Origin of the sequence: Streptomyces sp. NPDC002884, from assembly GCF_040295245.1 — a bacterium.
Taxonomy (GTDB): Bacteria; Actinomycetota; Actinomycetes; order Streptomycetales; family Streptomycetaceae; genus Streptomyces.
Window position 1 is genome coordinate 226,305 of sequence record NZ_JBEOVB010000009.1, and the last position, 57,191, is coordinate 283,495.

At 72.3% G+C, this 57,191-nt stretch carries 49 protein-coding genes (1 of these 49 only partly in view); 21 read left to right on the forward strand and 28 right to left on the reverse strand.

Going from position 1 to position 57,191, the window contains the following annotated elements; translation table 11 throughout:
• From ABT070_RS21045 to ABT070_RS21075, 7 genes are all read right to left on the reverse strand, one after another.
• Positions 1 to 473, reverse strand: the 5' portion of a protein-coding gene (locus ABT070_RS21045) for a class F sortase (protein WP_351762725.1). 247 nt of this gene lie to the left of the window's left edge; 473 of the gene's 720 nt are visible here — the first part of the coding sequence; its start codon is at positions 471 to 473; the stop codon falls past the left edge of the window.
• Positions 460 to 1,314: a hypothetical protein gene (locus ABT070_RS46275; RefSeq protein WP_502990175.1), complete on the reverse strand. Its 855-nt coding sequence runs from the start codon at positions 1,312 to 1,314 to the stop codon at positions 460 to 462. The genes ABT070_RS21045 and ABT070_RS46275 overlap by 14 nt, the downstream gene beginning before the upstream one ends.
• Positions 1,315 to 1,417: 103 nt before the next feature.
• Positions 1,418 to 2,653 carry an MFS transporter gene (locus ABT070_RS21055; protein ID WP_351762876.1) on the reverse strand — a complete coding sequence of 412 codons (1,236 nt, stop codon included), beginning with the start codon at positions 2,651 to 2,653 and terminating at the stop codon, positions 1,418 to 1,420.
• A gap of 19 nt (positions 2,654 to 2,672) precedes the next feature.
• Positions 2,673 to 4,109, reverse strand: a complete 1,437-nt coding sequence (locus tag ABT070_RS21060; RefSeq protein WP_351762728.1) for a CitMHS family transporter — start codon at positions 4,107 to 4,109, stop codon at positions 2,673 to 2,675.
• Positions 4,110 to 4,250: 141 nt separating this feature from the next.
• Positions 4,251 to 6,488, reverse strand: coding sequence for a molybdopterin oxidoreductase family protein (locus ABT070_RS21065; RefSeq protein ID WP_351762731.1), 2,238 nt, complete (start codon positions 6,486 to 6,488; stop codon positions 4,251 to 4,253).
• A 139-nt stretch (positions 6,489 to 6,627) separates the two neighbouring features.
• Positions 6,628 to 7,245: a TetR/AcrR family transcriptional regulator gene (locus tag ABT070_RS21070; RefSeq protein WP_351762734.1), complete on the reverse strand. Its 618-nt coding sequence runs from the start codon at positions 7,243 to 7,245 to the stop codon at positions 6,628 to 6,630.
• A 106-nt stretch (positions 7,246 to 7,351) separates the two neighbouring features.
• Entirely contained in the window at positions 7,352 to 7,873 is a 522-nt protein-coding gene (locus ABT070_RS21075; protein ID WP_351762737.1) for a hypothetical protein, read from the reverse strand.
• Positions 7,874 to 8,049: 176 nt separating this feature from the next.
• On the opposite strand from ABT070_RS21075, the gene hmgA reads away from it, so the two are divergent.
• From hmgA to ABT070_RS21095, 4 genes are read left to right on the forward strand one after another with little or no spacing between them, the layout of a single operon-like run.
• A complete protein-coding gene (gene hmgA / locus ABT070_RS21080) occupies positions 8,050 to 9,390 on the forward strand; it encodes a homogentisate 1,2-dioxygenase (RefSeq protein ID WP_351762740.1) in 1,341 nt (446 codons plus the stop codon).
• A gap of 26 nt (positions 9,391 to 9,416) precedes the next feature.
• Positions 9,417 to 10,166, forward strand: coding sequence for a GntR family transcriptional regulator (locus ABT070_RS21085; RefSeq protein ID WP_351762743.1), 750 nt, complete (start codon positions 9,417 to 9,419; stop codon positions 10,164 to 10,166).
• 25 nt (positions 10,167 to 10,191) lie between these two features.
• Entirely contained in the window at positions 10,192 to 11,337 is a 1,146-nt protein-coding gene (locus tag ABT070_RS21090) for a type ISP restriction/modification enzyme (protein ID WP_351762746.1), read from the forward strand.
• Positions 11,338 to 11,347: 10 nt separating this feature from the next.
• On the forward strand, positions 11,348 to 12,556 hold the full coding sequence (locus ABT070_RS21095; protein ID WP_351762749.1) for a CaiB/BaiF CoA transferase family protein: 1,209 nt from the start codon (positions 11,348 to 11,350) through the stop codon (positions 12,554 to 12,556).
• Between the two features lie 35 nt (positions 12,557 to 12,591).
• Here the strand turns inward: ABT070_RS21095 and ABT070_RS21100 are convergent, their stop codons facing one another.
• The 3 genes from ABT070_RS21100 to ABT070_RS21110 form a co-directional block, all read right to left on the reverse strand.
• On the reverse strand, positions 12,592 to 12,873 hold the full coding sequence (locus ABT070_RS21100; RefSeq protein WP_142269556.1) for a hypothetical protein: 282 nt from the start codon (positions 12,871 to 12,873) through the stop codon (positions 12,592 to 12,594).
• 126 nt (positions 12,874 to 12,999) lie between these two features.
• Positions 13,000 to 13,818, reverse strand: coding sequence for an anti-sigma factor (locus tag ABT070_RS21105; RefSeq protein WP_351762752.1), 819 nt, complete (start codon positions 13,816 to 13,818; stop codon positions 13,000 to 13,002).
• The gene (locus tag ABT070_RS21110) at positions 13,815 to 14,357 is read right to left on the reverse strand and encodes a sigma-70 family RNA polymerase sigma factor (RefSeq protein WP_351762755.1); all 543 of its coding nucleotides are present in this window, start codon (positions 14,355 to 14,357) and stop codon (positions 13,815 to 13,817) included. Before ABT070_RS21110 ends, ABT070_RS21105 begins: the two co-directional genes overlap by 4 nt.
• Before the next feature lie 210 nt (positions 14,358 to 14,567).
• Between ABT070_RS21110 and ABT070_RS21115 the strand changes: the two genes are divergently transcribed.
• The 4 genes from ABT070_RS21115 (at position 14,568) to ABT070_RS21130 (ending at position 21,353) form a co-directional block, all read left to right on the forward strand.
• The gene (locus tag ABT070_RS21115; RefSeq protein ID WP_351762758.1) at positions 14,568 to 16,076 is read left to right on the forward strand and encodes a DUF4331 domain-containing protein; all 1,509 of its coding nucleotides are present in this window, start codon (positions 14,568 to 14,570) and stop codon (positions 16,074 to 16,076) included.
• 175 nt (positions 16,077 to 16,251) lie between these two features.
• Complete coding sequence (locus ABT070_RS21120; protein ID WP_351762761.1) at positions 16,252 to 18,000, forward strand: tetratricopeptide repeat protein; 1,749 nt, start codon at positions 16,252 to 16,254, stop codon at positions 17,998 to 18,000.
• Complete coding sequence (locus ABT070_RS21125; protein ID WP_351762764.1) at positions 17,997 to 19,667, forward strand: HoxN/HupN/NixA family nickel/cobalt transporter; 1,671 nt, start codon at positions 17,997 to 17,999, stop codon at positions 19,665 to 19,667. The genes ABT070_RS21120 and ABT070_RS21125 overlap by 4 nt, the downstream gene beginning before the upstream one ends.
• A gap of 60 nt (positions 19,668 to 19,727) precedes the next feature.
• Complete coding sequence (locus ABT070_RS21130; protein ID WP_351762767.1) at positions 19,728 to 21,353, forward strand: serine/threonine-protein kinase; 1,626 nt, start codon at positions 19,728 to 19,730, stop codon at positions 21,351 to 21,353.
• An 85-nt stretch (positions 21,354 to 21,438) separates the two neighbouring features.
• Here ABT070_RS21130 and ABT070_RS21135 read toward each other — a convergent pair whose 3' ends face one another.
• The gene (locus tag ABT070_RS21135; protein ID WP_351762770.1) at positions 21,439 to 22,245 is read right to left on the reverse strand and encodes an SGNH/GDSL hydrolase family protein; all 807 of its coding nucleotides are present in this window, start codon (positions 22,243 to 22,245) and stop codon (positions 21,439 to 21,441) included.
• 311 nt (positions 22,246 to 22,556) lie between these two features.
• Between ABT070_RS21135 and ABT070_RS21140 the strand changes: the two genes are divergently transcribed.
• The 5 genes from ABT070_RS21140 (at position 22,557) to ABT070_RS21160 (ending at position 28,141) form a co-directional block, all read left to right on the forward strand.
• Complete coding sequence (locus tag ABT070_RS21140) at positions 22,557 to 23,765, forward strand: S8 family peptidase (protein WP_351762773.1); 1,209 nt, start codon at positions 22,557 to 22,559, stop codon at positions 23,763 to 23,765.
• Positions 23,766 to 24,285: 520 nt separating this feature from the next.
• The gene (locus ABT070_RS21145; protein WP_351762775.1) at positions 24,286 to 25,116 is read left to right on the forward strand and encodes a glycosyltransferase family 2 protein; all 831 of its coding nucleotides are present in this window, start codon (positions 24,286 to 24,288) and stop codon (positions 25,114 to 25,116) included.
• Positions 25,113 to 26,111 (forward strand): glycosyltransferase family 2 protein, encoded by a 999-nt coding sequence (locus ABT070_RS21150; protein ID WP_351762778.1) that lies wholly within the window; start codon positions 25,113 to 25,115, stop codon positions 26,109 to 26,111. Before ABT070_RS21145 ends, ABT070_RS21150 begins: the two co-directional genes overlap by 4 nt.
• The gene (locus ABT070_RS21155; protein ID WP_351762781.1) at positions 26,108 to 26,893 is read left to right on the forward strand and encodes a polysaccharide deacetylase family protein; all 786 of its coding nucleotides are present in this window, start codon (positions 26,108 to 26,110) and stop codon (positions 26,891 to 26,893) included. Before ABT070_RS21150 ends, ABT070_RS21155 begins: the two co-directional genes overlap by 4 nt.
• A 153-nt stretch (positions 26,894 to 27,046) precedes the next feature.
• Positions 27,047 to 28,141: a DUF5925 domain-containing protein gene (locus ABT070_RS21160; protein WP_351762784.1), complete on the forward strand. Its 1,095-nt coding sequence runs from the start codon at positions 27,047 to 27,049 to the stop codon at positions 28,139 to 28,141.
• A 172-nt stretch (positions 28,142 to 28,313) separates the two neighbouring features.
• Here the strand turns inward: ABT070_RS21160 and ABT070_RS21165 are convergent, their stop codons facing one another.
• Complete coding sequence (locus ABT070_RS21165) at positions 28,314 to 28,682, reverse strand: GntR family transcriptional regulator (RefSeq protein WP_351762787.1); 369 nt, start codon at positions 28,680 to 28,682, stop codon at positions 28,314 to 28,316.
• 95 nt (positions 28,683 to 28,777) lie between these two features.
• Here ABT070_RS21165 and ABT070_RS21170 point away from each other — a divergent pair, with 95 nt between their 5' ends.
• The 3 genes from ABT070_RS21170 to ABT070_RS21180 all read left to right on the forward strand — a co-directional run bounded on the left by ABT070_RS21170 (position 28,778) and on the right by ABT070_RS21180 (position 30,594).
• Positions 28,778 to 29,707, forward strand: a complete 930-nt coding sequence (locus tag ABT070_RS21170) for a GNAT family N-acetyltransferase (protein WP_351762790.1) — start codon at positions 28,778 to 28,780, stop codon at positions 29,705 to 29,707.
• Positions 29,688 to 30,191 carry a ribonuclease FAU-1 family protein gene (locus ABT070_RS21175; RefSeq protein WP_351762793.1) on the forward strand — a complete coding sequence of 168 codons (504 nt, stop codon included), beginning with the start codon at positions 29,688 to 29,690 and terminating at the stop codon, positions 30,189 to 30,191. Before ABT070_RS21170 ends, ABT070_RS21175 begins: the two co-directional genes overlap by 20 nt.
• A 268-nt stretch (positions 30,192 to 30,459) precedes the next feature.
• Positions 30,460 to 30,594 (forward strand): hypothetical protein, encoded by a 135-nt coding sequence (locus tag ABT070_RS21180; protein ID WP_020128204.1) that lies wholly within the window; start codon positions 30,460 to 30,462, stop codon positions 30,592 to 30,594.
• A 12-nt stretch (positions 30,595 to 30,606) separates the two neighbouring features.
• On the opposite strand, the gene ABT070_RS21185 is transcribed toward ABT070_RS21180, so the two are convergent.
• On the reverse strand, positions 30,607 to 31,068 hold the full coding sequence (locus ABT070_RS21185; RefSeq protein WP_351762796.1) for a GNAT family N-acetyltransferase: 462 nt from the start codon (positions 31,066 to 31,068) through the stop codon (positions 30,607 to 30,609).
• 152 nt (positions 31,069 to 31,220) lie between these two features.
• Between ABT070_RS21185 and ABT070_RS21190 the strand changes: the two genes are divergently transcribed.
• A complete protein-coding gene (locus ABT070_RS21190; RefSeq protein ID WP_351762798.1) occupies positions 31,221 to 32,291 on the forward strand; it encodes a lytic polysaccharide monooxygenase auxiliary activity family 9 protein in 1,071 nt (356 codons plus the stop codon).
• 100 nt (positions 32,292 to 32,391) lie between these two features.
• Here the strand turns inward: ABT070_RS21190 and ABT070_RS21195 are convergent, their stop codons facing one another.
• Both ABT070_RS21195 and ABT070_RS21200 read right to left on the reverse strand, forming a co-directional pair.
• Positions 32,392 to 33,273 (reverse strand): lipase family alpha/beta hydrolase, encoded by an 882-nt coding sequence (locus ABT070_RS21195; protein ID WP_351762801.1) that lies wholly within the window; start codon positions 33,271 to 33,273, stop codon positions 32,392 to 32,394.
• A gap of 174 nt (positions 33,274 to 33,447) precedes the next feature.
• Positions 33,448 to 33,891: a MarR family winged helix-turn-helix transcriptional regulator gene (locus ABT070_RS21200; protein WP_351762804.1), complete on the reverse strand. Its 444-nt coding sequence runs from the start codon at positions 33,889 to 33,891 to the stop codon at positions 33,448 to 33,450.
• A 146-nt stretch (positions 33,892 to 34,037) separates the two neighbouring features.
• On the opposite strand from ABT070_RS21200, the gene ABT070_RS21205 reads away from it, so the two are divergent.
• On the forward strand, positions 34,038 to 34,412 hold the full coding sequence (locus ABT070_RS21205; protein WP_351762806.1) for a cupin domain-containing protein: 375 nt from the start codon (positions 34,038 to 34,040) through the stop codon (positions 34,410 to 34,412).
• 45 nt (positions 34,413 to 34,457) lie between these two features.
• Here the strand turns inward: ABT070_RS21205 and ABT070_RS21210 are convergent, their stop codons facing one another.
• The 10 genes from ABT070_RS21210 to ABT070_RS21255 form a co-directional block, all read right to left on the reverse strand.
• A complete protein-coding gene (locus ABT070_RS21210; protein ID WP_351762809.1) occupies positions 34,458 to 35,426 on the reverse strand; it encodes a DNA polymerase Y family protein in 969 nt (322 codons plus the stop codon).
• Positions 35,423 to 38,998 (reverse strand): DNA polymerase III subunit alpha, encoded by a 3,576-nt coding sequence (locus ABT070_RS21215; protein WP_351762812.1) that lies wholly within the window; start codon positions 38,996 to 38,998, stop codon positions 35,423 to 35,425. The genes ABT070_RS21210 and ABT070_RS21215 overlap by 4 nt, the downstream gene beginning before the upstream one ends.
• A 320-nt stretch (positions 38,999 to 39,318) precedes the next feature.
• Entirely contained in the window at positions 39,319 to 40,401 is a 1,083-nt protein-coding gene (locus tag ABT070_RS21220; protein WP_351762814.1) for a S1 family peptidase, read from the reverse strand.
• 247 nt (positions 40,402 to 40,648) lie between these two features.
• A complete protein-coding gene (locus ABT070_RS21225; RefSeq protein ID WP_351762817.1) occupies positions 40,649 to 41,497 on the reverse strand; it encodes a slipin family protein in 849 nt (282 codons plus the stop codon).
• Positions 41,498 to 41,697: 200 nt separating this feature from the next.
• A complete protein-coding gene (locus tag ABT070_RS21230; protein WP_351762820.1) occupies positions 41,698 to 42,609 on the reverse strand; it encodes a S1 family peptidase in 912 nt (303 codons plus the stop codon).
• Positions 42,610 to 43,559: 950 nt separating this feature from the next.
• Positions 43,560 to 44,894 carry an NtaA/DmoA family FMN-dependent monooxygenase gene (locus tag ABT070_RS21235; RefSeq protein WP_351762823.1) on the reverse strand — a complete coding sequence of 445 codons (1,335 nt, stop codon included), beginning with the start codon at positions 44,892 to 44,894 and terminating at the stop codon, positions 43,560 to 43,562.
• Positions 44,891 to 45,964 (reverse strand): LLM class flavin-dependent oxidoreductase, encoded by a 1,074-nt coding sequence (locus ABT070_RS21240; RefSeq protein WP_351762825.1) that lies wholly within the window; start codon positions 45,962 to 45,964, stop codon positions 44,891 to 44,893. Before ABT070_RS21240 ends, ABT070_RS21235 begins: the two co-directional genes overlap by 4 nt.
• A gap of 43 nt (positions 45,965 to 46,007) precedes the next feature.
• Positions 46,008 to 47,792 carry an FAD/NAD(P)-binding protein gene (locus tag ABT070_RS21245; RefSeq protein WP_351762828.1) on the reverse strand — a complete coding sequence of 595 codons (1,785 nt, stop codon included), beginning with the start codon at positions 47,790 to 47,792 and terminating at the stop codon, positions 46,008 to 46,010.
• 427 nt (positions 47,793 to 48,219) lie between these two features.
• Positions 48,220 to 48,816 (reverse strand): GTP-binding protein, encoded by a 597-nt coding sequence (locus ABT070_RS21250; RefSeq protein ID WP_351762831.1) that lies wholly within the window; start codon positions 48,814 to 48,816, stop codon positions 48,220 to 48,222.
• A 190-nt stretch (positions 48,817 to 49,006) separates the two neighbouring features.
• Entirely contained in the window at positions 49,007 to 50,209 is a 1,203-nt protein-coding gene (locus ABT070_RS21255) for a DUF5685 family protein (protein ID WP_351762834.1), read from the reverse strand.
• A gap of 312 nt (positions 50,210 to 50,521) precedes the next feature.
• Here ABT070_RS21255 and ABT070_RS21260 point away from each other — a divergent pair, with 312 nt between their 5' ends.
• Positions 50,522 to 50,959 carry a cell division protein SepF gene (locus ABT070_RS21260; protein ID WP_310435202.1) on the forward strand — a complete coding sequence of 146 codons (438 nt, stop codon included), beginning with the start codon at positions 50,522 to 50,524 and terminating at the stop codon, positions 50,957 to 50,959.
• A 42-nt stretch (positions 50,960 to 51,001) separates the two neighbouring features.
• On the opposite strand, the gene ABT070_RS21265 is transcribed toward ABT070_RS21260, so the two are convergent.
• Positions 51,002 to 52,192, reverse strand: a complete 1,191-nt coding sequence (locus ABT070_RS21265; RefSeq protein WP_351762837.1) for an acyl-CoA dehydrogenase family protein — start codon at positions 52,190 to 52,192, stop codon at positions 51,002 to 51,004.
• A gap of 182 nt (positions 52,193 to 52,374) precedes the next feature.
• A complete protein-coding gene (locus ABT070_RS21270; protein ID WP_351762840.1) occupies positions 52,375 to 53,976 on the reverse strand; it encodes an MFS transporter in 1,602 nt (533 codons plus the stop codon).
• A gap of 350 nt (positions 53,977 to 54,326) precedes the next feature.
• On the opposite strand from ABT070_RS21270, the gene ABT070_RS21275 reads away from it, so the two are divergent.
• A complete protein-coding gene (locus ABT070_RS21275; protein WP_351762843.1) occupies positions 54,327 to 55,547 on the forward strand; it encodes a mannosyltransferase family protein in 1,221 nt (406 codons plus the stop codon).
• A gap of 205 nt (positions 55,548 to 55,752) precedes the next feature.
• Positions 55,753 to 56,799, forward strand: coding sequence for a phosphatase PAP2 family protein (locus ABT070_RS21280; protein ID WP_351762846.1), 1,047 nt, complete (start codon positions 55,753 to 55,755; stop codon positions 56,797 to 56,799).
• 116 nt (positions 56,800 to 56,915) lie between these two features.
• Here ABT070_RS21280 and ABT070_RS21285 read toward each other — a convergent pair whose 3' ends face one another.
• Positions 56,916 to 57,131 (reverse strand): I78 family peptidase inhibitor, encoded by a 216-nt coding sequence (locus ABT070_RS21285; RefSeq protein WP_351762849.1) that lies wholly within the window; start codon positions 57,129 to 57,131, stop codon positions 56,916 to 56,918.
• Between the last annotated feature and the right edge of the window lie 60 nt (positions 57,132 to 57,191).

Here is a 57,191-nt window from a genome sequence, read left to right on the forward strand (position 1 = left end):
ACCGCCGGGCCGGTCTTGGTGTCGCGGTGGCCCACGGCGATGGCGGTGCCCCGCTCCCCCGGTGTGGGGCCGCCCCCGTACCAGCCGACCAGCTTGGGCCGGTCGAGCGGGGGCGTCCCGAGGTGCCGGTCCGGGCCGAGCCGGAGCGGGACGATCGGCGCGTCGATGCCCAGGGAGGGCACCCGCAGGGTGGTCGCCGGGGACCGGGGCAGCGGGCGGGGAGGGGGGCCCGGGCTCTCGGACGCCTTCTTCCCCGCCGTCCGGTCCTCCTCGTCGGCGTCGCCCCCGAGGGCGAGGACGGCCCGCGCCCCGCCGGACGCCACCTCCCCGGCCCCGGCCGCCGTCGCAGGGCCGTCGTGTCCTCCGCACCGGACGCCGACCGTCACCAGGACGACCGCGAGCACGGCCGTCCTGGTGAGGCGGTAGGCGCGGGTCCGGTGCCAGGGCCTGCGTGTGCGCCTACGCGGCACCATGGGCGCGGCGGCGGATCAGCCGGAAGTAGGCGACTCCGCCGACGGCCACCAGTCCGACGGCCGCGGCTCCGGCCAGCGGGGTGAAGGCCTGCGAGGGGTCGGCGAGGCCGCCGCCGCCCGCGTGCACGCCGCCCTCCGGGCCGCCCTTCTCGCCGCTCCAGGCGGAGCCGCCCTGCGTGCCGCCTTCCCGGCCGCCGGCGCCCTGCGTGGTGCCGTTCTGCGTGGTGCCGTTCTGCGCGGCGCCGTCCTGACCACCGCCGCTCTGCGTGGTGCCGTTCAGCGCGGTGCCGTTCTGACCGCCACCGTTCTGGCCGCCGCCATTTTGGCCGCCGCCGTTCTGGCCGTTCGGCCCGCCGGCTTCACGGCCGTCGTCGGTGATCGGCCGGTTCGGGCTCCCGTTCCCGTCGCGCCGGCCCTCCGGGCAGTTGATCTTGAAGACCTTCACCTTGGGCGTGATCGGGATGTCCCCGGCGATGGTCCACTCGAGCGTGTACGACCCCTCGGCCAGTCCCAGGATGTCGGTGTGCCCGGCGCCCTGGGTCAGGGTGATGTTGCCGGAGACGGTGGCGGTGTCGGGGGCCGGGGGCCGCGCCTTGATCGTGTAGGCGACGGTCGGCAGCTCGCCGAAGTTGGCGGCGTCGAGGTAGAAGCGGCAGGCCACCGGGTCGTCCTTCGAGACGCCCGGGGGGACCTGCTCGCGGTGGATCCTGATGTCACCGGCCTCCCCCACGGCCACGGCGGACGGTGCCGAGAGGCAGGTGAACCCCGCCGCGGCGAGCACCGTGAGGGCCGTGACGCCGAGGCGGGAGCCGAGGGCGGACGGGAGCGTCGAGCTGGACATGCGCATTCCTCCGAGTCAGGACGATTTTCATACAAATCGCTCTTGCACCTGACTCTCTTTCACATCGGCGTCCACGACTGTGGGAGCGCCGCCCGACGCGCCGTCAGACATCGCTCGACCGGCGCAACCCCGATCCGGACCGGCGCCGCGGCACGGCCGCCCCCGCTCCGCCGTCCCCCCGCGAGCGCACCGCCACCCCCGACGACACCAGCAACAGCGCCCCCAGCATCACGAACGGCGCGGCCACCCCCGCGACCCCGGCCACCAGCCCCGCGGCGGCGGGCGCGGCGACCTGGCCGAGCCGGTTGCCGGTGAGGCGGAGCGCCAGGGCGGTGGAACGGGCGCCGTCGGGCGCCGCCTGGACGACGGTCGTCATGGACAGCGGCTGCCCGACGCCGAGGCAGAAGCCGAGCAGCGCGAGGATCACGCCCAGTCCCCAGACGGGCACCGGCAGGGCGATCCCGGCGCACAGCAGGGCGGCCAGCAGACACGTCACGGTGAGCAGCGGGGTCCGGCCGAGCAGCCGCAACAGGGGGGTGAGGACGAGCCGGCAGGCTATGGAGGCCGCCGCCCGGACGCTGAGCAGGACGCCGACGACAGCCGGCGCGATGCCCCGGTGTTCGCCGACCACCGGCAGATAGGCGGTGAGGATGTCCGTCGCGGACAGCACGGACAGGCTGATGAGGATGCCCGCGGGGACGCCCCGCGCGTTCAGGATGCGGCCCACGGGGACCCGCTCGCCCTGCTCCGTACGGGACTTGGGCGCGGTGTCGCGGTGTTCGATGCGCCACAGCGAGGTGAACGCGACCGCGCAGCCGGCGCCCGCGACCAGCAGGGCCAGTGCGCTGCCGGCCGCCATGTCGGCGCCGCCGATCAGCGCTCCGGCCGCGATCGGGCCGACCAGCTGGCCGAGGGAGGCGCCGATGGTGAAGTGGCCGAAGTTGCGGTCCTGTTCGTGCGGCGCGGACTGACGGGCGACCAGCGACTGCGAGCCGATGACGAAGCAGAGATGGCCGAGGCCCATCACCCCGCTCCACAGGGCCATCGTCCAGAGCGAGCCGGCGACACCGCTCAGCACACAGCCGCCGGATATGAGGACCACCCCGACGGGCAGCAGGGGCGCGCAGCGGCCGTGGTCGGTGCGCCGGCCGAGCGGTACGGCGGCGAAGAGCGGCAGCAGCGCGTACACGCCCGCGATGACGCCGATCGCCCGCTCGTCCGCGCCCAGTGCGAGGGCCCGGTAGGAGACGGCGGGCCGGGCCATCGACACCGCCCCCTGCGCGAAGCCGAAGGCGATGACGAGACGGAGCAGCCAGCCGCGGTTCCCGCCGGGCCTCACAAGTTCCTCCATGGGTGGCTCAGATGATCCCGAACAGGATGCCCGCGCCGAGGATCACCAGGCTGGTGAGGGCGGCCCACTTGACCACGAACCTCGTGTGGTCGCCGAACTCGACCCTGGCCATGCCGACGAGGACGTAGACGGCCGGGACGAGCGGGCTCGACATGTGCAGGGGCTGGCCGACGAGCGAGGCGCGGGCCATCTCCAGGGGCGAGACGCCGTGCGCCGCGCCGGCTTCGGCGAGGACCGGCAGGACGCCGAAGTAGAAGCCGTCGTTCGACATGAAGTAGGTGAGCGGGAGGCTCAGGACGCCGGTGACGAGGGCCATGTGCGGGCCCATGCCCGCGGGGATGACGTCCACCATCCAGGTGGCCATGTGGTCGACCATGCCGGTGCCCTGGAGGACGCCGGTGAAGACGGCGGCGGCGAAGACCATGCCGGAGACGTTGAGGACGTTGTCGGCGTGGGCGGCCAGCCGGGCCTTCTGGTCCGGGATGTGCGGGAAGTTGACGGAGAGGGCGAGCGCGGCGCCGAGCAGGAACAGCACCGGGATCGGCAGCCACTCCATGATCATGGAGGTGAGCAGCACGACCGTGAGCAGCGCGTTGAACCAGTACAGCCTGGGGCGCAGGGTGGCCCGGTGCGGGTCGAGGCCCTGGAAGTCGTCGTCGTCCTCGTCGGCGTCGGCGTGGCCGAGCGCGTCCCGCGCGGCCGCGTCGGTGCCGGAGCCGGAGCCCGAACCGCCGGTGCGGACAGGGGTCTTGCCGTCGCCGGAGCCGCCGGCGCCCACCAGGACCGTCTCGGTCTCCTGCTCCTCGACCAGCACCTCGTCCAGCGTCAGGGTGCCGAGCCGGGCGCGCTCACGGCGGCCGAGCACGTAGGAGAGGGCGATGACGAACAGCAGGCCCACGGCCAGCGCCGGGATCATCGGCACGAAGATGTCGCTGGCGTCGAGCTTCAGCGCGGTGGCGGCACGGGCGGTCGGGCCGCCCCAGGGCAGCGTGTTCATCACGCCGTTGGCCATCGCCGCGACACCGGTCATCACGACCAGGCTCATCTTCAGGCGCTTGTACAGCGGGTACATCGCCGAGACGGTGATCATGAACGTGGTGGAGCCGTCGCCGTCGAGGGACACGATCGCGGCGAGCAGCGCCGTCCCCACGACGATGCGGAGCGGGTCGGCCTTGCAGAACTTCAGGATGCCCCGGACGATCGGGTCGAAGAGACCGACGTCGATCATCACACCGAAGTAGACGATCGCGAACATGAGCATCGCCGCCGTGGGGGCGAGGCTGGTGACGCCGTCGATGACGTAGTCACCGAGCTTGGCGCCCTTCCCGACGAAGACACAGAACAGTGCCGGGATCAGCACGAGCGCCGCGATCGGCGACATCTTCTTCAGCATGATCAGGACCAGGAAGGTCGCGATCATGGCGAAGCCGAGGATGGTCAGCATGAGTGGATACCTAACGTTCGCCCTTGAACATCCCACCTGGGGGTGAGCGGTGGGTCGACGTTAGGTCCGTTCAAACGGTGTTAACAAGACGTTGACGTGCGAGCAATAAGCGCAAAAGTCCAGGTCACAGCTTTGCTCAGGTCAGCGGGCCACCACGGCGGTGAGTTCCACGGGCACTCCGTTGAGAACCGCGTTGCCCGACAGCGGGTCCAGCAGGCTGCCGTCGAGGAGCTGGTTGACGTTGACGCCGGGGTCGGTGGCGGCATGGCTGAGACGGGTGCCGGGGCGGTCGTGGCCCCAGCCGTGCGGCAGGCTGACCACGCCCCTGCGCACGCCGTCGGTGACCTCGGCGGGTGCGGTCACCTCTCCCCCGGCGCCCTTCACCCGTACCGGCGCGCCGTCGACCACACCGAGCCGCTCGGCGTCCTCGGGGTGGATGTGCAGGGTGCAGCGGTTGGTGCCGCCGGTGAGCGCGGGGACGTTGTGCATCCAGCTGTTGTTGGACCGCAGATGGCGCCGGCCGACCAGGACGAGCTCGTCGGGCTGCCGCCGCAGCCCCTCCCGCAGCCGCGGGAGATCGTCGACGATCGGTTGCGGCAGCAGTTCGATCCGCCCGCTGCGCGTCTTCAGCGGCTGAGGCAGGCGGGGGCGCAGCGGCCCGAGGTCGATGCCGTGCGGGTGGGCGAGCAGCCGGGCGAGGCCGAGTCCGTCCGGGCGGGTGCCGAAGCCGTCGCCGTAGGGGCCCAGGCGCAGCATCATGTCGAGCCGGCGCTCGGGACCGGTCTCGCCGGTGAGCTGTGCCGCGAGCTCATGCGGGTCGCGGCCGTGCACGGGCGAGTGCGGCTCCTTCACCGCCTTGCCGAGGGTCTGGCCGATGACCAGGTCGTCCACGGCGGAGGGGTCGGCGCCGTGCATCCCGGTGGCGGCCAGGGTCAGCCGGGCGAGGATCTCGGTCTCGGCCATCCGGCCGGGCTCGAGCGGGACGGCCGGGCGGCTGTAGCGGACCTGGTTGCGCACGGCGAGGGTGTTGAAGGCGAAGTCGTGGTGCGGGCTCTGCGAGGGCGGCGGCGGGGGCAGCACCACGTCGGCGTGGCGGGAGGTCTCGTTCAGATAGGGGTCGACGCTGACCATGAAGTCGAGGGAGCCGAGCGCCTTGTCGAGCCGGTCGCCGTCCGGGGCGGACAGGACGGGGTTGGCGGCCACGGCGACGAGGGCGTGGACCGGCTCGCCCTGCTCCGTCACGGTGTCGATCTCCTCGGCGAGCGCCGACAGCGGCAGTTCGCCCTTGGCCTCCGGGTGCCGGCTCACCCGGGAGTGCCAGCGCGCGAGCCGGAAGCCGTGGCCGGGGCCGGCCGGCCGGGGGGTGCGGTCGGTGGCGGCCTGCGGGAAGAGCGCGCCGCCGGGCCGGTCCAGGTTGCCGGTGAGGATGTTCAGGATGTCGACGAGCCAGCTGGCGAGGGTGCCGTAGGGGACCGTGCAGCTGCCGATGCGGCCGTAGACGGCGGCGGTGGGGGCGGCGGCGAGTTCGCGGGCCAGGGCGCGGATGAGCGAGGCGTCCACGTCACAGGCGGCGGTGACCGCTTCGGGGGTGAAGTCTCGTACGGCTTCCGCGAGTTCCTCGAGACCTTCGAGGTGCGGTGCCGAGGCGCCGGGATCGACGAGGCGTTCCTCGAAGAGCACCTGGGCCATGGCGGCGAGGAGCAGCGCGTCCGTGCCGGGCCGGATCGCGATGTGCCGGTCGGCGAGCTTCGCGGTGCGGGTGCGGCGCGGGTCGATGACGGTGAGGGTGCCGCCGCGGGCCTTGAGCGCCTTGAGCTTGCCGGGGAAGTCGGCGGCGGTGCACAGACTCCCGTTGGACTCCAGGGGGTTGGCGCCGATGAGCAGCAGGTGGTCGGTGTGGTCCAGGTCCGGCACGGGGATCGCGTTGGCGTCGCCGTAGAGCAGTCCGCTGGAGACGTGCTTGGGCATCTGGTCGACCGTGGAGGCGGTGAACAGGCTGCGGGTGCCGAGGCCGGCGATCAGGACGGTCGGGTAGAGCGCGCCGGCCATGGTGTGCACGTTCGGGTTGCCGAGGACGACGCCGACGGAGTTCGCCCCGTACCGCTCCACGACCGGCCGGATCCCGGCGGCCACGGCGTCGAAGGCCTCCTCCCAGGTGGCCTCGCGCAGCTCGCCGTCCCGGCGCACCAGGGGCGTCCGCAGCCGGTCGGGGTCGCCGTCGACGGCACCGAAGGAGGCGCCCTTGGGGCAGATGAAGCCCTTGCTGAAGACGTCCTCCCGGTCGCCGCGGGCGCCGGTGACCTTCGTCCCCTCGATGGTGAGCGTCAGCCCGCAGGTGGCCTCGCACAACGGGCAGATTCGCAGGGCGGTGCGGGACACGGGTCCTCCTGGAGCGTGGCGGCAGCGATGACGCACGGGCTGCCACCGAGCATACCGACCGGTATGAACGGAGGGGAGGGGTCTCGGGGTGACGGCGCAAACTCGCGAGCGGCTCGTTCCGGCACCCGTGCCGGACGGCTCAGTCCAGGCTCCGCGCCAGATACGCCCGCAGCAGCTCCCGCGCCTCGTCGATCACCTTGGGGTCGCCCTCCGGATCCACCCGGAAGGCCAGCTGGACGAGGGTGTCCGCGGTCTCCACGGCGATCAGGAAGGTACGGCGCAGGTCCTCGTCGGGCTCGCGCACGAGATAGTCGGAGAGCAGGTCGGTGAGGCGGTCGGCGACCCGGTGGTTGGGTTCCGCGTGCCGGGCCCCGACCGGGATCTGGTTGCCGAAGTCGACGAGGGAGAACCCGGGCGCGGTGTGCTTCATGGCCAGGTACTCGTCGAGCACGGCGTCCATGGCGGCCCGCCAGTCGCCCCGGCGCGCCCCCTTCAGCCGCTCGGTGACGCGCTCGGAGTAGCGCTCGAGGTTGCGCTGGGCCAGCGCGTCGGCCATCTGCCGCTTGTTGCCGAAGAAGCGGTAGACGGAGCCGATGGGGACGGCGGCGCGCTCGGCGACGGCCCGAGTGCTCAGGCCGTCGTAGCCGACCTCGTCCAGCAGGTCGGCGCAGGCGTCGAGGATTCTGGTCAGCCGTTCGGCACTGCGCCGCTGCACGGGCGCACGACGGAGCGATGTCGCTTGGGGCACGGAGCTCATGATGCCTTTCCGTCGCGGCGGGGTGAACCTCACCCCTCGGTACGGAGAAAGATGCCTGATGCACTCAACGGGGGCTCTTCGGGGAGGGGCACTCGGGGAAGGGCACTCAGGGGGAGGGCTCCGACGCCGTGATGTACGCCGTGCTCTCCACCGGCCTGCCGTCCACCGCCCACACCGTGCCGTCGTCCGCGTACAGCCGCGCGGTGACCTGGTGGGTGCCGTGCGGGAGGTAGCCGGCCGGGATGCGGTAGGAGGGGGTGCGCAGGTCGGCCACCGGCTGGTCGTCCACGTAGAGCCGGGCGGCGCCGCGACCGTGGGCCGCCCCCGCCTTCGCGGCGGTCGGCGTGAACCGGAAGTTCTCCACCTTCAGACGGACGTCCCAGCTGCCGTCGGCCTCGGGCTCCACCTCGACACCGACCTCGGGTGCCCCCTTCTTCTCCACCTCGCGGTAGTGCCGCCCTTCGTCGTCCGTGTCCTTCAGGACCTTGCCCACCGGCGAGGGGGCGACCGACACCGCGGTCGTCGCCTCCCCCCGTTCATGGGCATCACTGGTGCCACAGCCCGCGGATCCGGTCAGCAGCAGGACACAGACCGCGGGCACGGCGAGGCTTCCGCGCGTCCACGACATGCGGGGGAGCGTAGAACAACGCACCGACACGCGGATCCCCCTGGGGTCTGGTTCCGGCCGTCTTGATCGTCCTCCAGGAGGAGGACCCGCGCACCTCTTGCGCCGGGGAAATCGCAATCCTACGGTGATGCATAGGAATCAGCAGGCGCACCCGCGGGGCGCCGGAAGGAGCGATCATGAGCAGCGGGGACGCACGCAAGACGGCCGAGGGTCTGGCCTATCTCTCCGGGTTCGGCAACGAGCACGCCTCCGAGGCCGTTCCGGGGGCCCTGCCCGACGGCCGCAACTCGCCGCAGCGCGCGCCTCTCGGCCTGTACGCGGAGCAGCTCAGCGGTACGGCGTTCACCGAGCCGCGCGCCCACAACCGCCGCTCGTGGCTCTACCGGATCCGCCCGTCGGCCGCGCACCCGGCGTTCACCCGCGTCGACGACGGCGCCCTGCGCGCCGGCCCCTTCACGGAGACGGTCGCCGACCCGAACCGGCTGCGCTGGGACCCCTTGCCCGAACCGCCGGCCGGCACGGACCTCCTCCGCGGCCTGTGGACCCTCGGCGGCAACGGCGACGTCACCCAGCGCACCGGCATGGCCGTGCACCTGTACCACGCGAACGCCTCCATGGAACGCGTGTTCAGCGACGCCGACGGCGAGCTGCTGATCGTCCCCGAGCAGGGCGGACTGCTGCTGCGCACGGAGTTCGGACAGCTGCACGCCGAGCCCGGCGAGGTGGCGCTGATCCCGCGCGGGGTCCGCTTCCGCGTCGACCTGCTGGACGCCTCCGCCCGCGGTTACGTCTGCGAGAACTACGGCGCCCCCTTCCGCCTCCCCGACCTCGGCCCGATCGGCGCCAACGGCCTCGCCAACCCCCGCGACTTCCGCGCGCCCGTCGCCGCGTACGAGGACGTCGAGGGCCCGGTGGAGGTGGTCAACAAGTACTGCGGCCACCTCTGGAGCGCGACGTACGGCCACTCCCCGCTCGACGTGGTCGCCTGGCACGGCAACCATGTGCCGTACGTCTACGACCTGCGCCGTTTCAATGTCATCGGAACCATCTCCTACGACCATCCCGACCCGTCGATCTTCACAGTGCTGACCGCCCCGTCCGACACCCCCGGTCTGGCCGGCGTCGACTTCGTGGTCTTCGCCCCGCGCTGGCTGGTCGGCGAGGACACCTTCAGGCCGCCGTACTTCCACCGGAACGTGATGAGCGAGTACATGGGCCTGATCGAGGGCGCGTACGACGCCAAGACGGCCGGAAAGGGGGGCTTCGTGCCGGGCGGCGGATCGCTGCACAACATGATGTCGGCGCACGGCCCGGACCGGGAGACGTTCGACCGGGCGAGCGCCGCCGAGCTGGGGCCGCAGAAGATCGACGACGGGCTGGCGTTCATGTTCGAGACCCGCTGGCCGATCGCTCTCACTCCGCACGCGGCGCGGGCGGACCACCTCCAGCAGCGCTACGACGATGTCTGGCAGGGCCTCGAACGCCACTTCCGTCCGTCCGACGGAACATTGCACTGAACGTTGTCGACCGGTACGGATAGCCCGTGACCTCCTTCGCCCCGGACTCGATCGTCCTCACCCGCAAGCTGCCGCTCTGGTACCAGGTGTCGCAGTCGCTGCGCGCCTCGATACTCGGCCGCTCGCCACAGGATCCGCTCCGGCTGCCCACCGAGGAGCAGCTGGCGGGTCACTACGGGGTGAGCGTGCTGACCATGCGCCAGGCGCTGAAGGAGCTGGAGGACGAGGGGCTGATCAGCCGGCACCGCCGGCGCGGGACCTTCATCGAGCCGAGCGCGCGGCGGGGCGCTCCGGTCCGGCTGCTGGGCTCGGTCGACGCGATCGTGGCCCAGCAGTCCGCCATGACGACGGAGCTCCTCGGCCACGGCCGTACGGCCGTCCCCGCCGAAGTCGCCGAGCACTTCCCCGACCTGGCCGAGGTGGCGACGTACCACCGGCTGCGCAGCGACGAGAACACCGGTGAGCCGACCAACCACGCCCGCAACTACGTCCGTCCCGAACTCGCCGCCCGGATCGACCCCGACGACCTGGTCCGCCGGCCCATGACGAAGGTGCTGCGGGACCTCGCGGGCGTGGACATCAGCCGGATCACGGACACGGTCGAGGCCCGGCTGGCCGACCCGGAGACCGCCCGGCTGCTGGGGGTCCCGCTGCTCAGCCCGATCCTGCACTACACGGGCGTCATCCAGGACACCGGCGGGCGGGTCCTCGACGTGGCCGTCATCCACTACCGGGGTGACCGTTTCTCCTTCTCGGTCACGCTCGACGCGACGTGACCGGCCGCGGGCGACCCGTCGTACGATGCCCAGCGTGACGCCCGACGACGCTCCGCCGCTGGCGGACCTCATGCCGTGGTCCGTCGCACCGCCGCGGCTCGGCCGGGGGTGGCCGACGGACCCCGACCCGGCTTCCCTGAAAGCCCGCTGGGACGCCCTGCTGAAGGCCGAGGGCCCGGTCCGCGAGGCCCTGTTCGAGCCGACGCGCTCACGCACCCTGCACACGGCGGTCGGGCAACTGCCCGGCCACCTCGGCGGCACGGAGAAGCTCGTCCGCGCCTTCGGCCCCTGCCCGGAGCCGGTACGGGTGCTGGCCGCCCCCTTCGACGAGCACTGGCTCATCCCCGACCACCGGCTGATCGACGCGGCCCGCCCGGAGCTGTGGCGGGTGGCGGACGAGCACCAGGTCTTCGTGGTGGAGACGCCGTCCCCACCGGGCCCGCCCCTGCTCGCGACCTCCCTGATCCCGCTGACGCGCCCCGGCCGGGTCCGCCCGCTGTACCGGCGCCCCGGCGGAGCGGAACCCAACCTGGCGCCCGGCCTGCTGGAACATCTCGGCCACTCCCCCGATCCGGTGGACTTCCTGGCCTGGACCCTGACCGCCGTCCGCCCCGACCTGACCGTCCCGCTCACCCGGGACCCCGGGCTGTGGGCCCGCGGCGTGGAGCTGGGCCGCCGCGCCCTGTGGCTGCTGCGCAGGGACGGCGACCGCCCCCGGCTCCCCGGCGGCCGCCGCCCCTATGTCCGCGCCCCGCTGACCGGCCGGCCGCTGACGCTGCACTACGACCGCGACGAGGAGACCCTGCACCTCGACGGCGGCCGGGTCTCCCCGGTCCCGCCGGCGGCCTGGGACTTCGCGGCGGGCGGGGTCCGCGTCCTGGAGCAGTGGTTCGCGGCCCGGACGGCGGAGCCCGAGCCGGACACCCTGTCCGCGATCCGCCCGAAGACCTGGCCGCAGGCCTGGACGTCCGAACTCCTCGAACTGATCACGGTGTCGGCGCTGTTCGCGGAAGCGCGTGCCCGGCAGGAGGAGTTCACGGTGCCGGACACGATCACGGCGAGCGAACTGCGCGCGGCGGGCGTCCTGCCGGTCCCGGACCCGGCCCGGCACCCGGCGACGGTCCTCGACCACCACGAGGAGGGCCCGGAGGGCCAGTTCGCCCTGATCTAGCATCCACCCCATGGACCAGAGCCCCCCGCCGCTGCCGCCGCCCCTGGAGGGCCTCACCGTCGTCGCCGTCGAACAGGCGGTCGCGGCCCCGTTCGCCACCCGGCAGCTCGCCGACCTCGGCGCCCGGGTGATCAAGGTCGAACGGCTCGACGGCGGTGACTTCGCCCGTGGCTACGACACGGCCGCCGCCGGCCTCGCCTCGCACTTCGTGTGGTGCAACCGGGGCAAGGAGTCCATCGCGCTGGACCTCAAGGACCCGCGCGGCCAGGACGTCGTACGGCGGCTGATCGCCGGCGCGGACGTGTTCGTGCAGAACCTCGCGCAGGGGGCGGCGGCCCGGCTGGGTCTGGACGCGGCCACCCTGTGCGCGGCACATCCGCGGCTGATCGCCGTCGACATCTCCGGGTACGGGGCGAGCGGGCCGTACGCGGACAAGCGGGCGTACGACATGCTCGTGCAGTGCGAGGCGGGGCTGGTGTCGGTGACCGGGACGCCGGAGCGGCCGGTGAAGGCGGGAATCCCGGCGGCGGACATCGCGGCGGCCATGTACGCCTTCTCGGGCGTCCTGGCGGCGCTGGTGCGGCGGGGCACCACCGGGCGGGGCGGACCGGTGGAGGTGTCGATGCTGGAGGCGCTCGCGGAGTGGATGGGGCATCCGCTGCACCACACCATGCACGGCGGCGCCGCCCCGGCCCGCACCGGTCTCGCGCACGCGGTGATCGCGCCGTACGACGCCTACGCCACCGCCGACGGCGGCCGGGTGCTGCTGTCCGTGCAGAACGACCGGGAGTGGCGACGGCTGGCCGAACAGGTGGTCGGCCGACCCGAATTGGGGACGGATCCGGCGTACGCGACGAACGCGGCGAGAGTGGTGAACCGGGAGCGTACGGACGCGCTGGTGGCCGGGGCGCTGGGCGCCCTGGACGCCGACGAGGCGCTCGGGCGGCTGGAGGGCGCGGGCATCGCGTGCGCACGCTTGAGGGATCTGCACGAACTGGCGGAACATCCGCAGCTGGCGGCCCGCGAGCGGTGGCGGGAGGTGGGGACGCCGGTCGGGCCGCTGCGGGCACTGCTGCCGCCGATCACGCTGCCGGGCGGGACGGAGGCACGAATGGGAGACGTGCCCGCGCTCGGGGAACACACCGAAGCATTGCTGCGTGCCGTGGGGATGACGGACGAGGAGATCGCAGCGCTGCGCCGGGACGGTGTGGCCGCCTGAGCGCGGGACTCAGTACGTGAGAACGCGCCGACCGGTCAGTGCTTGTTGCCTCCGAACAGCGAACGCCGCAGTCGGCGCAGCGGTGCGAAGAGCGAGACGCGGCTCACCCGTGCCCGCGTCGTCTTGGGACCGTGGCCACGCGCGGGCTCACGCGCGGTCAGTTCCCGCATGAGCGAGGTCGCCTCGAGCGTCTCGCGCTGCGGTATGGCGGGGCCCGCCAGCACCGAGAGATGGCGGTCGAGGCGCGAACTGGTCGCGCTGCTCCCGCAGGTGATCGCAGGGACCCGCGCCCTGCTGTGCATCGTTATCTGTTCCATGTCACTCCCCACCCGTACGAGTCCACCCGGCCCGGGCAGGGTAACCCTATCGCCCCGTCGAGGCACACGTGTATCGAGCTCACAGGATTCACCTTCCCCGTAAGGGGGTTGACGACCCCTCTCCGATCACTCTCCGAATCCAACCGATTTCAGGGCGAGTTGGACAACTGGCTGGGTAGTGGGCTGTGGTGATCCCCCGTCGGGCTCGACGGTCACAGCGAGTGATGTCGCGACCTTGTCGAGACCGGTGGCGACCAAGGGCGTGTCGCCGTCGAAGAGCCCGAGGGAGCGCGGTTGCGCGTCGGGGCGCATGAGCCACAGCTGATGCACCTGTCCGGTGGGCAGCTTCGCGTATCCGCTCAGGGTGACGATCGCCTGTCCCTCCCCGGCGGAGGCGATCACGCCGATACTGCGGCCCTGCGCGTCCTTCCCGGTGCTCGCCCGAGCGTCGGGAGCTGCGAGAACGTGCGCGATCTCACGCGCCTGGGCGCGCTCGGCGTTCAGCTCGTCCTGCGTGCGGCCCGCCTGCACCGCGAAGAGCGAGGCGACGACGAGGGCCGCGGCGGCGGTGGCCGTGGCGAACGGCACGAACAGCGGGCGGCGCGCGCGGGGCGCACGGGAGCGTCCGGGCGGCGGCTGCGTGCCCCAGACGTGCGGCGGCAGTTGGGGCGCGCGCTCCCGCGCCGGCGCGCGGGAAAACTCCTGCGGCGTTCTCTGCACGGCCGCCAGCACCCGGGTGCGCATGGCGGCCGGCGGCTGCGCCGCCTGGGACCAGGCGAGCCGGACGGCGTCCTCGGCCAGCACCCGCACCTCGGCGGAGCAGCGGTCGCACCCCGTCAGATGCTTCTCGAAGCGGCGGCGTTCGTCGGGTTCGAGGGCGTCGAGCGCATAGGGGGCGGCCAGCGAGTGCAGGTCCTCGCGGCGGAACAGGCCGAGCACACTCATGCGGCACCTCCCAGGCAGTCGCGCAGCCGCGTGAGTCCGTCACGCATCCGGGTCTTGACCGTGCCCAGCGGCAGCGAGAGCCGGTCGGCCACCTCACGGTACGTGTAGCCGTCGTAGTAGGCGAGGGTGACGGACTGGCGCTGGAGCGCCGTCAGCCGGTCGAGGCAGCGACGGACCAACTGGCGTTCCAGACCCGCCTCGACCTCCTCCGCCACCTGGTCGAAGGCGGGGTCGTGATACCGCGACGCCTCGCGCTGCTCACGGTCCACGGCCGCGCGGGCGCTGCGCACCCGGTCGACGGCGCGGCGGTGCGCGAGGGTGAGGATCCAGGAGAGGGCGCTGCCCCGGCTCGGGTCGAACCGGCCGGCCGAGCGCCAGGCCTCCAGAAGCACCTCCTGGGAGACCTCCTCCGACTGCGCGGGATCCCTGACGACCCGGCGCACGAGCCCGAACACCGGCCCCGACACCAGTCCGTAGAGCTGTTCGAATGCCTGCTGGTCGCCCCCAGCCACGAGCACCAGTAGCTCGTCCGCCTCCATGCGGTCCCCCTCTCTGCGGCCGCCACACCCGGACCGCCCCGTCACACCAGGCATTCGCAACGAACACACCTCCGGATGGGGGGTACGTATCGAAGGGCCGAAAACGCGGGTGAGCAGGAAAGAAAAAGTTTTTTGGATTCGACCAATCCGAACCCACCCCCCGCTCCGTATCACTGTCCGTCAGGCAACTTGGCACAGAGGACGGACGGCATGACAGCTTTCTCCAGGAGCGGCAACGGACGCAGGAGCGTCGCGACCCTCGTCTGCGGTGCGTTGGCCGCCGGGGGGCTCGCAGCCGCCGGCGTGGCCACGCTGGTGCCGGGGGCGGCCTACGCCTCCAGCCACCGCGAGGCCCCCCTCATCTCGGGTACCCCTCAGTACGACAACACCGACGTGTACGCCTTCGTCAGCCCGGACCACCCGGACACGACGACGATCGTCGCCAACTGGATCCCCTTCGAGGAGCCGGCCGGCGGTCCCAACTTCTTCCCGTTCGCCGAGGACGCCCAGTACGACCTGCACATCGACAACAACGGTGACGCGAAGGAGGATCTGACCTTCCGCTACACCTTCAAGACGCACGTGAAGAACAAGAAGACGTTCCTCTACAACACGGGCGTTGTCGAGAGCCTGGACGACGCCGACCTGAACATCACGCAGACGTACGACCTCGAACTCATCAAGTCGAAGAAGGGGAAGGTCGAGCACGAGACGAAGATCGCGGACGACGTGCCGGTGGCGCCGTCGAACGTGGGCAAGGCCTCGATGCCGCACTACTCGAAGCTGCGCGACCAGGCGATCTACAAGCTCTCCAGCGGCGCCAAGACCTTCGCGGGCCAGGCCGACGACCCGTTCTTCCTGGACCTGCGCGTCTTCGACCTGCTGTACGGCGGTGACCTCTCCGAGGTCGGCAACGACACGCTCAAGGGCTACAACGTCAACTCGATCGCGCTTCAGGTGCCGAACGACATGATCGCCGAGTCGAAGCACCAGCCGATCGTCGGCATCTGGTCGACGACCCAGCGCGAGAACGCCCAGGGCCACTACTCCCAGGTCTCGCGTCTCGGCATGCCGCTGGTCAACGAGGTCGTCAACCCGATCAAGGACAAGGACAAGTTCAACGCGTCCGAGCCCAAGGACGACGGCCAGTTCCTGAAGAACGTCACCAACCCCGAGCTGCCGAAGCTCATAGAGGCGATCTACAAGATCAAGGCGCCGGCCGAGCCGCGCAACGACCTCGTCGACGTATTCCTGAAGGGCGTCAAGGGCCTCAACCAGCCGCCGTACGTGACGCCGTCGGAGGAGCTGCGCCTCAACACCTCGATCAAGCCGACCGCCAGCCCCAAGCGGCTCGGTGTCCTGGACGGCGACAACGCGGGCTTCCCGAACGGCCGTCGCCTCACCGACGACGTGATCGACGCCTCGCTCCAGGTCGTCGAGGGTGAGCTGGTCGGTTCCAAGAACGACCTGGGCGACGCGGTCGACAAGAACGACAAGTCCTTCGAGAAGTACTTCCCGTACGTGGCCCTGCCCACCGAGGGCTCGCGCGGCGCGACCGCCAAGACCGACGCGGCCACCCGCAGCCAGCTCGGTGACGCCCTCACGGGTTCCGAGAGCAACACCACGCTGATCGCGTCCTCCGCGGGCGCCGGCGCTGCGGGCATCCTCCTCATCGGCGGTGGCCTGATGTGGTGGCGCGGTCGGCGGCGGGCCTACTAGGCCCTCCTCCTGAGCGGGGCCCACCGGGCCCTCCTCCTGAGCGGGCCGGGGAGAATCCTGCGCTCCCCGGCCCGCCCCACAGACTGGCGCGGCCCGCGTATTCATCCCCCACGGCGCGGGCCGCGCCACCCCCACGCGAGCAGGCTGAACGACCCCAGGCGACCTAGGAGAGGGCATGTCCCCGCGGACGAACGACGGCGCACCGGAGCCCACCCGACCGGCCCCCGGCACAGTGGATTCCGGCACACCGGACTCCGCCGGCCCGGACTCCGACGGCCCGATCGCGGACCCCGGCCCACCGGCCCCGAACACCGCTCCGGCTTCGGCTTCGGCTTCGGCTTCGGCTCCTGAGGAAACCTCCACCGCGCGGCCCAAGGCCGGGACAGAGGCAAGGACAGAGGCCGGGGCGGGTCCGGACGCCGGGACCACTGCCGACGTCGTCGTGGGTGCGGGCGCCGAAGCCGGTGGGGATGCCGAAGCCGGTGCGGGGCCCGGCGGCGACGCCGGTGAGCACGACGGCGCCGGCGCCGCTGACGTCGTGGCCGGTGGTGACGAGCGCGTCGCCGCCGTGCGCCGGGCGGGTGCTGCCGGTCGTCGGTGGCGGGCCGCTCAGCTCAGCGCCTGTGCCGCCATGCTGGCCGTGGCGCTCACCGCCGGGGCGGTCGCGCTCGGCGCGGTGCGGGACGGGCAGAACGTGCCCGTGTCGACCGCGGCGGCGGTCTCCCCCGGACTGCTCGCCAGTGGCGACCTCGACTCGGGCATCACCGCGCTCCAGGCCCATCTCCGGGCGCAGCCGAAGGACTTCGGCGGCTGGGCCACCCTCGGGCTCGCCTACGTCGAACAGGCCCGGACCAAGGGTGACCCCTCGCGCTACCCGCAGGCCGAGCAGGCGCTGAAGCGCTCCCTCTCGCTGCGCTCCGACAACGACCAGGCGCTCGCCGGCCGGGCCGCCCTCGCCGCCGCCCGGCACGACTTCGCGAACGCCCTGGACCTGGCCGACCGGGCGCTGGGGCAGAACCCCTACAACGAGCGCGCCCTGTGCTCCCGTGTCGACGCCCTCGTCGAGCTCGGCCGGTACGACGACGCCGAGGAGGCCGCGAAGACGGCCGACGAACGGCGGCCGGGCGTACCGGTGTTCACCCGCTACGCGTACGTCCACGAACTGCGCGGCGACGTCACCACCGCCCGCCAGGTCCTGGAGCGGGCGCTCGCCGCGTCCACCTCACCGGGCGACATCGCCTACGTCGCCGCCCAGCTCGGCCAACTCGCCTGGAACCAGGGCGACTACACCGCCGCGCTCACCCACTACGCCCGCGCCCTCGCCGCCGACGAGAACTATCTCCCCGCGCTGGAGGGCCGCGCCCGCGCCCAGGCCGCGAGCGGACAGCAGGCCGAGGCGATCAAGGGGTTGGAGCTGATCGTCGCCCGTTATCCGCTCCCCGGACCGCTGGTGGAGCTGGGCGAGCTGTACGAGGCCCGGGGCGGCGAGGGCGACGCGGCGAAGGCCGAGAACCAGTACCTCCTCGTCGACGCGTGGACGGCCATCGCCCGCGCCAACGGCGTCAACGCCGACCTCGACACCGCGCTCGCCGCGGCCGACCACGGCGACCGGGCGACGGCCCTGCGCGCGGCCCGGGACGACTGGGCCCGCCGACACACCGTGCACACGGCGGACGCCCTGGCCTGGGCCCTGCACGTCAACGGCAAGGACGCCGAGGCCCTCCCCTACGCCCGGCAGGCCACGGCCACCGGCTACCGCAACGCGTCCTTCCTCTACCACCGCGGGGTGATCGAGAAGGCCACAGGACACCCCGCCGACGCCCGTACCCACCTCGTCGCCGCCCTGAAGCTGAACCCCGGCTTCTCGCCGCTCGGCGCCCGCGAGGCCCGTACGGCACTCAAGACGCTGGAGGCGGGCAAGTGATCTCCCGTCGACTGCTGGCCTCCTGCGCGGCCGTGTTCACGGCCGGCTGCGCGCTCGCGCTGGTCCCTTCCGCCAACGCGAGCGCGCACCCCCTCGGCAACTTCACCGTCAACCGCTACGACGGTCTCGTCGCCGCCCCCGGACAACTCCGTGTCGACCACGTCGAGGATCTCGCCGAGATCCCGGCGACCCAGGCGAAGCCGGACATCGAACGGCTCGGGATGACCGAGTGGGCCCGGCAGCGCTGCGCGACGGCGGCGACCGGCAGCAGGCTGACCGTGGACGGCCGGGCCGTCACCCTCACGGCCGGCTCTGCCGAGGCGGTCGTACGGCCCGGTCAGGCGGGGCTCGACACCCTGCGCGTGGAGTGCGGGCTGACGGCTCCGCTGCCCGCCGTGTCCGGCGAGGACACCGTCTCCCTCACCTTCCACAGCGAGGGCGCCTCCTCCGGGCCCGGCTGGCGCGAGATCACCGCGCGCGGCGACCGGATGACGCTCGCCGGCTCCGACGTACCGAAGAAGTCGCTCTCTTCGGAACTCACCAGCTATCCGAAGGAGTTGCTCTCCTCGCCCGCCGACACCTCGACCGCGTCCTTCCGGGTGCGGCCCGGTGGCGCGGCCCTCGTCGAGGAGGACCGGGACGCGCCGGCCGCGTCCGTGCTGCCGCGGGGCGCCGACCGCTGGACGCGGGCCCTGGACAACCTGGTGGCCCGGCAGGAACTCACCGTCGGCTTCGCCGCGCTGGCCTTGGTGATCGCCGTCGGCCTCGGCGCGATGCACGCGGTCGCGCCCGGCCACGGCAAGACCATCATGGCGGCGACGGCGGCGGCCCGGGGCGGCAAGGCGCGGATGAAGGACGTCCTTCCGCTCGCCGCCTCGGTCACCGTCACCCACACCCTGGGCGTCGTCGCCCTCGGCCTCCTCGTCACCGCCGGTTCGGCCGCGGCGCCGTCGGTGATCGCCTGGCTGGGCCTGGCGAGCGGCGCGCTGGTGCTCTTCGCGGGTGCGAGCCTCGCACGGCGGGCCTGGCGCGGCCGGGGCCCCGACAGCCCCCACGGACACACCCACCCGCATCCGCACCCCCATCCCCACCCTGACGGCGGGCAGCCGCACACCCATGAGCCCGCGAAGACCCCCGACCGTCAACTCGCCCTGGTCGGCGCCCCCACCCCGCACACCCATGCCCATCACGACGCCGGGCAGGACCACGAACACCGTCACGACCACGACCGCCACCACGAGCACGGTCACGACCACAGCCACGACCACGACCACGCTCACACGCACTCCCACGGCGGCCGGACCCACACCCACGCCGTCGCGCCCACGCTCCGCGGCACACTCCTCCTCGGCTTCGCCGGCGGCATGGTGCCCAGTCCGTCCGCCGTGGTCGTGCTGGTCGGCGCGGCGGCGCTCGGCCACGCCTGGTTCGGGCTGCTGCTCGTCGTCGCGTACGGCGTCGGGCTGGCCCTGACCCTGACCGCCGCCGGGTTCGCCGTCGTCAGGCTGGGCGCCGGGGCGACCCGGCTGCTGGACCGGCAGCCGCGCTGGACGGGCCACCCGGTCGTGACGCTGGTCCGCCGCAATCTGCCCCTGTGGTCCGCGTTCCTCGTCGTCGCCCTGGGCGCCGGACTGGTGCTCAAGGGGGCATCATCCGTACTCGGCTGAGCTACGTTTGTGGGGTTGCGGAGGTTTTCGCCCGGATACGAAGAGCGAAATGGGGGCGCGGTGTCCGAAGAACCGGGCAGTGAACGTCTGATCGCGGGACGCTACCGCCTGCTGACCCCGCTGGGCGAGGGCGGCATGGGCACGGTGTGGCGGGCCCGTGACGAGGTGCTGCACCGCGAGGTCGCCGTCAAGGAGGTGCGTGCGCCGCACGGGCTGGCGGCCTCTGACGTGGAGCGGATGTACGCGCGGCTGGAGCGCGAGGCGTGGGCCGCGGCCCGGGTCGCGAACCGGAACGTCGTCACGGTCTACGACGTCGCCACGCAGGACGGGCGGCCGTGGATCGTCATGGAGATCGTGCGCGGGATCTCCCTCGCCGAGCTGCTCGACGCCGAGGGGCCGCTCGAACCGGCGCGGGCCGCGCACATCGGCGCCGAGGTGCTGTCCGCGCTGCGGGCCGCGCACGAGGCCGGAGTGCTGCACCGGGACGTGAAACCGGCGAACGTACTGATGTCGAACGACGGCCGGGTCGTGCTCACCGACTTCGGTATCGCGACCGTCGAGGGCACGTCGGCGCTGACGATGACCGGCGAGGTCATCGGCTCCCCCGAGTTCCTGGCGCCGGAGCGGGCGCTGGGCCGCACGCCGGGGCCCGAGTCGGACCTGTGGTCGCTGGGCGTGCTGCTGTACGCGGCGGTGGAGGGCAACTCCCCCTTCCGCCACGACACTCCGCTGAGCACCCTGCGCGCGATCGTGGACGAGGAGCTGCCGCCGCCGCGGCGCGCCGGACCGCTCGCTCCCGTGATCGAGGGGCTGCTGCGCAAGGAACCGGCCGAGCGGCTGCCGGCCGACCGGGCCGAGCAGGACCTGCGGCTCGTCGCCGCGGGCGGCGCCCCCCGCCGCGACACGACCCGTTCGACGCCACCGGCGCCGTTCGCGCCGTATCCGCCGACGGTCTCGACCCCGGCCGAGCCGTTCCGCCAGGAACCGCCTTCTCCGACCCCGCCCCAGTCCTGGTCGGCCGCCCCGGCCACGACGAACGGCCCGGCGGGGCCGGACCGCAGCCGGCGCGCCGGTGTGCTCCTCGTCGCCGGTGTGGTGGTGCTGGCGCTGGCGGTCGCCGGGCTGACGTACGGGCTGCTGAACCGCGACGACGGCGGTGGCGACGCCGGCGGCGGGGTCACCGACAGCGCGACAGGGATCCTGAGTTCGCCGCCGACGCAGCCGGAGACGAGCGAGGAGAGCAGCGAGTCGCCGAGCCCCAGCCCCAGTCCGAGCGAGAGCGCGAGCTCCGAGGCCCCGGCGCAGACCGTCTCGGTCACCGTCACCGGCGCGCACACGGACTACTCGGGCAGCTGTCCGCCGCCGGACGGCGACGCGCCCGCCTTCACCGCGACGATCACGGTGGGGCGGCTGCCCGCGACGGTGTCCTACCGCTGGGTGTCGAAGGACGGTGAGCTCTCCGGCCAGACCTGGAAGACGCTCGACTTCCCCTCCGGCGGCGGGAAGTCCAAGCAGGACCAGGTGATCGTGTCGACGTACGCCGAGAGCGGGACGTACCAGAACTCGATCGCCGTCGAGATCCGGGAGCCGGTGAAGACGACGTCCGACTCGGTGCCGTTCTCGGTCACCTGCGAGACGGAGACCCCGACGGACGGGGCCTCCCCCTCACCTTCCGCCTCGGAGTGACGGAACTGGCGTAACTGGCGGAACTGGCGTAACTGACTGAGCTGTTGGGGCTGTTGGGGCTGTCGGGGCTGTTGGGGCTGTCGGATCAGGCGGCGCTGTTCAGGACCGGCAGGTAGCCACCCGACTGGCCGGACGCGGTCGGGTGGTACGACTCACCGATGTTCAGCCAGTTGAGGCTGTGCAGCCAGGAGCTGCCGGAGCAGATCTCGTGGCCGGTGAACGGGGTGCGGACGTCGCCGAAGACGAAGCCGTGGGCGGCCGCGCGCCGGGCGGTCGCGGCGTCCAGGTAGTCGGCCGCGCTGTTGATGGCGGAGCGCTTGGTCTCGGACAGGCCCAGGCAGACCGTGCCGAGCTTGTAGAAGCGGGGGTAGCCGATGACGACGACGCGTGCGTTGGGCGCCTTGGCGCGGATGGCGGAGTAGACGGTGTCGAGTTTGCCGGGGAGCGTCGAGTCGACGTAGGCCCTGGCCGTGTTGATGCGGGACAGGCAAGTGCTGTCGGAGCCGGTGACACAGGTAGTCATGACGTCGGCGAAGCCCGCGTCGTTGCCGCCGGCGGTGACGGAGACCAGGCCGGTCGAGGAGTTGAGGCCGCCGAGCTGACTCGCCAGAACTTCATCCGTTCGGGCGCCCGAGCAGGCCGCGAAGGTGAACGACGAGGGGGCGTGGGCGGCGTTCCAGAGGTACGGATACGCCTTGGTGCTGCGCTTGCAGTTGCCGCTGGAGCTGATGTAGCTGCCCGCGCCGACACCGGAGGAGTAGGAGTCCCCCAGCGCCACATAGCCACCTGTGGCCGCGAGTTGGGCGCCCTGCGCCGATGCCGCCCCGGTGAGGGCGGTGCCGAGGGCGAGGAGGAGTGAGCTCACGAATACGACAAGTCGGGAACGTCTCATGGAACCTCCTTTAGCAGGATCTCTGCCATAACTGTCGTACCAACTACGCGTGTTGACCGGAAGTGTCCATGCCAAGACTTTCGGCGCCGAGCGGGACTATTCGCGGCCCCTTTGTGCGCGTGGCATTGCGTGCCCATGTCAAGGTTGTTGACAACACCTCAACTCCCTTGTTCTACGCCCGTAGACGGCCGAGGCTTTACCTCAGCCGCGAACGGAACGCGACGTTCGGGGCCGTGTGCGCGACCGCGCGCACTCCCCCACAGCCGTGCGCCGACCCGGGCGCGGGCTGCCTAGAGGAGGACTCCCTCGTAATGGCACAACTGCGTAGCAACAAGGCCCGTATAACCGCCGCCGCCACCGTCGCGGCCGCCGCCCTCGTCGGCGGGCTCACCGCGCTCCCCGCCCAGGCCGCACCGGCCGAGGGCAAGGTCCTCGCGGCCGGCTCCCCCACCGCCGTCAAGGACAGCTACATCGTCACCCTGAAGCCGCAGGCGGGCTTCAAGGCGTCCTCGGCCACCGGCAAGAACCTCGTCAAGGGGTACGGCGGCACCGTCAGGAAGACGTTCGGCTCCGCGCTGAACGGCTACACCGCCACGCTCTCCGCCACCGAGGCCAGGAGACTGGCCGCGGACCCGGCGGTGGCCGCCGTCGAGCAGGACCAGACCGTCCGGGTGAGTGACACGACGCAGTCGAGCGCCCCCTGGGGCCTGGACCGCGTCGACCAGACCTCGCTCCCGCTGTCCGGCACGTACACCTACCCGGACACCGCCGGCAGCGGCGTCACCGCGTACGTCATCGACACCGGCGTCCGTATCACCCACTCCCAGATCAGCGGTCGGGCCTCGTACGGCTACGACGCCGTCGACGGCGACACCACCGCCTCCGACGGCAACGGTCACGGCACCCACGTGGCCACGACGATCGCGGGCTCGACCTACGGCGTCGCCAAGAAGGCGAAGATCGTGGCGGTGCGGGTGCTCGACAACGCCGGTTCCGGCACCACCGCGGGCGTCATCGCGGGCATCGACTGGGTCACGAACAACCACTCGGGCCCCTCGGTCGCCAACCTCTCGCTCGGCGGCGGCGCGTCCACCACCCTGGACACGGCGGTGCGCAACTCCATCGCCAGCGGTGTGACCTACGCGGTGGCCGCGGGCAACAGCAGCGCCAACGCCTCCTCGTACTCCCCGGCCCGCGTCACCCAGGCCATCACCGTCGGCGCCACCACCAGCACCGACGCCAGGGCCAGCTACTCCAACTACGGTTCGGTGCTGGACATCTTCGCCCCCGGCTCCTCCATCACCGCGGGCTGGTACACCAGCGACACCGCCACGAACACCATCTCCGGTACGTCGATGGCGACCCCGCACGTCGCGGGAGCGGCCGCGGTCTACCTGGCGGGCCACACCTCGGCCACCCCGGCCCAGGTGGCCACGGCGCTGGTGAACGGCGCGACCTCGAACGTGGTCACCAGTCCCGGCACCGGCTCGCCGAACAAGCTCCTCAAGATCGTCCCCTGACCGGCGCGGCACCTGATCCCGCGGTACCGACCCCCTCGGTACTGATCTGAACCACCGTTCCCCGGAGGCCCCATGGCCTCCGGGGAACACTTCTGTCCGTTCCCATGTCCGTTCCTGTACCGGTTGCTTTCGAAGGGGACGCATCACGATGTAACGGTCAAACGAACAAAAAGGGGAGTGAGACGCCAAGGGCTTGCCATCCGGGCGTAATCATCAATACCGTCATACATCTCACTCGCATCGGACCGTCGGCAACGGCTCCAGGGGAGGGCTCAGGGACCGCGGCGGTATCGGGGCGGGAGCGCGGTAGGGGGGTGCCGAGCTCGGTGACCGCACTGGTGACCGGGCCGTGCCGCGCGGTCGGCTGCCGTCCTTCGACGGTGGCCGGTAAGTTCTGCCAGCTCACCCGTGTCTGCGCGGAGATCACTCCGCCATGGGTGAGGAACCCCCCTTTCGAACCGGACGTGGATTCCGGGCCGCCCAGGGGCGGGCGGCCCACCGGACGAGAGGGACCAGACTCATGAGTTCCGTTCTGCAACCGGCGACATCGGGCCAGGATCTCGAAAGCCCGTCGACCGTCGGCAAGTACCGGCCCGTCTCCTCTCACCTGGCCATCGCGCCACCGGTGAGCGTGGTCATCCCGGCGATGAACGAGGCCGAGAACCTTCCGTACGTGTTCAAGACCCTGCCGGACTGGATCCACGAGGTGGTCCTGGTCGACGGCAACTCCACCGACGACACCGTGCAGGTCGCGCGTGATCTGTGGCCCGGTGTCAAGGTCGTCGGACAGCAGGGCCGCGGCAAGGGCGACGCCCTGATCACCGGCTTCGAGGCGTGCAGCGGCGACATCATCGTGATGGTCGACGCGGACGGCTCGGCCGACGGCAACGAGATCGTGTCGTACGTCTCCGCCCTCGTCTCCGGCGCGGACTTCGCCAAGGGCTCCCGCTTCGCCAACGGCGGCGGCACCGACGACATGACCTTCATCCGCCGGCTCGGCAACGGGGTCCTGTGCGCCCTGGTCAACCGCAAGTTCGGCGCCCGTTACACCGACCTGTGCTACGGCTACAACGCGTTCTGGCGGCACTGCCTGGACAAGATCGAGCTGGACTGCACCGGCTTCGAGGTCGAGACCCTGATGAACATCCGGGTCGTCAAGGCCGGCCTGAAGGTGCAGGAGATCCCCAGCCACGAGTACCTGCGCATCCACGGCGTCAGCAACCTGCGCGCCGTCCGCGACGGGCTGCGCGTGCTGCGGGTGATCCTCCAGGAGCGGTCCAACCGGCGTGCGCTGCGCCGGGTGACCCGCCGCTCGCCGATGCTCGACTCGGCACGGGGAGAGGCGTCTTGAGCACGATCGACGTCTCCGTCGTCATCTGCGCGTACACCGAGGACCGCTGGGAGGACATCCTCGCGGCGGTCGCCTCGGTGCGGGCGCAGACCCACCCGGCCCTGGAGACCCTGGTCGTCGTCGACCACAACCCGGCGCTCCTGGAACGGCTGAGGAGCGAGTACAAGGAGAGCGACGAGGCGCGGGTGCTGCCCAACGCGGGCCCGCGCGGTCTGTCGGCCGGCCGCAACACCGGCATCGCCGCCTCCCGGGGCGAGGTCGTCGCCTTCCTCGACGACGACGCCGTCGCGGAACGGGACTGGCTGCGCCGGTTCGCCGACCCGTACTCCGATCCCCGGGTCCTGGCCGTGGGCGGCCGGGCGGTGCCCGTCTGGTCCTCCGGCCGACGGCCCGACTGGTTCCCCGACGAGTTCGACTGGGTGGTGGGCTGCTCCTACCGGGGCCTGCCGCCCGGCCGGGTCCGGGTACGCAACATCCTCGGCGGGAACGCCTCCTTCCGGCGCACCGCGTTCGACTTCGTGGGCGGCTTCGCCACCGGCATCGGACGTGACGGCAGCAAACGCCCGATGGGCGGCGAGGAGACGGATCTGTGCATCCGGCTCAGCCGCGCGAGACCCGACGCGATCCTGCTGATGGACGACCGCGCGGTGATCCACCACAAGGTGCCCGAGGCGCGTGAGCACTTCGGGTACTTCCGCACGCGCACCTACGCCGAGGGCCTGTCCAAGGCACTCGTCGCGCGCAGCGTCGGCGTCGACAAGGGACTGGAGTCCGAACGCCGGTACGCCACCCGGGTGTTGCCCGCCGGTGTGGTCCGCGGACTGCGCGACCAGCTGCTGGCCCGGCCCGGCGGGGCCCGGCGGGCCGCCGCGATCGTCACCGGGGTGCTCACGGCGGCCGGCGGGTACCTGGTCGGCAGCGTGCGGGCACGGCGGGCGGGGACGACGTTCGCCGTGGTGCCGATCTCGGTGGACCAGGTGGAGCGGGCCGTATGACAGGGGCGGGCGTGCCGATCCTCATGTACCACGCGGTGACCCCCGACCCGAACGACGCGACCCGCACCCTCTCGGTCACGCCCGAGGCGTTCGCCGACCAGATGGCGGTACTCGCGGACCGGGGCCTCACCCCGCTCACCACCGCCGGCCTGGCGGCGCGTTGGCGGTCCGGCCGGCCGCTGCCGGACCGCCCGGTCCTGATCACCTTCGACGACGGCTACGAGGGCGTGCACCGGTACGCCCTCCCGGCGCTGGCCGAGCACGGCTTCCCGGCCACCCTGTTCGTCACCACCGGCTGGGTCCGGGGCGCCCACGACACCGGGGGCGGCCTGGACACCATGCTGGACTGGCGGCAGGTGCGCGCGCTGGCGGACGGCGGCGTGGAGATCGGCGGCCACAGCCACACCCACCCGCAGCTCGACCGGATCGACGACGCCCGGCTGCGCGCCGAGCTGACCCGCTGCCGGGACATCGTCGCGGGCGAACTGGGCGCCCCGCCGATGTCGTTCGCCTACCCGTACGGCTACTCCAGCCGCCGGGTGCGCACGGCGGTGCGCGGACACGGGTTCGCCCAGGCGCTCGCCGTGGGCAACTCCCTCGCCCGGCGCGCCCAGGGGCCGTACGCGCTGCGGCGGGTGACGGTTCGGCGCACCACGGACACCGAGGAGTTCGAACGGCTCGTCGACGGCCGGGCGATCGGCCGGACGTTCGCGAAGGACCGCGTGCTCACCAAGGGCTACGCGTTGGTGCGGCGGGCCCGCCGACTCCGTCGACAGGTCTGAGAGGTGGCCCCGGCCGAGCCCGTCGGGGCCACGCACGCGGAACGGGAGCGGTCGCCCGCGTCCGGCACACCCGACACACCCGACACACCGGGCGTACCTCGCGCACTGCGGAAACCGGGTGCGGGCGACGCCCTTGTGCCGGATCATGGCGGCATGTCCGTACCCCCGCACGACGCACTGCCGATCCGGCTCAACGTCGACGACTCCGACTCCCCGTCCGATGTCGTCGACGCGCTGTTCCTCGGCCGCTTCGCGACGGGCGAGCAGCCGTACTCGCACGCGGTGAACATCGACCGCGTGCGCTCCGGCGCGACCCTGCTGCCACCGCACGCCCGTGTGCTGCGCGTCGCCCGGGACGAGGACCGCAGCGCCACCCTGGCCGAGGGCGACGGCTGGACGCTGCTGGTCTCCCGCTGGAACCGCGGGGCCGACGTCACGGTCACCGCGACCACCGCCGAACTGGCCGCGCAGGTGCTCGACCAGGCCACCGACGGCGCGGCGGACGAACCCGAGCCGCAGCCGGAGAACGTGACCATGGGCTTCTGGTACGTCTCGCCGCGGCGCGGCCCGCACCGCACCACCCGGCAGATCTCCGCGGGCACCTGGGACGAGGTCCGCCCCAACTACACGGCGCCCGTCGCCGACGCGCTGGACCAGCTGATGGGGACGACCCCGCAGGACATCGCCGGCCGGCTGCTCCTGCTGCACGGTCCGCCCGGCACCGGCAAGACCTCGGCGCTGCGCACGCTGGCCCGCTCCTGGCGCGAGTGGTGCCAGGTCGACTGCGTCCTGGACCCCGAGCGGCTCTTCTCCGACGTCGGCTATCTGATGGACATCGCGATCGGCGAGGAGGACGGCACCGGCAAGGGCCGCTGGCGGCTGCTGCTCCTGGAGGACTGCGACGAACTGATCCGCGGCGAGGCCAAGCACACCGCGGGCCAGGCCCTGTCCCGGCTGCTGAATCTCACCGACGGCCTCCTCGGCCAGGGCCGCAACGTCCTGGTCGGGGTCACGACCAACGAGGACCTGGAGCGCCTGCACCCCGCCGTCGTCCGCCCCGGCCGCTGTCTGGCCCGTATCGAGGTCGGCGGGCTGACCCGCCGCGAGGCCGTGGACTGGCTCGGTACGGAGGAGGGTGTCGGCCGCGAGGGCGCGACGCTGGCCGAGCTGTACGCACTGCGCCGGGGCACCTCGCCGACCTCGCTGCCGGAACCCCGGGGGCGCTCGGACGCGGGACTGTACCTGTAGGTGTGCCGACGGGGGTGCGACGCTGTACGTCGGCACGTCCGGCCGGCGGTACAGCGCTCCTGGGGGTGACCCGTACACGCGGCGTGCTCGCCGCACCCTGCTGATCACCGCGCCCTTCCGGTCACCGCACGCGGCCGGTCACCGCCCACCGCTGGTCACCGATCACCGCCGATCACCGGTCGTAGGCCGCCCGCAGGGCGTCCCGCACGGCGGCCGAGGCCTGTTCCTCGGTGAGTCCCAGCCGCAGCACCCGCTCGGCGTAGGCCTGCGCGGCGCCAGCCGCCTCGCGCTCCGCCGCCGGTCCGGCAGCGGCGACGAACGTGCCGTTGCGCCCCCGGGTCTCGATCACCCCGTCCCCCTCCAGCGCCCGGTACGCCTTGGCGACGGTGTTCGCGGCGAGGCCGAGCGACTCGGCCAGGCCCCGCACCGTCGGCAGGCGGTAGCCGACCGGCAGCGCCCCCGACCGCGCCTGCTCGGCGATCTGCGCCCGCACCTGCTCGTAGGGCGCGGCGCTCTCATCGATGTGGATCTTCAAGGTCACGGGCCGATTGTCCCGCACCCGCCGGGGAACGGGCGCGCGGGCGGAGCGGAAAATGGGAGGCAGCCGGGCACCGCCCGACCGTAGCGTGCGCTCACATGACCGTCATCGTGCGCGACCTGCGTCCCGGGACGCCCGCCGACATCGAGGGCTTCATCCGGGTCCGGCACCTCGCCCTGCCCCATGTGTTCTTCAGCCCGGCCTCCGTGCTGCACGGCCTCTCGCTGTCCCGCCCCGACGCCCATGCCCGCAAGCTGGTCGCCGTGGAGGACGGCGAGATCATCGGCACGGCCCAGGTGGGTCTCGCCCAGGACAGCCCCGAGTCCGGCCAGGGGTCCCTCAACGTGTACGTGGACCCCGCGCGCACCGGGCGTGGCGCGGGCACCCTGCTGGTCCGTACCGCCGAGGAACATCTGGCGGCCCACGGGGCGACGAAGCTGTTCGCCTGGGTCCTGGACGAGCCGGCCGACCGTGCCTTCGCCGAACGGCACGGCTACCGGTCGAGCCGCTCCGCGCACTTCCTCCGCCTGGACCTGGCCGCTGCCGCGCTGCCCCCGCTCCAGGACCCCCCGCCCGGCGTGGAGCTGCGCACGGCCGCCGACTTCGCCGACGACCCGCGCCCGCTGTTCGCGCTGGACGCGGAGGCGGGCTCGGACGAACCCGGCGACATCGCCACCGAGTTCACGGACTACCCGGCCTGGGTCGACGAGTACTGGAAGCATCCGCATCTGGACCGGGAGCTGACCTCGGTCGCCGTGGCGGGCGGCCGCCCCGTCGCCTTCACCGTGGCCCACACCCACGAGGGCGGCCGGTACTCCACGGGCATGACCGGCACCGCCCGCGACCACCGCGGCCGGGGCCTGGCCAAGCTCGTCAAGAACGACTCGCTGCACCGGGCCCGCGCAGCGGGGTACACGGAGGCCCGCACGGGCAACGACGCGGACAACGGGCCGATGCTCGCGATCAACAAGTGGTTCGGGTACGAGATCTGTGCGACGGAGGTGCGGTATGTCCGTGAACTCGGCTGAGCCGGCGGGTTCGGTGGACGTCGTCCTCGTCAAGGGCGGCCGGACGAAGATCCGTTACGCGGCCGGGCTGCTGTCCGACGACGGCACCCGGATCATCGTGCGCGCCCCCTGGGCGGGCGACGCCGTACGCGACTTCGGCTTCGTCCGCTTCGAGGCGGGTGACGTCTTCACCGAGTACTACTGGCGGGACCGCTGGTACGCGGTGAAGGAGGTGCGCGACGCGACGGGCGCCCTGAAGGGCTGGTACTGCGACATCACCCGCCCGGCCACGCTGTCCGGCGGTGAACTGGTCGTCGAGGACCTCGACCTTGACCTGTGGCGCTCCGCCGACGGGACGGACGTACGACGACTGGACGAGGACGAGTTCGAGGAGAGCGGGCTGGCGGAGCGGGACCCGGCGGCCGCGGCCGCCGCGGTGACCGCGCTCGACGAGCTGGAGGCGCTGGCCACCGTCGAGGGCGGCCTGGAGTCGCTGCTGGAGTGACTGGAGTGAGGGGCCGCCGGTTGCGCAGCCGGGTCGCGCAGACCGTGGTCCGGCTCCTCGTCGAAGGCGGCCGCCGCCGCGTCCCGGTCGACACTCGGCGCGGTCGTTTCGTCACTCTTTTTCCTCATGTGCCCAAGAGTGACACCCACCACTGACAATCGAATCGTGACAGTCGCCACTGACAGAAGGGGGGCCGATGAGGAACTCTCCCCCAAAGGGTCTACCTCCGTGAGAACGCGGAACCCGGTGGCACCTGAAGGAGGCAGCCATGCGCCGTACGACCGTGCAGAAGCCCCTGAAGAAGACGGACTCCCGCCGGATCCGCGACGAGGTCGACGAACGGCCGGCCGGACGCCCCGAGGTGCGCAAGGACATCGCCCGCACCTGGTGGCCGGACGGCTGAGCGACGCCGCGTTCAGTCGAGCCGCTTGCGGTAGTGAAGGCGGTCGTACGGTCCGTCCATGCGCCGCTCCACGAACACGTAGCCGTACTTCGGGTAGATCTCCTGGTTCTCCCACATCATCGCGTTCGTGCAGAGCCTGACCTCGGACAGGCCCAGCGCACGCGCGTGTGCGTCCACGAAGTGCAGCAGCCGCCGCCCGATGCCCTTGCCATGGGCGTCGGGACGGACGGCGATGCTGTCGAGGAACAGGTGGTCGGTGAACGCCTCGACCACCACGAGGCCGACCACCCCGCCACCGAGCGGGTCGCCGGTCACGAACACCTTCCCCGCGGCCACGTTCGCCGCGTGGTCCGCCTCCATGGGAGGCGGCACCTGCCCGATGCGCGCGATGTAGGGCGTGTACGCCGCGTCCGTCACGGCCTTCACGGCCGGCACGTCGGCCGCCGTGGCGGGCCGGATCTCCTCGTTCGTCATGCCCTGGACGTTACCTACCTGATCCCCGGCTCAGCGCTTCCTTAAGGCGACCCTAAAGATCGCCACGGACCGCCCCGAGCGGGTGTTTTCGCGGTTTCTTGGTTCCGGCACACATCAGGCCACCACCTGTTCCGGTTCCGAGGAGTTCCCCCATGCCCGCACGCCGCAAGGCCGCCGCCGTCGTCGCCTCCGTCGGGCTGATCCCGCCGGTCCTGACCGTGCTGGCCGCCGCGCCCGCCGCCGCGCACGGGTCGATGGGCGATCCGGTCAGCCGGGTCGCCCAGTGCTACGCGGAGGGTCCGGAGAGCCCGAAGTCGGACGCGTGCCGGGCCGCGGTCGCGGCGGGCGGGACCCAGGCGCTGTACGACTGGAACGGCATCCGCATCGGCGACGCCGGCGGCCGCCACCAGGAGCTGATCCCGGACGGCAAGCTGTGCAGCGCGAACAACGAGGAGTTCAAGGGCCTGGACCTGGCCCGCGCCGACTGGCCGGCGACGAGCGTCGGCAGCGGCTCGTACACCTTCAAGTACCGCGTGACCGCCCCGCACAAGGGCACCTTCAAGGTCTACCTCACCAAGGCCGGCTACGCCGCCGCCGGGCCGCTGGCCTGGTCCGACCTCGACCTCGAGCACCCGGTGGCGACGGCCACCGACCCGGTCGCGGCGGGCGGCTTCTACACCTTCTCCGGAACCCTGCCCGAGCGTTCGGGCAAGCAGCTGCTGTATGCGATCTGGCAGCGCTCGGACAGCCCGGAGGCGTTCTACTCCTGCTCGGACGTGACGTTCGGGGGAACGGGCGCCGGCGCCGGCACCGGAACGGGTACTGGAGCGGGGGCCGGTTCCGGTACCGCGCCGTCCGCCTCCGCGCCCTCCGAGGAGCAGATCGAGGACGGCGCCGACAAGTCGACGATCGAGCACCACGGTCACGGGGACGACGACGCCACCACGACGACGGACCCGACCGGCGACCCGGCGACCGACCCGACGAGCGGGCCGTCCGCCACGGCCGAGCCCGCCGCCGCGGCCGGGTCGCCCGGCACGGCCGACGAGCCGAGGGCGGCCGGCGCCGGATCGGGTTCGGGCAAGAGCCTCGCGGAGACCGGCGGCGACGGCAGCGCCCCCTACCTCGCGGTGGGCGGCGCGGCCGTCCTGGCGCTGGGCGCGGCGCTGCTCTTCGGGTCGGTGCGCAGGCGGGCGATGAGCGGCGGACGCCACGGCCGCTGAGCCGCCGTCCCCTTCGAGAACTCCGGGGCCTGACCGGCGGCTCAGGTCGGACAGGCCCCGGCGGAACACCTGCGCGCCGGCGTGTCAGCTCGTCAGCTCGTCAGCTGAAGACGGACGCGCAGGTGGTGGCGGTGGCGCGGGACGGGTCGAGCGCGTTGGCCACCTCGTGGAAGGCGATCCGGTCGAACAGACCGATCGCCAGGTGCTCGGAGAGGTCCACCGGGCACAGGTCCTGGAGCAGGACGTTGTGCACGTCGGATCCGCTGAGGTACTGGGTGCGCCACGGCGTGACCACTTCGTCGTACTTGGTGGCGATGACGGTGTAGCGGACGCCGGCGACGGTGTCGCCGCCCGCGTTGAGCTTGGTGAGGAAGGCCGATCCGGCGACCTGGTCGGCGAGGCCGGGGGTGGCGGTCGAGAGCAGGTCCTCGGCGCCCGGGAAGTAGGGCAGCAGGTTGGCGAGTCCGCTCAGTGTGGTGCCGTGGTTGTCGGGCGCGATGCCGACGAGCGCGTTGACCTTGGCGGCTCCGCCGAGGAACTTCAGGTAGTAGCGGGGCATCAGGCCGCCCTGCGAGTGGCCGACGAGGTCGGCCTCGGCGGCGCCGGTCGCGGCGAGCACCTTGTCGACGAAGGTGGAGAGCTGCGCGGCCGACTTGTCGATGGGTCCGAGGCCGTTGAAGAACGGGACGCCCGGCAGTTGGCCGTAGTCGACGGAGAAGACGCAGTAGCCGCGGACCGTGAGGTACGGGGCGAGGGCCAGCCAGTTGTCGACCGAGTTGCCGAAGGTACCGTGCACGAGGACGACGGGGCGGGGGTGGGCGGCGGAGGGCTTGCAGCGGTAGTCGTTCCAGCCGCTCGACGAGGCGGCGGTGGAGTCGGTGGCGGTGGAGTCGGCGTGGGCGGCGCCGGCGGGGACGATCGCGGCCACGGCGGCCAGCAGCAGTGCGGCGAGTGGTCTGAGCGCGCGTTTCCAGGGCAGCATCGGGTGATCTCCTTGCGGCTCAAGGGGAGGTGCGATGGTCTTACGCCCTGTGACCCGGATCACGAGGATGCTGTTCACTCGTCAAGTTACGGGCGAGTAGCTGAACTGTGAAGTTACGCGTCAGTAAAAACTTCCAGTGATAGCCACCGCCGGTCGGGATCGCTGATAGCGCCGTCACCAAGCGGGGCGAATGGGCCCATGGGGGGCGATGCGCGACAACTGGTCGCGCAGAACGCGCACTTCACCCTCGCCGAGCACGGCGACCCACGCCCGCACCGCCTCGGCGGCCGCCTCCTCCGCCGCCCGGGTGCACTCCCAACCGCGTTCGGTGAGCACGACCAACCGGGCCCGCGCGTCCCCGGGGTGCGGGCGGCGCTCGACATACCCCTTCCGCACGAGCTCCTCGACGAGCTGACTCGCCGCCTGCTTGGTGACCCCGAGGTGCGCGCCCAGCTCGGTGACCGTGGCGCCGTCCGGGGCGAGCCGGGTGAAGGCGAAGCCGTAGGCGGGCCGCCCCTCGAATCCACGGGCGAGGACGCCGTCGTTGATGCGCTGGGTGAGTTCACCCGCGGCGGCGAGCAGGGCGGCGGTGAGGGCGATGGCTTCGGAGTTCTGCACGTCTGCATTGAAACATTCTTGACAGATTGGTCAAGCAGCTTGACCATGGGACCAGATGGTCAATCTACTTGACCATCTTCCGGCCCGCTTCGAGCGTGCGACCAGCAGCGACGCCCGCCAGAAGCCGCAACCGACAGGAGACACCCATGCCCGTCGTCCGTTCGTCCGACGCCGTCACCCACGAGATCCACGGGGCCCGCTTCGTCTCGTACGCCACTCCCCGCACCGGCAGCAAGGAGCTGTGCGCCTGGAGGGGCGAGATCCCCGCCGGGACGAAGGCTCCCGCGCACACCGTCAACCGGGAGGAGATCTTCCATCTGCTCGTCGGCGAGCTAATCCTCACGCTCGACGGCAGCGCCGAGCGGATCAGGGCCGGAGACACGGTGATCGTCAATCCGGGGACGACCCTGGCCGTCGAGAACCCGACCGATCACACCGCGCTCTCCTGGGTCACCACGTCCATCGGCCTGGAGGCGGAGCTGGCCGACGGGACCCTGATCACTCCCCCGTGGGCCAACTGACCCCGACCTCCACCTCCACACCGTTCCGCCGCCCTCGCCCTCGCCTCACGCCGCCAGCGTCCCGGGCTTCAGCGCCCCCGGCCCGAACTTCGCCCGCACCCGGTCGGCCACCTCCTCGATCCGGCGGACCTTCTCGTCCACGGGATCGAAGGTGAGCTGGTGGGAGGCCTGGTCGGCGGGGCCGAGGGCCTCGGCGCGCAGGACGATCGCGCGGACCCGGGCGCGTTGCAGACCGAGCGCCTCGTACAGGCCGTACGCCGTTCTCGTCAGGGCCGCCGAGTGCGCGGTCGGCTCCCCGAGGGTGCGGCTGCGGGTGGTGCCGGAGCGGTCCGCATAGCGCACGGTGAGGGTCAGGGTGCGGCAGACCTTCTCCACGGCGCGCAGCCGGGCGCCCAGTTCCCCGGCGGCCGAGAGAAGCGCGCGGCGATGCCGGTCGGGGTCCGACTCGTCCCGCCCGAAGGGGCGTTCGGTGGCCAGGGAGCGGGATACGGCGTTCGGCACGACCCGGCCGCGGTCGACGCCGTTCGCCTTCTCGTGCAGTTCCCGGCCCGCCTTCGCGCCGACCAGACGCTGGAGCGTGGACAGGGGTGCGGCGGCGACCCGGCCGAGGGTGTCGAGGCCGTACTCGCACAGGGTGCGGGCGGTCGCCGTACCGACACCGGGCAGCGCGACGACGGGCCTCTCGGCGAGGAACTCCCGCACCCCGTCCTCGGGGACCGCGCACGTCACCCCGGGCCGGGCGCCCCGCAGCGCCATGCGGGCCGACATCGGGCCGGGACCCGCGCCGATCACGCAGTCGACCCCGTGCAGCGCGAGCGCGCGCACCCTGATCACCGACGCCAGCTCGACCGCGCTGCGCCCGAAGTACCGTTCGGCGCCGCGCAGATCGGCCAGCGCCCCGTCCGGGGGCAACGCCTCGACGACCGGCGTGAACTCCTCCAGCAGCCCGAGCAGCGCCGGCAGGGCGGCCTCGTCCGTCGAAGGCAGCTGGAAACGTACGCAGAGGATGGTCATCCCGCACTCCCCGGACTCTGGTGCCACAACTTCCTTCCCACCGCGGGCCCTTCGCCCGCGGGGCGCAGATCGGCCCAGGGGTGCATCTCGTACCCCGTGGGCATGCGGATGCGACGCTGCTCCCCCGCGTCCCGGGCGGCCGAGCCCGCCGGTGCGGGCAGCCCGTCCGAACCGGCGAGCCGGCCGCGCGCCGGGCCGTCGGCGCCCGCGTCGGGGGAACCCGCGTCGGGGGATCCCGTGTCCGGGGCGCCACCGGGGTCGGCCAGCCGGGCCGCGACCCCTTCCAGCCCCTCGTCCCGGCGCACCTCCAGCAGTTCGGCGAGGTTCCAGGCGGCGGCGCCCACCACGCTGAGGCTGCGCGGGCCGCGCCGCTGCACCACCCCGCGCACCAGCAGCAGCCAGGAGTGGAAGACGGTGTGCGCGCAGGCGTCGTGGGAGTCGTCGAAGAAGGCGAGGTCGACCAGGCCGGTGCCGTCGTCCAGGGTGGTGAAGATGACCCGCTTGCCGGACCGGATCGGCGGGGTCTGGGTGGCCGCCTTGGCACCCGCCACCAGGACCGTCTCCCCGTGCCGGGTCTCGCGCAGCCGGCGCGCCGACACCACGCCGAGTTCGCCGAGGAAGCTCCGGTGGTCGTCCATCAGATGGCGCGAGGCGTCCATGGACAGCACACCCAGTTCGGCGCTGAGCTTCTCGGCGGAGGACAGGTCCGGCAGTCCGGCGGGGTCGGTCTTCCGGCCGCCCGCCAGGGGGAGTTGGCCCCCGCCCGCGCCCCGGGCGCCTCGGTGCAGTTCGGTCAGGTGCAGTTGCAGATCACGCCGGTTGGCGCCGAACGCGTCCAGCGCGCCGACCTGTGCGAGCCGCGCGGCGAGCGGACGGCTCGGCCGCGCCCGTTCCCAGAAGTCCAGCAGCGAGGCGTACGGCTGCCCGTCCGCGATCCGTGCCGCCTCGGCCTCGGTGATGCCGTACACGTCGGACAGGGCGAGCCGCAGTCCCCATACCCCTGAACCGGATGGATCAGGGCCTGCGCCGGATGGATCCGACCCCGAATCAGACACCAGTTCGATACGGTGGGCGACCGCCGACCTGTTCACGTCCAACGGCAGCACCGGCACCCCCCGCCGTCGCGCGTCCGCCAGCAGCAGCCGCTTCGGGTACATCCCGGGGTCATGGGTGAGCAACCCGGCGTAGAAGGCGGCCGGGTGGTGCGCCTTCAGCCACGCCGACTGGTACGTCGGCACGGCGAAGGCGACCGCGTGCGCCTTGCAGAAGCCGTACGAGCCGAACGCCTCGATGATCTCCCAGGTCCGCTGAATCGTTTCTGCGTCATATCCGCCGACCGCCGCGTGCTGGGCGAACCACACCTTGATCCGCCCCTGCGACTCCGGATCCGACAGCCCGCGCCGGACCCGGTCCGCCTCGCCGCGCCCGCAGCCGGTCATGATGGCGACGATGTCGATGATCTGCTCGTGGAAGACGACGACCCCGTAGGTGTCCCGCAGCGGCTCCGCCAGATCCGGATGCGGATACCGGACCGGCGCCCGCCCGTGCCGCGCCTCGATGAACGGCCGCACCATGTCGGCGGCGACCGGCCCGGGCCGGAAGAGCGAGATGTCGACGACGAGATCGTGGAAGGTGGCCGGCTGCAGCCGTCCCACCAGGTCCCGCTGCCCCGGCGACTCGATCTGGAAGCATCCCAGCGTCTCGGTGGACCGGATGAGCCGGTACGTCGCCGGATCGCCGCCCTTCAGCGTGTCCAGGTCGATCCGCTCCCCCGTCGCCCGCGCCACCTCGCCCACCGCGTGCGCCATCGCCGACTGCATCCGCACGCCCAGCACGTCCAGCTTGAGCAGCCCGAGGTCCTCGACGTCGTCCTTGTCGAACTGGGCCATCGGGAACCCCTCGCCGCTGGTCGGCATGACCGGCGTACGGGAGAGCAGGGAGGCGTCGGAGAGGAGCACCCCGCACGGATGCATGGCGACTCCGCGCGGGAGGGCGTCGAGGGACTCGACCAGCTCCCAGAACCGCCCGTACCTCTCCTTCTCCGCCGCCAGCGACCTGAGTTCGGGCAGTTCCTCCAGCGCCGCCCGGGCGTCGCGCGCCCGGATGTGCGGGAAGGACTTGGCGATGCGGTCGATGTCGGCCGGGTCCATGGACAGGGCCGCGCCGACGTCCCGGACGGCGTGGCGGACCCGGTAGGTCTCCGGCATCGCGACCGTCGCGACCCGCTCGGTGCCGAACCGGCCGATGATCGCCCGGTAGACCTCCAGCCGGCGCGCGGACTCCACGTCGATGTCGATGTCCGGCAGCACGACCCGCTCCTTGGACAGGAAGCGCTCCATCAGCAGCCCGTGCTCGACGGGATCGGCGTTCGCGATGCCGAGCAGGTGGTTCACCAGCGAGCCCGCGCCGGAGCCGCGGGCCGCGACCCGGATACCCATCGCCCTCACGTCGTCCACGACCTGGGCGACCGTCAGGAAGTACGAGGCGAAGCCGTGGTGGGCGATGATGTCCAGCTCCCGGTGCATCCGCTCCCAGTGGGCGCGCTTCCCGGAGTGGCCGCGCAGCACCATCCCGGCCGCCGCCCGGGAGGCCAGCGTCCGCTGGGCGGTGCGGCGGCCCGCGCCGACGAGGTGCGGCTCGGGGAAGTGGACGGCGCCCATGCCGAGGTCGTCCTCGGGGTCGACCAGGCACTCGGCGGCCGTCGCCCGTGTCTGTTCCAGCAGGTGGTGCGCGGTGTCGCGCCGGTAGCCCGCGGCCTCGACGATCCGTTCGGCCGCGCCCAGCATCGCGCCCGCGTCCTTGAGCCAGGCCTCCCCGGAGTCCAGCTCCTTCGCCGGGTCGACGGGGACCAGCCGACGGGCGGCGTCCAGGACGTCCGCGACCGGGCCCTGACCGGGGTCGGCGTACCGGACGGCGTTGCTGAGGACGGGCCGGATCCGCTGTTCGGCGGCGAAGCCGACGGTGCGGGCGGCCAGCCGCAGGGAACCGGGTCCGGTGCCGGTGCGCCCGTGCCAGACGGCCTCCAGCCGCAGGGCGTCGCCGTACACCTCCCGCCAGGGGACGAGGAGCTTCGCCGCGCGGTCCGGCCGGCCCGCGGCGAGTGCGCGGCCGACGTCGGAGGCGGGACCGAGCAGGACGGTCAGGCCGGCGCCGTGGCTCTCGGCCCAGGGCAGCAGCGGGGTCCCCTCGCCCCCGTGCGCGGCCGTGACGATCCGGCACAGGTCGCCCCAGCCCCGGGCTCCGTCGCGGGCGAGGAAGGTGACGCGGGGTGTCGACTCGTCGATGAAGGCGCCGCCGCGCACGGGAGTGCGGCGCCTGTCCCGCCGTACGGACGCGTCGTCCTGCGGCCGCTCGGGGGGCGCCACCGCCAGGTCCACCCCGAACAGCGGGCGCACGCCCGCCTTCGCGCAGGCCTTGGCGAAGCGGACCGTGCCGGCGAGGGTGTCGCGGTCGGTGAGGGCGAGGGCGTCCATCCCCCGCTCCGAGGCGCGCTCGGCCAGCCGCTCCGGGTGCGAGGCGCCGTAGCGCAGGGAGAACCCGGAGACGGTGTGCAGATGCGTGAACCCTGGCATCCGCACCTCCCACTAATCGAACATCAGTTCCCAACTCTCCCACCCCCACCATAGACCAATTTCCGAACATGTGTACGACAGCCGCGAGAACGCCTCCCACCTGCGGAAACACCCCGCGACCCGGGCTGCGGGGAACTGCGGGGACATGACACCGACCCCAGGCGCCGACACACCCCACGGCTCCCCCCGACGCCCCCTCCCCCGGCTCCTCCTCCGACCCGCGGTGCGGGCCGTGCGCACCGCGCCGGATACGCGTGAAGCCCCGCCCCTCACACTCGGGGCGGGACTTCAGCCGCTCAGAAGGCTGCGCTACGGGACCGTCAGCCGATCTGCGCCCCCGTCGCCGACAGTGCCTCCGTCACCGGCTGGAAGAACGTCTCCCCGCCGGAGGTGCAGTCGCCGCTGCCGCCCGAGGTCAGGCCGACGGCGCTGCTGCCCGAGAAGAGGGAGCCGCCGCTGTCGCCGGGCTCGGCGCAGACGTCGGTCTGGACGAGTCCGTTGACGATGTCGCCGTTGCCGTAGTTCACCGTGGCGTCCAGGCCGGTGACCGTGCCGGAGTGGACCTGGGTGGTCGAGCCACTGCGGGTGACCTTCATCCCGACGGTGGCCTCGGCGGCGCCGGTGATCTGCTGGGCCGAGCCGTTGTAGAGGTCGACCTCGCTGGGGTGGGCGACCTCGGCGGTGTACTTGACCAGCCCGTAGTCGTTGTCCGGGAAGCTGGACACCTCGTTGGCGCCGATCTCGGTGCCGGAGGAGTCCGACCAGGTGGAGATGGCGTCGGTGCAGTGCCCGGCGGTCAGGAAGTACGGCTGGCCGCCCTTGACCACGTTGAAGCCGAGGGAGCAGCGCCCGGTGCCGCCGGTGATGGCGTCGCCGCCCGCGATGAAGGGTGTGAACTCCCCCTTGGTGCGCTGGAGTTCGGCCACCTGGCCGAGCCCGTCGACGACCTTGGTGAGCTTGGCCCACTCGGCGTCGGAGACGGTGCGGTCGGCGGTGACGACGACCTGGTTGGTGGTCGGGTCGGTCACCCAGGCGGTGCCCGGGACGGACGCGTCCGCCTTGAGCTTCGTACGGGCTCCGGTCAGTTCGGCGAGGGAGTTCTCGACGATTCTGGCCTTGGCGCCGGCCGCCTCGACGGTCTTCGCGGCGGCGGCGTCGAGGACGTTCACCACGAGGCTCTTGCTCTTCGCGTCGTAGTACGTGCCCGCCGCGTCGGCGCCGAGGTCCTGGCCGAGGGTCGAGGCGAGCTTTCCGGCCGCGAAGGCCGAGAGGGGGGCGGGCTGCGAGGTCTTCGCAGGCTCACTGGCGTTCGCAGTCTGGAAGGTGACTCCGGCTGCGACGAGCGCGGCGATACCCGCACCCGTCATGACCGTCCGCCGCCCGGATATGCGTCGGTGCTTCAACTCGCGTCCTCCTGTGGGGGGGGCGGCCCGGGCGGTTATGGGGACAGCGCCGGGCCGGAAGGCTGGTTGACGGGCGCCCACTCTTCCGAACCGCACAGGGAGCACACAAGGTCGACTTCAGGACGCGCACAGGGTGAACACCGCGCGCCCTCCACGCCTTCACCACCCCGGGCCATCCCCTGGCCACCACAGGAAAATTCGCACTGCAAACGCTACGCGTGAGTAACCACTCACGCGGCGGTGAGGTCTAGTCCTGGCCGGAACCCGACTCCGCCGCCGGCGGCGGAGGTGTGGAAGTGGTCGGGGGTGTGGAGGACGTCGGGGGAAGCGGTTGCTGCTGCTGGGCACGCTCCAGGAACCTCAGCAGCTCCACCGGGAACGGGAGCACCAGCGTGGAGTTCTTCTCGGCGGCGACCGCCACCACCGTCTGGAGCAGCCGCAGCTGGAGCGCGGCGGGCTGCTCGGACATCTCCTTCGCCGCCTCGGCGAGCTTCTTCGACGCCTGGAGCTCGGCGTCGGCGTTGATGATCCGGGCCCGCCGCTCCCGGTCGGCCTCGGCCTGCCGGGCCATCGAGCGCTTCATCGTCTCCGGCAGGGAGACGTCCTTGATCTCCACCCGGTCGATGGTGACGCCCCACTCCACGGCCGGGCTGTCGATCATCAACTCCAGTCCCTGGTTCAGCTTTTCGCGGTCGGACAGCAGATCGTCCAGATCGCTCTTGCCGATGATGGACCGCAGGGAGGTCTGCGCCATCTGCGAGACGGCGAACCGGTAGTCCTCCACCCGGACGACCGCCTCGGCCGGCGAGGTCACCTTGAAGTAGACGACGGCGTCCACGCGCACGGTGACGTTGTCCCGGGTGATGCCCTCCTGTCCGGGCACCGGCATCGTGACGATCTGCATGTTGACCTTCCGGAGCCGGTCGACGCCCGGAAGGATCAGGGCCAGCCCGGGGCCGCGCACCTCGGGCCGGAGCTTCCCGAGCCGGAAGACCACGCCCCGCTCGTACTGCTTGACGACCCGCGCCGCCGCCGCCACGTACACCGCTCCGGCGGACACCAGCGCGACGCCCGCCACCACCAGCTCCTCGACCATGGCCGGCCCCCAAGGGTCCACAGCACTGCCCGCGCATCACTGCCTGTACTCCGACGGTAACCCTGGCCCCGGGCAAGAGCGAGCCCCCGCACGCCGGTTGCGTACGGGGGCTCGCCTGCGATCGGCCACAGGCCAGGTGGAGCGGTCCCGCGTGAGGCCTCCTGCGCAAGGGCCCCTGCGCGAGGGCTCCCGCGTGGGGACTAGAAGACGCTGACGCCGTAGCGGCTCAGGGCCTCGGTCACGGGCTGGAAGAAGGTCGTACCGCCCGAGGTGCAGTTGCCGCTGCCACCGGAGGTCAGACCCAGCGCGACACCGCCGGAGGTGTAGAGGGCTCCGCCGGAGTCGCCTCCCTCGGCGCAGACGTTGGTCTGGATCATCTGGTAGACCACGTCGCCGCTGCCGTAGTTGACCGTGGCGTTGAGGGCGGTCACCCGGCCGGTGTGGATACCGGTCGTGGAGCCGTCCCGGATGACCGACTGGCCGACGGTGGCGTTGCCGGCGCTGGTGATGTCGGTGTTGCCCGCGGTGCCCGCCTTGGCGACCGAGGTGTTGGTGTAGCGGACCAGCGCGTAGTCGTTGGTCGGGAAGCTGTAGCCGGAGTTCGTGCCCAGCACGGTGGTCTGACCGGAGTTGGAGTACCAGGTCGAGGCGACCTCGCCGCAGTGCCCGGCGGTCAGGAAGTAGTAGGTGCTCCCGCTGACGACGTTGAAGCCGAGCGAGCAACGGTAGCCGCCGCCGTAGATGGCGTCGCCGCCGCCGATCAGCTTGTTGAACTTGCCCGGGGTGTGCTTGATGGTGAGCGCGCCGGCGTTGTCGCCCGCCGCTTCCTTGATCTGCGCGATCTCGGCGTCCGAGACCGTGCTGTCGACGGTGACCATGAGGCGGTTGGTCTTGCTGTCGACCGCCCAGGCGGTGCCCGGGATGTCCGCCTGGAGCACCGAGTCGCCGGCGCTCTTCAGTTCGGCGGTACTGAAGGTGGCGGTGTCGGCCGCGCTTGCGTGGGGGATGGCGATGGCGGCGGCGGCCACGAGTCCGGTGGCCACGGCGGTCAGCCGGGTCCGTCTCGAGATACCGCTCGTGGGGGTGGTGGGGGTGGTGCGCTTGATCCTCACGTTTCGTTCCCTCCCAGGGGAAGTCGGGGGCCCGTGGTGTGGGGTCGGGGCCCGTGAGGCGCAGCCAGGGACCGACGTTCGTCCGGATTTCGGACACGCCGTGACCCTGACAAGCGCTGAGGGGGAGTATTCGGCCGAACGGCCGGTCGGCGCAAGGGCGCCTTTCGGCCGTCAGACCTTCAACGAACTGCGTGAGTTGAGCCCTCTTGCAGCCTCTTGCCCCAGCTCAGACCAGGTTGCGCTCCCCTGCCTCGACCGCCACGTCCTATGTGTTCCCCGGCGGCGGGCAGGGGCGGAGGAAAGCATCCGCACAGGCGCACGGAGGCGGTACGGCCCGGTCGAGGTCGACGGTCGTGCGTCCGTCCGCGTCGGGTGCGCCGGAGTACGGGAACCGGAACCGGTAGCTGCTCACGCCGCCGGCGGACACGGCCCACGGCGAACCGTCGCCCCGCGCGCTCACCTGGCGGGCAGCCGCTGCCCGGCCAGGACGAACGCCGGTTCTCCGCCGATCCCGGGACCACGCCCGCGCCCGTCGGCGTTCGGCACCCCGGCGGTACGGTCCTCGCCGTACGGGGTGGAGCGTCCGGGCACCGCCCGGCGCGCGTCGCGGGGGGCGCGTCGATGCCGGGGAACCCGTGCCGGGCCGCCGAGCCGGGGGCGAAGTCGCCTGCCTCCCGGACGTCCTCACGGACCGGCACCACCGGCGGCCGGTCACCGTGCGCGGCCCCCTGCCGCGTCCGTCGGTCCGGTGCCGGCGCCGAGCCGTACCTCCCCGCTGAACGGCTTCCCGTCCGCGGTCAGGCCGTCGGAGTCGGTCGCGGTGAGCACCACGGCGTCCTCTTACGCCACCCAGGTCCCGGGGGTGTCCGGAAGTCGACCGCCCGGAGAGTCCTCCAGCCGGGGGTTCCCCCGGGCCGTCTCAGGCGCCGGGGCTCCGTTCTGTCGTCTCGTCATGGGGTCTGTCCGTCCCCCACCGGGCCGGGCAGTCCGAGGTGGGAGCGCAGGGTGTGTCCTTCGTACTCCGTACGGAACACGCCGCGTTCCTGAAGCAGCGGCACCACCCGGTCGACGAACTCGTCGAGCCCGCCGGGCGTGAGCTGCGGTACGAGGACGAAGCCGTCGGCGGCGTCCTCGCGCACGCACCGCGCGAGTTCGGCGGCGACCGCCTCGGGCGTGCCGACGAGGGACTGCCGGGCGCTCGTCTCGATCACGGTCTGCCGGATGGACAGCCCCTTCTCCTTGGACAGGGCGCGCAGCCTCCCGGCCGTCGCGACGGCCTCACCGTGCCGGGGACGGCCCCACGCCGGCCGCGGGTCGGCCACCGGGTCGAACTCGGGCAACGGCCCGTCGGGGTCGTACGCCGACAGGTCGACGCCCCAGAGCCGCTCCAGGGTGAGGAGGGCGCGCTGCGGGGAGACCTGCTGCCGTCTGATCGTGGCGGCCCGTTCCTGTGCCTCGGCGGCGTTGTCACCGAGGACGACGGTGACGCCGGACATGATCTTCAGGTCGTCTTCGGTACGGCCGTACTTGGCCAGCCTTCTCTTGACGTCGGCGTAGAAGGCGCGCCCGGCCTCCGGCGTGCCGTGCCGCGCGAGGACGACATCGGCGGTGGCGGCCGCGAACTCCCGGCCCTCTCCGGAGGCCCCCGCCTGGATCACCACCGGGTGTCCCTGCGGTGAGCGGGGCACGGTGAACTCCCCGGCGATGTCGAAGTACCGGCCCTGGTGCGCGAACGGCCGGGACGCCTCGTCCGCTGTCCAGGAGTCCCACAGTCTTCTCGCGGTGGCGACGAACTCGGTGGCCCGCGGGTACCGGTCGGCGCGGTCGAGGTAACCCCCTCTGCGGAAGTTCTCGCCGGTGAGGTCGTCCGAGGAGGTCACCACGTGCCAGGCCGCCCGGCCGCCGCTGAGATGGTCCAGGGTGGCCAGTCTGCGGGCGAGTTCGAACGGCTCGTTGAAGGTGGCGTCGGCCGTGGCGGCCAGCCCCAGGCGCTCGGTCACGGCGGCGAGCGCGTTGAGGACGGTGAGCGGCTCGGGGCGGCCCGCCACGTCCAGGTCGTGGATACGGCCCCGGTGTCCGCGCGGCCGCAGCCCCTCGGCGAGGAGGAAGAAGTCGAACAGGCCGCGTTCGGCGGTCCGGGCGAGGTGCTCGAAGGAGGAGAACTCGATCGGCGACTTCGTCTCGGGGCCGGTCCAGACGGTGGTGGTGTCGGCGCCGGGGAAGTACGCGGCCAGGTGGACGTGCTTGCCGGGCGGCCTCGGGCCGTGGGGTTCACGGCCGCTCATGCCGCTCCCCCCGCGTACTGGTTGGCGGGCCGGCCCAGTCCCAGGTGCTCGCGGAGCGTGCTGCCCGGATAGAAGGTGCGGAACAGACCACGGTGCTGAAGCAGCGCGACCGTGCCGTTGACCAGCCGTTCCAGATCGCGGCGCGGTTCGACGGGAACGAGGTGGAAGCCGTCGGCGGCGCCGTCCTTGTACCAGGAGGTGATCAGGTCGGCGAGGTCGACGGGGCCGCCCCGGTAGAGCGGGCCCTGCGCGGTCTGCCGGGGGCCGCCGCCGCCGTGGCCGGGTTCGGCGGCGTGCTCGCCGTCCCCGAGGTCGATCAGCAGACTCACCAGGACGAGCAGGGAGTTCGGGTCGCGCCCCGCTCCGGCCGCGTCGGCCCGCAGCCGGTCGCGGACGGTGCGGGCCTGCGCGGGGCTCACCGCGCGTACGAGGGCCACGTCGGCGTGGCGGGCGGCGGTGGACCGGGCGTGTCCCTCGGTGGCGTCGACCACGCGCACGGGGTGTCCCTGCGGAGGTCTGGGCGCCAGGGAGGGGCCCCGCACCGAGAAGGCCGCGCCGGTGAAGTCGACGTGGTGCAGCTTGTCCCGGTCGAGGAAACGGCCGGTCGGCACGTGCCGTATCTCGGCGCCGTCCTCCCAGCTGTCCCACAGTCTGGCCGCCACGTCGGCGACTTCGCCGGCCTCCCGCCACAGCGCGTCCAGCGGTGCGGAGTGCCGGCGGCCGAAGAGACGGGCCTCCCCCTCCGTGGTGGAGACGTCGATCCGCCAGCCGGCCCGGCCGCGGCTGACCCAGTCGAGCGTGGCGACCGTGGCCTGGACGTGGAAGGGCTCGGTGTGGGTGGTGGTGAGGGTGGGCACCAGTCCGACGCGCTGCGTGGCGGGCGCCACCCGGGACAGCACGGCCGACGCGTCGGGCCCGGGCCGGGCGAAGGTGTCGTCCAGCGTCACGAAGTCGAGTCCGCCCCGCTCGGCGAGCCGCGCCAGCTCGACATAGGGCCCGGCGTCGTACGCCCCCGGCTGGTCGACCGCGGCCGCCAGGTGCAGCGGGCCCCGGCCGTGCGATGAGGTCATGGGGGAGAACCCTTTCTTCCGTGACGCTTCGAAGTGGAGCGGTTCACCCGACGGCATCGGCGCCCAGATCCCGCAGGAACACCAGGACGGCCCGGGCGGTGGCGTCGTTCTGCCGAAACGCGGGGCCGCCGGTGCGCGGCCGGGTGAACGCGCCCGGCGTACGGCCGTCGGTGTGCGGCCCGAGCGCGAAGCGCCGTGGGTGCGGCAGGCCGGCCCGGTCCAGGACCCGGCCGTCGGCCCGGTCCACCCGCAGCAGTCCGTCCGGGGTCTCGCCGGCGCCGTCGGCGTGCAGGTCCCGCAGCAGCGGGTCGAGGGCGCGCCGGAGCGTCGGCTCCGGCAGCCGGGCCTCCACCAGCGCCCGCGCCTCGACCGAGAAACCCGGCACGGTGGCGCTCGACGCCCGGAACACCCCGTCCCGCGCGTGTACGGCCATGTCGGCCCCGACGAACTTCAGCACGCCCGCCCGGGACAGCGCGAGCAGCTGTCTCAGCCGGGGGCCCGGCGGCCCGGAGGCGAGGTAGCTGAAGAATCCGTGCCACCAGGAGCCGATGCCCCCGAGCCGGATCAGCTGCCCGTACACGGACAGCAGTCCGAGGAACACGGCCAGGTCGGTGCTGTGGGCGGCGTCGTGACGGCGGCTCAGGTCGTCCTCCACATAGCCGCGCAGCCCTTCCTGGAACTCCTCGAAGGACCCGTACGTCACGCCGTCCAACGGCCGGTCGAGGGCGGCCAGGTCGAGCCGGTCCCGCGGATCGGGCACGGCGGATGCCACCAGGGCCTCCCGTTCGGCGCCCTCGGCCGCGGCCTCGTACTTCTCCTCGAAGTCGGTCCAGGCGATCGCGGTCCGCTCGGCGTGGACCGTGAACAGCCGGTGGTAGTGGGCGAAGCCCAGCTCCTTCTCCACCAACGGCCACACATCCCGCCGGAAGTCGAAGCCCTCGGGCCGCGCGAGCAGTCCGTCGATCTCGGCGGGCCCCAGGAACCGGGGCAGCGGCGGCCGCTCACCGGTCCAGTCGTAGCCGATCTTCGAGTGGTACGGCACACCGCGCCGCGAGCCGACGTACAGCACCGGTTCCCGTCCCGAGGGCACATAGGTGTCCCCCTCGTACCGGCCGCCGCGGCCCTCGGTGAGCAGCACCATCAGGTCGACGAAGGCGAGCCCGAAACCACGCACCAGCACGGGCTCACCGGCCGGCAGCGCGGACAGGTCGCTGTCGGCCGTGAAGTCCGGCGGCAGATGGACGAGCCCGTGCTCCTCCGCGTAGGCCGCCAACTCGCGCTGTTCCTGGTCGAGTTCGGCGTCGAGATGGCCGAGGGCGAGGACGACGAGGTCGGCGGACAGGGGCTGGTCCCGGCCTTCCAGCCACACCTGCTGGCGTCCCGCCCGGGGGCCGCTCACCCGCAGGGCGCGCCCCGGATGATGGTGGACGGTGACCTCCGGGGGCAGGGCGGCGACCGCCTGCTCGTGCACCCAGCGCAGATAGGAGCCCTGGATCTGCCGGTCGGCGAAGGTGCCCCCGTCGAGGCCGGCCCACTCGTGCAGCGTCGGGCCGGGCCGCACCGGACCGGCCATCTCCACCGTCTCGTCGGTGAACATGGTGACGTCCTCGGCATGCGAGTTCATCCACAGCAGCGGCGACTGGGCGGCGCGCCAGATGCGCCCGGCGCCCGGCGGATGCGGATCGACGAGATGGATGTCGAGCCCCGAACCGGCGTACAGCTCGGACGCGTTGGCGGCGATCCGCTCGATGAGGCCGGTCCCCCGCGGCCCGGCCCCGACGATCACGAGGGTGGCAGGGGATTCGGGGTCGAGGGTTTCGGAAGACATGCGAAGGCTCCGTGACAGCTGGGATCGAACACGGGTAGGTGCCTTCACACACCGAATGGGGCGCGCCGCGCGGCGCAGATACGGCCGAGCCCCTCAGCAGGGCCGTGCAGCGAGAGTACGTGGGCGTTTCCCCTCACTGTCAAGGCCGTCCACACTGTGAGCGGTACGTCTCAAGTCGGTTGACGCCTAACCGGAGACCTGTTCCACTTGGCCCATGCATCCGCAGCAGTGTCTGGTCACCCGCTCCCACATCGACTTCGGTCGCGTGTGGTCCTGTTCCTGTTGAGCTGACCCACTGCGGCCCCCGCTTCCGGGGCGCCCTTCTCGCGTACTCCCCTCACGCAGCTCCGCCTTCACACCCGCGCTCTCCCCTCGAGCCGCACCTTTTCCACCGTTTTCGCCGTACCCCACGCCTGTCCCGCTGCGATCAGCGCGCCCCGACCGCCCTCCGTCCCGGAGCGGCGCGGAACCCGACCACCCGATCCATCAACGCCCCCAGCACGTCCCGCACGGAACCGCGCTCACGCGCGTCGCACTCCAGCACGGGCACGTCGGCGTTCAGCCCCAACGCCGCCCGCACCTCCTCCAGTTCGAAGTGTTCGGCCCCGTCGAAGCGATTCACCGCGAGGACGAACGGCGCGCCCTGGGCCTCGAAGTAGTCGACGGCCGGGAAACACTCCTCGATCCGCCGGGTGTCCGCGAGGACCACCGTTCCGAGCGCGCCCTCCACCAAGTCGTCCCACAGGAAGGAGAACCGGTCCTGCCCCGGCGTGCCGAACAGGTACAGCGCGATGGCCGGGTCGAGCGTGATCCGTCCGAAGTCGAGCGCGACGGTGGTGGTGGTCTTGGACTCCACGCCCACGAGCGAGTCCACGCCGACCGACACCTGGGTGATCGGCGCCTCGGTGTCGAGCGGGTCGATCTCGGAGACGGCCCCGATGAAGGTCGTCTTCCCGACCCCGAGCCCGCCGCTCACCACGATCTTCACGGCGAGCGGAACGGTTTTGTCAGAGCGCCCGGGCATGATCATTGATCCTTTCGCGCATCCGGAGCGACGGCTCCGCGGGTTGCCGGCACGCGAACGGCCGAACCGCCGATGACGATGGACGGCCGTACGAAGTCCGCGTCCTCGACCGGAGATACGTTCCGGGGATGCCCGCCGCTCACCGTGGCGCCCCGCACGGGGCGCCACGGGCCGCAACAGTGACGCCGCGTCAGCAGTCGCAGGAGCAGCACTCACAGCACTCGCAGCACTGACACCCGTCGCAGCAGCAATCGCAGCCGTCACAGCCGTCGCGGCACCAGCCCTCGCGCTTCTTCCGCGACCAGGGCCCCTCGAACTCGTCGGCGCAGCAGGCCCGGCAGGTGCAGCACAGCCCGAGCGCGACCGCGCAGCCGGCCCAGAAGCCCCGCTTCCCGGGCCGCGGCGGCTCACCGCCGAAGGGATTGCCGCCGTAGGGGTTGCCGGGCGCGTGCGGGTCCGCCGGCCCCTGGGGGGCGTACGGGCCGGTCGGCGGCCCGAAGGCGCCCTCCGGCGGGTGCGCGTGCCCGCAGGACTGGGTCCCGAACGCCCGGTCGACCGACCGCTCCAGCTCGTGCGCCAGCAGCAGATGCGCGAGCCTGCCGTCCTCGAACTCGACATCACGCAACGCGAGCCGGATGCCGTGCAGGGCGTCGTCGGCGAGCCGGCGGGCCTCGGTGAGCGGGGTGCCGGTGGCCGTCAGCGGGTTCCAGGCACCGGCCGCCGCGTCGGACTCCCGGTCCTCGACCGCGTCCAGCAGATGCGCCAGCCGTCCGAAGAGCCGGCCGGCCTCGGCGAGCGGAGCGGCGTTGCCGGGCCGGCCCGCCAGGACCGCGGTGTGCGCGAAGGCGGCGGCGGTCGCGGTCTCGGTCGGCTCGGTGACGGCGCACAGCGGGGTGCCGGGCCCGGCGAGCGCCTCGATGCCCACCTGCCGTTCCACCGCGTCGACGAGGACGGCGGTGTCGAATCCGACGGCGGCCCCGCCGCGTTCCCCGGCCCGGCCCCAGCTCGCGGCGACCCGGCGCGCGGCTACGGCGACGGGCCGCCGCGCCAGCAGCCCGTCGCCGTCGGCGACGTGGTCGCGCACCTTGGCCGAGGCGAGCACCAGCGAGACGGCGGCCGCGAGCCGGGCGCCCTCGCCCTGCGCGACGGACGCGGTGCGCATCCCGCGCAGCGGGCACGGTCCCGCCGTCCGCCGCCCTCCGCCGACCGTGACCCGGGCCGCCTGAGCCTCCGTCAGGACCGATATGAGCAGCCCGTCGTAGTTGGTGACGACCCGCGCGAACTGCCCGTGGTCGCCGCGCAGCGCGAGACACAGCCCGCACAGGTGGGCCATCCACTGGGTCCTGAGACCCTCCCCGAGCCGGTGACTGCACGGCCTGACGATTCCGAACACGACAACCCCCGTCGTCCTTGGGACATTCAGCTGCGGCATGCTATCGACCGATTGTCATGCCGGATCGGGGGCACTCGGTTCACCCGGACGCACCGTGCGTCACTCGTTCGCCACGAAGAATCATATTTCACTCACAGTCAGCAGCCGTATGCGGTACGACCCTTGGGAGACGCGGGCTCTCGACGGATTCGCTGTGCACCAGTACCGTCACAAACCCCCCGCGCGGCGTCTATCCACTTGGCGCGACATCCGCATCATGGACGACCATGGGGAATGCGGAAAGCAGAAAGACCGCTGTGAGAGGAGGCGTCCATGGGATCGGTGCGCAAGGCGAGTGCCTGGCTTGGCCTCGTCGACGACAACGATGACGAGCGTTACTACGACGACGACTATTCCGAGGGGACCGACTCGGGCGACGCCTGGGTCACCGACCCCCGTGTGAAGGTGGCGACGGACACGGCCGAGGAGAAGGGCCGCCGGATCGGCACCGTCACCCCGGACAGCTTCCGGGACGCACGGGCGATCGGTGAACTGTTCCGCGAGGGCGTGCCGGTCATCATGAACCTCACGGCCATGGAGGCCGGCGACGCCAAGCGCGTCGTCGACTTCGCGGCCGGGCTGATCTTCGGCCTGCGGGGTTCGATCGAGCGGGTGTCCACCCGCGTGTTCCTGCTGAGCCCCGCCAACACGGAGATCGTGAACGGAGACCCGTCCGCGCACCGCACGGACGGTTTCTTCAACCAGAGCTGAGGCAGGGCCGCTCACCGGCCCTGCCCCGGCTCCCGGGCCGGCTCAGCGGAAGGCGTCGAGTCCGGTGAGCGCCTTGCCCAGCACGAGCTGGTGCATCTCGACGGTGCCCTCGTAGGTGAGGACCGACTCGAGGTTGGTCGCGTGGCGCATGACGGGGTATTCGAGCGAGATCCCGTTGGCGCCGAGGACGGTGCGGGCGGTCCGGCAGATCTCGATCGCCTCCCGCACGTTGTTGAGCTTGCCGAAGCTGACCTGCTCGGGACGCAGGCGGCCGGCGTCCATGCGCCGCCCCAGATGATGGGCGAGCAGAATCCCCTTGTGCAGCTCGACCGCCATGTCGGCGAGCTTGGCCTGGGTGAGCTGGAACCCCCCGATGGGCCGTCCGAACTGCTCGCGGGTCTTCGCGTACTCGACGGCGGTCTCGAAGCAGGAGCGCGCCGCTCCCATCGCCCCCCACACGATGCCGTAGCGCGCGTGGGACAGACAGCTGAGCGGTCCGCGCAGCCCGGTGGCCTCCGGCAGGACGGCGTCGGCGGGCAACCGCACGTCGTCGAGCACGAGCTCGCTGGTCACGCTGGCCCGCAGGGACCACTTGTGCTTGATCTCGGGCGCGGAGAACCCCGGAGTGCCGGCGGGCACCACGAAGCCGCGGATCCCGTCGTCGCTCTGCGCCCAGACGACGGCCACCCCGGCGACGGACCCGTTGGTGATCCACATCTTGCGGCCGTTGAGCACCCAGTCGGAGCCGTCCCGCTTGGCGTACGTCCGCATGCCGGCCGGGTCGGAGCCGTGATCGGGTTCGGTGAGCCCGAAGCACCCGATGATCTCGCCCGCGGCCATCCCCGGCAGCCAGGTCCGCTTCTGCTCCTCGCTGCCGAAGCGGTGCAGGGCGTACATGGCGAGGGAGCCCTGCACCGAGACGAGGGACCGGATGCCGGAGTCGGCGGCTTCGAGCTCGAGACAGGCGAGGCCGTACTGCACGGCGCTGGCGCCGGCGCACCCGTAGCCGCTCAGCGACATCCCGAGCGCCCCGATGGCGCCGAGCTCGCGCGCCAGCTCCCGGATCTCCGGCAGCTCCCCGCGCTCGTACCACTCGGCGACCCGGGGCAGCACCCGGTCCGCGGCCCAGTTACGCACGGTGTCCCGGATCGCGAGATCCTCCGGCTCCAGCAGATCGTCGATCCCCAGGGGATCGGCGGGGTCGAACGGGGGCAACTTCGAGGACGCAGACATCGGCAAACCCTCCGCCAGACTAAAACTAGCACCGCTAACTACCAGGTCCGACGCTACCGCAAGCCGCCGACGGCGACGCGTCTCCCGCGGGAAACGCCCACCTTTCGATCGACAGCGGACGGGTGGTGGCGGGGTGGGCGCGTGGCCGGGAGGCTCATGCGGAGAGGCTCATGCGCAGACCCTCATGCGGAGACGCGGGACTCCACGACTTCCCGGGGCGACGGAAGCTCCACTCCCGCCGGAGGCACCTCGCACTGCATGACCCGCGGCAGCCGCAGCGCCCACACCGCCCCCAGCAGCAGCAACCCGGCACTCACCAGCAGCGTGACATGCAGCCCGTGCACGAAGCTGTCCCTGGCGACCCGCCGCAGCGCGACCCCGACCGGCCCGCCCAACTGCCCGGCGACCTCGTACGCCTCGCCCAGCGAATGCCCCGCCGCGTCCGACGCCGACGCCGGCACCCCCGGCACGGACTTCAGCCCGGGCGCGTACGCGGCGTTCATCACGCTTCCGAGCAGCGCGATCCCGATCCCCGCGCCCAGCTGGTACGACGTCTCCCCGATCGCCGCCGCCCCGCCCGCCTGCTCCGGCGGAGCCTCGCTCAGCATCGACTCGTACGCCGCGAACAAGGTCGTCTCCAGGCCGAAGCCCAGCAGCAGGAACCCGAACAGCAGCAGCCCCGTGTTGTCCGACCCGCCCATCGCGGTGAGTGTCAGCACCGCCAGCGCGGTGAGGACGAACCCCCCGCACACCATCCGGCGCGGCCCGAACTGCCGGAGCAGCCGTGCCCCGGCCAGCCCGGCCGCCATCGCGGCGAAGGTCAGGGGCAGCAGTCGCAGGCCCGTCTCCAGTGGGGACAGCCCCAGCACCAGCTGCAGGTACTGCGCCGCGATCAGTTCGAGGCCCACCAGTGCCAGCATCGCCAGCACGATGCACCCGACCGACGTACTGAACGCCGGCCGCCCGAACATCCGCAGGTCCACCAGTGGATGCAGGCGACGTCGCTGACGGCGGACGAACAGCACGATCAGCACCGCGCCCACCATCAGCGGCACGACGGTGAACAGCCCGAGTTCCCCGCCGCCCAGCCGCTTCACGCCCAGCACGACGCCGAACAGGCCGGCCGCCGCCATCAGCGCGCCGACCACGTCCCAGGGGCCGTTCGCCGTGCCCCGCGACTCGGGCAGCAGAAGCCGGCCCACCGGCAGGCTGACCAGCATCAGCGGGATGTTGACGAGGAAGACCGAGCCCCACCAGAAGTGCTCGAGGAGGAAGCCGCCCAGAAGCGGGCCGACCGCCGCGCCCACCGCGGCCACCGCGCTCCAGATACCGATCGCGAGCGCCCGCTCACGCCGCTCCGGGAACACCTGCCGCAGGATCGACAGCGTCGCGGGCATGATCATCGCGCCGCCCACACCCAGCAGCGCACGCGCCAGGATCAGGGTCTGCGCGCTGCCCGCGAACGCGGCCAGCGCGGAGGCGACGCCGAACAGGGCGTAGCCGAGCAGCAGGATCCGTCTACGGCCCACCTTGTCGCCGAGCGTGCCGAAGAGGATCAGCAACGCGGCGCAGACCAGCGGATAGGTGTCGACGATCCAGAGCAGTTCGATCGCGCCGGGCCGCAGGTCCTCGGTGACGGCGGGCACCGCCACATGCAGCACGGTCGCGTCGACGGCCACCAGCAGCAGGCTGACGCACAGCACCACCAGGACGACCCAGCGGTTGGCACCGGCCCCGGCCGCCCGACGGCGCAGCCCAGCGGCGGCCGTGGTCGTCCCGGACATGTACGCACCTCCCAGGTGATCCCCCGGTTCGGCGGGCTCACGGGGTGGGGACTCCCCGCGGCTCGGCCGGAGAGGAGCGGTGTCTCCGGCCCGCGCAGACGAACACGAGTGGAACGCAGCGTACGCGAGTTCGCGCCAGGGCCACGTGGCGGACCTCTCACGACCCATGGGCAACCCATGTGGCGTACGCCACTCCCGTGTCACTTCCGGGCCACCCCCCGTACCCCGCCCCGCACCACCCCGTACCCCGCCCCGCGCCACCCCCCGTGCCCCGCCCCGCGCCGCCTCCCGGAGCGCCCCGGGAGCCCCGCCGGACCGGGTCGCCGGGCGGGCCGTCGATAATCGGGCCCGTGACCGATCTCGATACGCGCGTGACGCCCCCCGGCTCCGCGACCCTGCGCCGGGCGGCTCCCGCCCTCCTGGGGTACGCGGCCGTGCGTGCCCTGGGTCTGCTCGCCCTGGTGCTGTGGAGCGCCGCCCGCGACAAGAGCGCGTACACGCTGCTGACCGCCCGCTGGGACGCCCTGTGGTACACCAGGGTCGCCGAGCTGGGATACGGCTACGAGGTCCGTCTGCCGAACGGCGACGTCCACTCCAACCTCGCCTTCTTCCCGCTGCTGCCCTGGCTGGAGAGGTCTCTGCACGCGGTGACCCCGCTGTCGTACGCCGACGCCGGTTTCACCGTGTCCCTGCTCGCCTCGTTCGCCGCGGCCTGGGGCGTCTTCGCGGTCGCCGACCAGGTGTACGGGCGCCGGGCCGGGGTGTGCGCGGTGCTGGTGTGGGCCGTCCTGCCCGTCGGGATCGTGCAGTCGATGGCGTACAGCGAGTCACTGTTCACCGCGCTGGCCGCCTGGTCGCTGTACGCGGTGCTCACCGGCCGCTGGGTGACCGCGGGGGTACTCGCCTCGCTGGCCGGTCTGACCCGTCCGGTGGGGCTGGCGGTGGTCGCGGCGGTCTGGGCGGCGGCCGTGGCGTCCTTCGTCCGCGACCGGAAGAACCCGACCGTCCGCGACCGGGAGACCCCGACCGCCGACTCCCCTCCCCGGCGCGGGGCCGGGAAGACCGGCACCCGTGTCGTGCCACGCGCCCTCGGCATGCTCCTCGCGCCCCTCGGCGTCGCCGGATACGTCCTGTGGGTCGGCCACCGCACCGGCAAGGGCCCGCTCGGCTACCTCGACGTCCAGGCGGGCTGGCGCAACGGCTTCGACGGCGGCTACGCCTTCGCCCGCTTCGTCGCCGACAAGTTCACGTCATTCCCGTCGGCCCTCGCCGGCGTCGGACTGATCGTCGGCGTCGCCCTGCTGCTGTGGCTGTACGTCGTCTGCGTGCGGCAGCGCCAGCCGCTCCCGCTGCTGGTGTACGGGGGTGCGGTCCTCGCGCTCGCCCTGTGCGCGTCGAGCTACTTCGGTTCCAAGCCGCGTCTGCTGCTGCCGGCCTTCCCGCTGCTGCTGCCGCCCGCCCTGGCCCTGGCCCGGCTGCGGACGTCCAGGTCGGCTCCGGTGGTGGGGTGCCTCGCGGCGGCATCGGCCGTGTACGGCGCGTGGTGGCTGAACGGCAGCGGTCCTCCGTAAGAGAATCCGCCTTTCCGGTGAACCCTCTTATACGTTCCCTAAAACTATCTCCTGGAATGATCAAAGGAATTGAAGGGAACGGCGTTCGACGATTAGTGATTCCACAGGAATAATTGCCCTTCTGAGAGCAATCCCACATCACATCGTCATCACAAACCAGCGGAATCGGCCGGGTCGCGAGCTCACTCGCTGTAACGTCGTTTAGGTGCGTACCGAACAAAACCTCACCCGTCTGGACCGGGTGTTCGCCAGGCTCGACCGGGAGCCGGAACGACCGGCCCACATCGATGTCCCGAAGATGAGCAGGCACCGGGTCGCGCTGGCCCTGGCGACCCTGGCCTTCTATCTGGCGATCGTGTGGCTCGTGGTGATCACCTCGTGGCTGGTCCGCCTCGACTGGCTGGTCATGTTCTTCCGGCCGTACCAGCAGTGGTCCGGCATCCACTGGTTCGTCGACTACTACGTGGTCCTCGGCCAGCGCGGTCCGACCGCCGTGATGGTCGCCGCCTGGCTCGGCTGGAGATCCTGGCGGCAGCACACCCTGCGCCCGCTGCTCACGCTCGGCGCCTCGCTGCTGCTGCTGAACATCACCGTCGGCGCCGCCAAGCTCGGCATGGGACGGCTGGGGCCGCACTACGCGACCACCATCGGCTCGAACGAGATGGGCCTGGGCGGCGATATATTTCCCAGCGGCCATACCGCCAACGCGGTCGTGACCTGGGGAATCCTGGCGTATCTGGCCTCCACCCCGAGAGCCCGCCGCTGGTTGTCCGCGCTCTCGGCGGTGACCTCGCTCGGCGTCGGCCTCGCCACGGTCTACCTCGGCACCCACTGGCTCAGCGACGTGGTGCTCGGCTGGGCCGCGGGTCTGCTGATCCTGCTGGCGCTGCCCTGGTGCGAGCCGCTGATCGCCCGCGCCGAGGTCGCGATCTTCGACCTGCGCGACCGCTGGCGCGACCGCCGCGCCGGTACCGCCCCGGTCCCTGCACCGGCTCCGGCTCCGGCCGCACCCGTCGCCGTACCCGTGCCGTTCGCCTCGGGTGCGCCGGCTCAGGAGGAGGCCTCCGCGGCCCGCGAGCCGACCGCCCCGGCCCGGTCGCCGCGCGCGCCCGTCTATCTGGCGCCGGGCCCGCACACGACCCGCTCGGAGCGCACCCCGGTCACCCCGGTCGGCAGCCGCCGCCCACCGCACGCCGACCGCCTCCCGCGCGGCACGGCGGCCTCCGCGGCCCGCCCGCTCACCGGCGGCTGACCTCCCCGAACAGCGGGACCCCGGTACGCACAACCCGGTTCCGCACCCGAAGGCCCCGGTTCCCGAAGACGGGAACCGGGGCCTTCGCCGTGCTCGTCTCGGCCTTCTCGGGCGTCTCAGCCCTTCCAGGCGCGCGCCACGTGCCCGTCGCGCACCTCGAAGTTCAACCGGCCGAAGCGGTACTCCATGGTGACGATCGTCCCCGGCGCCAGCGCACGCACCGTCGACCACCCCCGTTCGCGCGCGAGCCGCTCGGCCCGAGCGGCCTCGAGGCCGACGTATCCGTCCGGATTGTCCTGGGGCTCCGCTGGCGGAGTGGGATTCGGTGCCATACCGCCACGCTAGGCGGCGAGCCCCGCCCCGGGAACCCCGGACCGGCGATACGAATCACT

Coding starts and splice junctions, on each gene's coding strand:
- ABT070_RS46275 (WP_502990175.1), bottom strand. CDS start 1,314: ATGTCCAGCTCGACGCTCCCGTCCGCCCTCGGCTCCCGCCTCGGCGTC.
- ABT070_RS21060 (WP_351762728.1), bottom strand. CDS start 4,109: ATGCTGACCATCCTCGGCTTCGCCATGATCGCGACCTTCCTGGTCCTG.
- ABT070_RS21070 (WP_351762734.1), bottom strand. CDS start 7,245: ATGAGCTCCGTGCCCCAAGCGACATCGCTCCGTCGTGCGCCCGTGCAG.
- ABT070_RS21075 (WP_351762737.1), bottom strand. CDS start 7,873: ATGTCGTGGACGCGCGGAAGCCTCGCCGTGCCCGCGGTCTGTGTCCTG.
- hmgA (WP_351762740.1), top strand. CDS start 8,050: ATGAGCAGCGGGGACGCACGCAAGACGGCCGAGGGTCTGGCCTATCTC.
- ABT070_RS21090 (WP_351762746.1), top strand. CDS start 10,192: ATGCCCAGCGTGACGCCCGACGACGCTCCGCCGCTGGCGGACCTCATG.
- ABT070_RS21095 (WP_351762749.1), top strand. CDS start 11,348: ATGGACCAGAGCCCCCCGCCGCTGCCGCCGCCCCTGGAGGGCCTCACC.
- ABT070_RS21100 (WP_142269556.1), bottom strand. CDS start 12,873: ATGGAACAGATAACGATGCACAGCAGGGCGCGGGTCCCTGCGATCACC.
- ABT070_RS21105 (WP_351762752.1), bottom strand. CDS start 13,818: ATGAGTGTGCTCGGCCTGTTCCGCCGCGAGGACCTGCACTCGCTGGCC.
- ABT070_RS21110 (WP_351762755.1), bottom strand. CDS start 14,357: ATGGAGGCGGACGAGCTACTGGTGCTCGTGGCTGGGGGCGACCAGCAG.
- ABT070_RS21115 (WP_351762758.1), top strand. CDS start 14,568: ATGACAGCTTTCTCCAGGAGCGGCAACGGACGCAGGAGCGTCGCGACC.
- ABT070_RS21120 (WP_351762761.1), top strand. CDS start 16,252: ATGTCCCCGCGGACGAACGACGGCGCACCGGAGCCCACCCGACCGGCC.
- ABT070_RS21135 (WP_351762770.1), bottom strand. CDS start 22,245: ATGAGACGTTCCCGACTTGTCGTATTCGTGAGCTCACTCCTCCTCGCC.
- ABT070_RS21140 (WP_351762773.1), top strand. CDS start 22,557: ATGGCACAACTGCGTAGCAACAAGGCCCGTATAACCGCCGCCGCCACC.
- ABT070_RS21145 (WP_351762775.1), top strand. CDS start 24,286: ATGAGTTCCGTTCTGCAACCGGCGACATCGGGCCAGGATCTCGAAAGC.
- ABT070_RS21155 (WP_351762781.1), top strand. CDS start 26,108: ATGACAGGGGCGGGCGTGCCGATCCTCATGTACCACGCGGTGACCCCC.
- ABT070_RS21160 (WP_351762784.1), top strand. CDS start 27,047: ATGTCCGTACCCCCGCACGACGCACTGCCGATCCGGCTCAACGTCGAC.
- ABT070_RS21170 (WP_351762790.1), top strand. CDS start 28,778: ATGACCGTCATCGTGCGCGACCTGCGTCCCGGGACGCCCGCCGACATC.
- ABT070_RS21175 (WP_351762793.1), top strand. CDS start 29,688: ATGTCCGTGAACTCGGCTGAGCCGGCGGGTTCGGTGGACGTCGTCCTC.
- ABT070_RS21180 (WP_020128204.1), top strand. CDS start 30,460: ATGCGCCGTACGACCGTGCAGAAGCCCCTGAAGAAGACGGACTCCCGC.
- ABT070_RS21185 (WP_351762796.1), bottom strand. CDS start 31,068: ATGACGAACGAGGAGATCCGGCCCGCCACGGCGGCCGACGTGCCGGCC.
- ABT070_RS21190 (WP_351762798.1), top strand. CDS start 31,221: ATGCCCGCACGCCGCAAGGCCGCCGCCGTCGTCGCCTCCGTCGGGCTG.
- ABT070_RS21195 (WP_351762801.1), bottom strand. CDS start 33,273: ATGCTGCCCTGGAAACGCGCGCTCAGACCACTCGCCGCACTGCTGCTG.
- ABT070_RS21205 (WP_351762806.1), top strand. CDS start 34,038: ATGCCCGTCGTCCGTTCGTCCGACGCCGTCACCCACGAGATCCACGGG.
- ABT070_RS21210 (WP_351762809.1), bottom strand. CDS start 35,426: ATGACCATCCTCTGCGTACGTTTCCAGCTGCCTTCGACGGACGAGGCC.
- ABT070_RS21215 (WP_351762812.1), bottom strand. CDS start 38,998: ATGCCAGGGTTCACGCATCTGCACACCGTCTCCGGGTTCTCCCTGCGC.
- ABT070_RS21225 (WP_351762817.1), bottom strand. CDS start 41,497: ATGGTCGAGGAGCTGGTGGTGGCGGGCGTCGCGCTGGTGTCCGCCGGA.
- ABT070_RS21235 (WP_351762823.1), bottom strand. CDS start 44,894: ATGAGCGGCCGTGAACCCCACGGCCCGAGGCCGCCCGGCAAGCACGTC.
- ABT070_RS21240 (WP_351762825.1), bottom strand. CDS start 45,964: ATGACCTCATCGCACGGCCGGGGCCCGCTGCACCTGGCGGCCGCGGTC.
- ABT070_RS21245 (WP_351762828.1), bottom strand. CDS start 47,792: ATGTCTTCCGAAACCCTCGACCCCGAATCCCCTGCCACCCTCGTGATC.
- ABT070_RS21250 (WP_351762831.1), bottom strand. CDS start 48,816: ATGCCCGGGCGCTCTGACAAAACCGTTCCGCTCGCCGTGAAGATCGTG.
- ABT070_RS21260 (WP_310435202.1), top strand. CDS start 50,522: ATGGGATCGGTGCGCAAGGCGAGTGCCTGGCTTGGCCTCGTCGACGAC.
- ABT070_RS21265 (WP_351762837.1), bottom strand. CDS start 52,192: ATGTCTGCGTCCTCGAAGTTGCCCCCGTTCGACCCCGCCGATCCCCTG.
- ABT070_RS21270 (WP_351762840.1), bottom strand. CDS start 53,976: ATGTCCGGGACGACCACGGCCGCCGCTGGGCTGCGCCGTCGGGCGGCC.
- ABT070_RS21285 (WP_351762849.1), bottom strand. CDS start 57,131: ATGGCACCGAATCCCACTCCGCCAGCGGAGCCCCAGGACAATCCGGAC.